The sequence below is a fragment of the Bariatricus sp. SGI.161 genome (assembly GCF_050313695.1).
Classification (GTDB): Bacteria; Bacillota; Clostridia; order Lachnospirales; family Lachnospiraceae; genus JAFBIX01.
Map to the genome: position 1 here is coordinate 57672 of NZ_JBNPLX010000013.1, position 43968 is coordinate 101639.

A 43968-nucleotide genomic window follows, 5' to 3' on the forward strand; every position below is an offset into this window, starting at 1 on the left:
ATGGAATGCTACTTACTTCATCAGCCGATATTGTTGACATATGCATCCTTTGTGCAGATGGAAAATACATTAAGAGGAACGATGTTCTATATTATGTTTAATTTTGGGTTTACAATTCTGTTGAGTGCACTGCTTCACCGGAAGTCGAACTAATACTGTGGTTTATTCCAGTTCTAACATGACATCGGTAACAAAATAGCCGCTTTATACTTGTGCGGAAGAAGATGAAAAACAGATGTAAGTATGTAGTATATAATGTAAAGCTGAGAAAGTACAGAACAAACATTCGATTGTCCTGTACTTTTGTTTTATATTCTGATATAATGGCAACAGAAAATGCAGATAATAGATTCATAGGAGGATTTCATGGATCATTTTGAATTAGTATCAGAATATGCCCCGACCGGCGACCAGCCGCAGGCAATCGAGCAGTTAGTAAAGGGCTTCAAGGAAGGCAACCAGTGTCAGACCCTTCTCGGTGTTACCGGTTCAGATAAGACCTTCACGATGGCTAATGTCATCCAACAAATAAATAAACCAACATTGATTATTGCACATAATAAGACTCTCGCAGCGCAGTTATATGGCGAGTTCAAGGAATTCTTTCCAAATAACGCAGTGGAATACTTTGTGTCCTAGTTTGGGGGCAGGGTGATAACCGTGATATATAGTCTTGTTTGGTGCTCAATATACTATGTTTTGTGGAAAAAATTATGGAATACGGACGAAATAATGCCTGGTGGATGAATGAAATATGTGACCTGAATTCGTGTAATGGACGAAATAGCACAATATAGAATTAGTGAAATATAAAAAATCATTTTTCAAGGTTTGAGTTGGAGAAGAAGATGACTTATTAAAGGAAGCAACTGTGTTTCTAAAATTGAAATAGTTCAAACAAAAGTATATGTGGATAATTTGTAAGAAGGAGGAATATGAACTATGAAGATGAATTTCAAAGGATTGGTAAATTTACATACATTACCTAAAACAGCGCCATTGCTTCCTTTATATGAGGCTGTTATTAATTCTATTCAAAGTATTGAAGACGCAGGAATTGAAAATGGAAAAATTGAAATTAAAATAGAGCGTGAAAATCAGATGAGTCTTTTTGAACATTGGGAGACAGATATCGAAAATATAGTTATTGCCGATAATGGAACGGGGTTCAATGAAGAGAATTATAATTCTTTTGATACCTATGCAAGTGAATATAAGTTACAAAAGGGATGTAAAGGTGTTGGAAGAATGATGTGGTTAAAAGCGTTTAATAACGTTGAAGTGGAAAGTATATTTATTGATGAAGGAAATAAGAAATGCCGAAAATTCTTGTTTGATTCTAAAAATGCTGTTCATAATATGGAAATTTTTAGAGTTGAAAATGATACTCCTAAAACAACGACGATACATTTGAATGGTCTACGAGGAGAGTATAAAAGTAATTGCCCTAAAAAAATAGAAACTATTGCTAAAAATATTTTGAATCATTGTTTTGCTTATTATGTATTAGGAAAAGCACCTAAAATATTAGTATATGATGATCATGATACTGTAGATATTGATAAACTATATAAAAATAATATTGGGGATAATATAAAAATTGTTGACACTGAAATTGGAGGTGTGCAATTTAAAATAATACATTCAAAAAATTATATGCTTTCAAAAGAAAAACATTTCGTAAATCTTTGTGCAAATCAGTGGACAGTACAGCCAATTGCTTTATCCAAGATTTTGGGAAATGTTAATGCAAAGTTAGAAGATGATAAAGGAGAATTTATTTATAATGGATATGTAATGTCAGAAGCTTTAGACAGTCATGTTAATAGAGAACGAACAAAATTTGATCTTCCAGAGCAAGCAAATTTAGTAGAACCAGTAGGTTTTAATGATATTGTTTCAGGTTTGGAAAGCATTATTTTAGAATATTTGAAAGATGATATTGATGAAAGTAATAAAAGAAAGATTGAAATTATTAAAGATTATATTTTTAATAAGAATCCCAAGTATAGAATGTTATTAAAAAATCGTCCAGAATTGTTAAATGAAATTCCATGGGTATCAGACGAAGAAAAGCTGGAAATGGAATTGTTTAAACAAGAACAAAAGTTTAAACTCGAATTGAAACGGGAAGGTAAAAAATTGGAACAGGATTTCCAAAAAGGTATAGTAGATTATGAAAGCTATTTAGAAAAACGTACGTCATACGCAGAAAAGGTTTCTGATATGGGGAAAAGTAATTTAGCCGAATATGTTATGCATCGAAAAGCTGTGTTAGATATTTTGGCACAGAACATAAAGTATAAAGATCAAGAACAACAAAAATACACATACGAAAAGAATATCCACCAATTAATTTTCCCAATGACAACGACTTCTGATGATATAGACTATTTGCAACATAATCTGTGGATAATAGATGAAAAATTGGCTTATCATCATTATCTTGCATCGGATACAAAGCTGAAAAAAATGAGAGAAATTGAATGTGACAGTTCTAAAGAGCCGGATATTATTATTTTTGATTCGCCCTTTGCGTTTACAGATGAAGAAGAACAGCCGTTTAGAAATATTTCAATTATAGAATTTAAACGTCCAGGACGAACAAATTATTCTGATACAGAGAATCCAATAAGACAAGTAAAGGAATATATGGATAATATCGTAGAAGGAAAAATTAAGACTAAGGATGGAGAGTTTTTAAGTGGAACTGAAAATATACGTTTTTTTTGCTATATTTTATGCGATATTGATGTGAGTATTAAAAAACTTGCAAAATTGGAAAACTTAAAAGTCACACCTGATAATATGGGGTTTTATCAATACATTGATTCGTACAAAGCGTATTTAGAAATTATACCTTATAATAAATTAATACAAGATTCACAAAAAAGGAATAAGATTTTATTCGATAAACTATTCAATCAGATATAGGTGAAATAGTTTGTTAGTAAAACATTGCGGTATAAAGTTGTATTTGGTGCGAATTTAGCCTTAATATTCAATAAAGATATTGTGAGGAATGCGGAAGGAAGATGTGGCAGTATGGAGAATATGCAAAGAGAAAATTTTTATCAACAAATTATTGAATTGTTTGAGAATGCAAAAAAAAATTTATCAACAGCAGTTAATGTAACTATGGTGTATTCTTATTATGAAGCTGGACGAATGATTGTTGAGGAGGAACAGCAAGGCAAGGAGAGAGCTGAATATGGTAAGTATATTCTAAGAGAATTATCAGAAAGACTGACGAGGACGTTAGGAAGAGGCTTTTCTTATGATAATTTGAAATTAATGAGAAAATTTTATTTAGTATATTCCAAAGATTCAATTGGGGAAACAGCGTTTCCCCAATCTGAAAAATTACCGGTTACAAAAGAAGGTAGGAAATTCTATCTTAGTTGGTCACATTATATTGTCTTGATGAGGATTAGCAATGTTGAGGAAAGACATTTTTATGAGATAGAAGCATATAGAAATGGATGGAGCAAAGGTGAATTAGCACGACAATATGGAAGTTCCTTATATGAGCGATTGGCTCTGAGTAGAAATAAAGAAGAGGTAATGCGTCTTGCAATAGAAGGTCAACCTATTGAGAATCCTAAAGATATTTTTAAAGATCCATATGTATTAGAGTTTACAGGACTTCCGGAATTGGTGACATATTCAGAAACCGAATTGGAAAATAAAATTATAGATAATTTGCAAAAATTTTTATTGGAATTAGGAAGAGGATTTACGTTTGTTGGAAGACAAGTAAGGTTTACGTTTGAAGAGGAGCACTTTAGGGTGGATTTGGTGTTCTATAATCGATTGCTTCGCTGTTTTGTATTATTCGATTTGAAGATAGGACAATTGAAGCATCAGGATATAGGGCAGATGCAGATGTATGTTAATTATTACGATCGGAAAGTAAAATTGGACGATGAAAATCCGACTGTTGGTATTATTATTTGTAAAGATAAAAAAGACGCAATTGTAGAAATGACACTTCCTAAGGACAATAATCAAATCTTTGCAAGCCAATATCAAACTGTTTTGCCAAGCAAAGAAGAATTGAGGATGTTGTTAAATGAAAAGGATATAGAATAAGTTGTGTTGTATGCGATAAAGCAAGTATCGAGTTTTTCTCTAGGGTTCAAACATAGGAGGACTTCATGGATCATTTTGAATTAGTATCAGAATACGCCCCGACCGGTGATCAGCCGCAGGCGATTGAGCAGTTAGTAAAAGGTTTTAAAGAAGGTAACCAGTGCCAGACGCTTCTTGGTGTCACCGGTTCCGGTAAGACCTTCACGATGGCAAATGTTATCCAACAATTAAATAAACCAACGCTTATCATAGCGCATAACAAGACCCTTGCTGCACAGCTCTACGGTGAATTCAAGGAGTTCTTCCCGAATAATGCAGTGGAGTATTTTGTGTCCTAGTTTGTATGAGGGGCAAAAGTCGCGCTATTTAGGGATGTTTGGTGTTGAATGTTCCATATTTTGTGCACAAAAAATGCTGATATGGATTAAATAATACTAGCTGGACGGATGGAAAGTGTGACCTGTATTTGCGTAACGGAAAATATATGGAGTAAGAGAGGTACATATGAAGAATAAAGATTTAATTAAACTATATGCAGCTTATAAATCAGGATGTTTAGGAAATAATATTTTAGATACATATTTCAATTTCTTCGCTAATATTATTTTGGAAAGTAAAATGAGTACTGTTAATGAAGCAGAAATTGCATCTCGGTTTTGGGAAAAATATCAAATCGAACTTCCATTAAGTTTTGTTAGGCAAGTATTAGGTATAGGGTTGATAAACGGTTCAATTGTTGATGAGAGGGGAGCGTATTTGGTAAAAAAAGATGTTATTGAACAATATAAGTTTGAAGATACTGATTTTGATGAATTGTGGTCAAAGTTGGTGCAGGAATTTAGGGAATATTGTTCTTTAAATGACATTACAGTGTTGCAGAATGAGATGGAAGCTAAGATTCTATCTGCAATTGATAAGACAGATGAAGTGATTTTGTCGAATGATAAAACAGATCCAACAGAAGGAATGAGTCAGATTGACTTTGCATGGTATTCGTTTGTAAAAAAACAGGCAGAAGAAAAGAATCGATTGTTTGATTTTATTACAGCTCTGTGTACAAGTAATATAACTAAACAAGCACTGCTTTATTCAGGAACTGAAAGTGAAGAATATACTGGTTTGAATGTTTATTTGGATTCTCCGATGATTTTTGCTTTGTTGGGAATGGATTCTCCGGAAAGAGAAGATTCGTATAAATTATTAGTAGAGGATATGAAAAAGGCAGGTTGTATTATACAAGTACTTGATCATAATTTTCAGGAAATCGAGGGGATTATTACAAGGGCTGCTGGGTGGGCTGTTAGTACACAATATGACATTCGTAAAGCAAATAATGTAGCTAAATTTTTTCACGATTCTAGAATGAACCAACAAGAAATCACAGAATTTTGTAGTTCAATAGAAACTAAATTGAATGACTTGGGTATTGTGGTTAAGAGTACAGAGTATGATGTGTATCAAAATCAGTTTCAAGAAGATGAAAATGTTTTGTATAGCATGATTCAGGAAAGATATACAGATCAACAATTGGCGCTTCTTCCTGAAAAAGCTGAAAGCATTAAAATTGATGTACGTTCTATTGTGATGATTTATAGAGAGAGAAGAGGACAAATTGCTGTTAAGCTAGGAGAATGTAAGCATATAATGCTTACCACTAACAATGCTGTTGCAAATGTATGTAAGAAATATGAAAGTAGTAAAAGCATTAATGCAGGACATATTCCAGCATGTATTTCGGCAGATTTATTTGGTGCTATATTGTGGCTTTCATCTCCTAATGAAATGATGGATTATCAAAGAAAGAAAGTATTGGCTGATTGTTATGATTTTTTGAAGCCAAGTAAACCTATGATTGAAAAGTATGTTACTTCATTAGAAAATGCGAGAAAGATTGGTGAAATAGATGAAAAAAAATATTTGTTTATGAGAACTCATCCTATAGTATTAGATGCGCTTATGAATATAACACGTGGGGACTATGCTCGTTTTAACGATAGAACGTATCTTGAGGTATATGATACGATAGTTGCACAATCTGAAAAAAAATATGTAGAAGAAGCATCTGCGCATGCAGATACAAGAGGCGAATTAGAAGTAGAAAGAAAAGAAAAGATTGAATTAAAGCGTCGTGTGGAAGAAATGGAGAATAATAATTCCCAAAAGGATATAAAAATTCAAGAATTGGAAAGAAAGATACAGGAAAATGAAAAACGTGAGAATAGTCGTATCGAAAAAGAAATAAATAGAATAAGCTCTTTCTGGGGAAGTGTTTTGGCAATTATAATGTTCGGGATTCCTTATATTATACTTTTAGCCCTTACTGAAATTTTAAAAGGAAAATATGCAGAAATATCTTGGATATCTATCATAGCGGTTGGAATATTGATTGTGGCGGCAGCGGGAGTAGGACTTTTGTTTAATAAGGGAAGGCAGACGTGTATTAACTATATTAGAAAGAAAGTAGAAAAACGAATTAAATAGAATATATCATGGTAGTAAAATGGAGGAAATATGTGTAGTAATAATGAAATAGTAAAAAAAGAAAAAAGTTCTGCCATTCCAGTAGAAGAAAAACAATTCTATAAAGATGTTCGAGAAATATTACTTCAAGCGAGAGAATTATCTTATAAAAATGCAAGTGAAATTATGACACAGGCATACTGGAATGTGGGAAAGAGAATTGTTGAACAGGAACTATTAGGACAAGAGAGGGCTAAGTATGGTTCCTATTTGATAAAAAATTTATCTAGAGAATTATCAGATGAATTTGGAACGGGTTTTTCTATTGCTAGCTTGAAGAATTGTAGACAATTTTATTTGACATTTCCCCAAGATTCTTATGGTTATGCTATGATCAAAAAAGTACCATGGTCACATTTGAGAAATATTATGCGCATTTCAGATGAGGATGAACGGAATTTTTATTTGAACGAAGTAGCTAATGAAAATTGGTCTGTAAGAACACTAGAACGTAATATCAAAAGTGGATATTACAAGAGAATGTTATCAACACAATTACCAAATAAAGAAAATACGACATTAGAATTTGTCAAAGATCCGTTTGTATTGGAGTTTATGGGGGTAAAACAAAATGATGGACATCTAGAAAGTGACGTTGAAAAAGCAATTATTAACAACCTTCAAAAGTTTTTGTTGGAGATGGGAAAGGGCTTTTCTTTTGTTGGCAGGCAGATGAGAATTTGCACGGAGACTACAGAATTTTATATTGATTTAGTTTTCTATAATTTTATTCTGAAATGCTTTGTACTTATTGACTTGAAAACAGCTAAGTTGACGCATCAAGACATTGGACAGATGGATATGTATGTTCGTATGTTTGATGATTTGAAACGTAGAGAGGATGACAATCCAACTATTGGTATTATTTTTTGTACAGATAAAGACGAAACAATGGTCAAATATTCTGTTTTACATGAGAATCAACAGATTTTTGCTTCTAAATACATGACTGTTTTACCTACTATAGAAGAGTTGCAAAAAGAATTGGAACGAAATCAATTGATATATAATCAGGATTAAAATTATTTCAAAAAAATGCGAAAGCCATTAGATGTATTTGAATTGGCTACACGTGTGTAGCCAATTCAGTGTGTGGATAATTTATTGAACAAAATTGTCGAATCGTCAAAAAATTCAACATTTGAATCGGAATAATGTTTGTTTTCAATACATATGTTAACTTTTGAGTTCTTAAATTCGAGTAAAGGGTTAATTTGGAGTATTAACTAGATGAATTCACAATAATTACACGAATTTTTGGCTGATGGATAAATTTTTTATACTATAGATTTTAAGAGGTGTTTTTATGCAAGATGCACAAAAATGTTTTGAATTACATTCTGAATACAAACCTACCGGTGACCAGCCGCAGGCTATTGAGCAGTTAGTAAAAGGGTTCAAGGAAGGTAACCAGTGCCAGACGCTTCTTGGTGTCACCGGTTCAGGAAAGACCTTTACGATGGCCAATGTTATCCAGCAATTAAATAAACCAACGCTGATCATAGCGCATAACAAGACTCTCGCGGCGCAATTATATGGTGAATTTAAAGAATTCTTCCCAAACAATGCGGTGGAGTATTTTGTGTCCTACTATGATTATTACCAGCCGGAGGCTTATGTTCCTTCCTCTGACACTTACATTGCCAAGGACTCATCCATCAACGATGAGATAGACAAGCTTCGCCATTCTGCCACGGCAGCATTATCGGAGCGGCGGGATGTGATCATCGTGGCTAGTGTGTCTTGTATCTATGGTCTGGGTTCGCCGATTGATTATCAGAACATGGTCATCTCCCTGCGACCGGGTATGATTAAAGATCGAGATGAGGTGCTTAGGAAGCTGATTGATATTCAGTATGATCGTAATGAGATGGATTTTAAGCGAGGAACTTTCCGGGTACATGGAGATGTGTTGGAGGTATTCCCGGCAGGATCTGAGGAATATGTGATCAGAATCGAATTCTTTGGAGATGAGATTGACCGGATTACTGAGGTTGATGTATTAACGGGAGAGATTAAGAATGAATTGAGCCATATCGCAATCTTCCCGGCGTCTCACTACGTAGTATCGAAAGAGAATATGGAACGGGCGATTCAGGGGATTGAAGAAGAACTGGAGGAGCAGATCCGATTCTTTAAGAGTGAAGGGAAGCTTCTGGAAGCTCAGAGAATCTCTGAGCGGACGAATTTTGATATCGAGATGATGCGGGAGACCGGTTTTTGTTCAGGAATAGAGAATTATTCAAGACATTTGACGGGACTGGCACCGGGACAGCCGCCACATACGTTGATAGATTATTTCCCGGATGATTTTATCATGATGATTGATGAGTCGCATAAGACAGTGCCGCAGATTGGAGGTATGTTCCATGGTGATCAGTCCAGAAAGTCTACGTTGGTAGAATATGGATTCCGTCTGCCGTCGGCAAAAGACAATCGCCCCTTGAATTTTGAAGAATTTGAAGGTAAGATTGATCAGGTACTATTTGTATCAGCGACTCCCGGACCTTATGAGGAACAGCATGAACTGCTTAGAGCTGAGCAGGTCATCCGTCCGACAGGGCTATTAGATCCTGAGGTGGAAGTGCGCCCGGTGGAAGGCCAGATTGACGATCTGGTAAGTGAGGTCAATAAGGAGATTGCCAAGAAGAATAAGATATTGATTACGACACTGACGAAGCGAATGGCAGAGGATCTGACGGATTATATGCGAGAATTGGGCATCCGTGTACGTTATCTGCATTCGGATGTGGATACATTGGAACGGACGGAGATCGTTCGGGATATGCGTCTGGATGTCTTTGACGTGCTGGTGGGAATCAATCTTTTGAGAGAAGGTCTGGATATTCCAGAGATTACCCTGGTGGCGATTCTGGATGCCGATAAGGAAGGGTTCTTACGTTCGGCAACGTCTTTGATTCAGACAATTGGGCGTGCGGCGCGAAATGCAGAAGGACATGTTATCATGTATGCGGATGTGATGACAGATTCCATGCGTCAGGCAATCGATGAGACAGAGCGCCGCCGCAAGGTACAGATGGCGTACAATGAGGAGCATGGGATTACTCCGAAGACCATTCAGAAGAGTGTACGTGATCTGATCGCAGTATCGAAGAAGGTCGCTGCAGAAGAGCTTCGGATGGAAAAAGATCCGGAGTCTATGAGTGAAAAGGAACTTGAGAAGTTAATCAAGGAATTGAGTAAGCAGATGAAGAAGGCTGCAACAGAATTGAATTTTGAAGCTGCCGCAGAATTAAGAGATAAGATTGTAGAACTGAAGCAACAGCTGCAGCAGATGTGAAAGGGATAGAACAATGTCGAAGAACAATGATAAGAAGCAATATATAAGAATACGAGGTGCCAATGAGCATAATCTGAAGAATATTGATCTGGATATTCCAAGAAATGAGTTGGTGGTATTGACGGGACTCAGCGGCTCCGGGAAATCATCTCTTGCGTTTGACACTATTTACGCGGAAGGGCAGAGAAGATATATGGAATCCTTGTCATCTTATGCAAGGCAATTCCTGGGACAGATGGAGAAGCCAGATGTAGAGAGCATTGAAGGACTGTCCCCGGCGATTTCCATTGATCAGAAGTCTACGAACAGGAATCCGCGTTCAACGGTAGGAACGGTCACAGAGATCTATGATTATTTTCGATTGCTGTATGCAAGAATCGGTATTCCACATTGTCCGAAGTGTGGTAAAGAGATTAAGAAGCAGACGGTAGATCAGATGGTAGATCAGATTCTGGAATTGCCGGATCGGACGAAGATACAGCTGTTGGCGCCGGTGGTAAGAGGAAGAAAAGGAACCCATGCCAAATTATTTGAACGCGCAAAAAAAAGCGGCTATGTCCGTGTGAGAGTGGATGGCAATCTCTATGAATTGTCGGAAGAGATTACGCTGGATAAAAATATCAAGCATAATATCGAAATTATCGTAGACCGACTGGTCGTAAAAGAAGGAATAGAGCAGCGGCTGACAGATTCTATTGAGAATGTTCTGGCACTTGCGGAGGGACTGATGATTGTGGATGTCATCGGTGGTGAGCCGATGAATTTCAGCCAGAGTTTTTCTTGTCCGGACTGTGGTATCAGCATTGATGAGATTGAACCGAGAAGTTTTTCGTTCAATAATCCCTTCGGTGCCTGTCCGGAGTGCTTTGGATTGGGATATAAGATGGAATTCGATGAAGATCTGATGATTCCAGATAAGAATCTTAGCATCAGCGAAGGTGCAATCGCTGTCATGGGATGGCAGTCTTGTACGGACAAGAAGAGTTTTACGTATGCGATTCTGGATGCGCTGAGTAAAGAATATAATTTTTCTTTGGATACACCATTTAAAGATTATCCAAAAAAGATACACGATGTGTTGATTTATGGAACTGGAGGAAAAGAGGTAAAGGTACATTATCGCGGACAGCGCGGTGAGGGAATCTACGATGTGGCGTTTGATGGTTTGATTCGGAATGTTGAACGGCGCTACCGGGAGACATCTTCAGAAACTGTCAAGGCAGAATATGAAGAATTTATGTGTATCACACCTTGCCATGAGTGTGGCGGACAGAGATTGAAGCCAGGAGCATTGGCTGTTACAGTAGGAGATAAGAATATCTCTGAAGTAACGGCCATGTCCATCGAAAAATTGCAAGTATTCTTAAAGCAATTGCAGTTGAGTAAGCAGCAACAGATGATTGGAGGACAGATCTTAAAGGAGATCAATGCCCGTATTCAATTTTTAATGGACGTAGGTCTGAATTACCTGACATTGGCCCGCGCAACTGGAAGCCTTTCTGGTGGAGAGGCACAGCGGATTCGGCTGGCAACGCAGATCGGCTCTGGCCTGGTTGGGGTTGCTTATATTCTGGATGAACCGAGCATTGGGCTGCATCAGCGAGATAATGACAAGTTGTTGGGCACATTGCGCCATTTGCGCGATCTGGGTAATTCTGTAATCGTTGTAGAGCATGATGAAGATACGATGCTGGCAGCAGATTATATTGTGGATATTGGACCGGGAGCTGGCGAACACGGCGGAGAAGTCGTTGCCCAAGGCACTGCAAAAGAGATTATGGAGAATAAAAATTCCATAACCGGCGCATACCTAAGTGGTAGAATTAAGATTCCTGTGCCTGAGAAACGGATGCAGCCAACCGGATGGCTGAAGGTCATTGGTGCGCAGGAGAACAACCTGAAGAACATTGATGTAGAATTCCCTTTGGGAGTGATGACATGTGTAACAGGTGTTTCCGGATCGGGGAAGAGTTCTCTTGTGAATGAGATCTTGTACAAGCGCCTTGCGAGAGAATTGAACCGTGCAAGAACAATCCCGGGAAAACATAAAGATATAGAAGGAATCAGTCAGCTGGACAAGGTCATCAATATTGACCAGTCTCCAATCGGACGTACTCCGCGATCTAATCCTGCGACTTATACGGGAGTGTTCGATCTGATCCGCGATCTGTTCGCGGCAACGCCGGATGCGAAAGCAAGAGGATATAAGAAAGGCAGATTCAGTTTTAATGTGAAGGGTGGAAGATGCGAAGCCTGTGCCGGAGACGGAATCCTGAAGATTGAGATGCATTTCCTGCCGGATGTGTATGTTCCTTGTGAGGTCTGTGGCGGAAAGCGCTATAATCGGGAGACACTGGAAGTGAAATATAAAGGAAAGAGCATCTATGACGTTCTGGATATGACGGTCGAAGAGGCGCTGCATTTCTTTGAAAATGTACCCAGCATTCGAAGAAAGATGGAGACGCTGTATGATGTTGGATTATCTTATATCCGGCTGGGACAGCCGTCAACCACACTGTCAGGCGGAGAAGCGCAGCGGATTAAGCTTGCTACGGAATTAAGCAAGAGAAGTACCGGAAAGACAATCTATATCTTAGATGAGCCAACAACAGGACTGCATTTTGCGGACGTTCACAAATTGACAGAGATTCTGCGCAGGCTCTCTTCGGATGGCAATACGGTAGTAGTCATTGAACATAATCTGGATGTGATTAAGACGGCAGATTATATCATTGATATCGGACCGGAAGGAGGAGACAAAGGTGGAACTGTAATTGCAAAAGGGACACCAGAAGAGGTCGCAAAGAACCCAATATCTTACACCGGAAAATACATCGATGCCATGCTGCGCAAGTAGATGAAATTCACAAAGATTTAAGAAAAAAAGGTTTCCATTTTCAGGAAAGTTGATTATAATGGAACGTGCACTAAAGGTGCATGTGAATAAATAAACAAATGATAATCATATAGATAGCTTAATGAAAGGGGAAATAAGGATGTCAGTAGATATTGGAATTGATTTGGGAACAGCAAGTGTTCTGGTCTATGTAAAAGGGAAAGGCGTCATATTAAAAGAGCCTTCCGTTGTAGCTTATGACAGGGATACGAACGCGATAAAGGCAATCGGCGAGGAAGCACGTCTGATGCTGGGAAGAACACCGGGAAATATTGTGGCTGTCCGGCCGCTACGTCAGGGTGTGATCTCAGACTATACAGTTACAGAAAAGATGATTAAGTATTTTGTACAGAAAGCATTGGGCAAGCGGACATTTAAGAAGCCTAGAATCAGTATCTGTGTTCCAAGTGGGGTTACCGAAGTGGAACGAAAGGCAGTAGAAGAGGCAACTTATGCGGCAGGCGCGAGAGAAGTGAACTTAATCGAAGAGCCGGTGGCAGCTGCGATTGGAGCCGGGATAGACATCTCCAAGCCTTGCGGTAACATGATCGTAGATATCGGTGGCGGAACCGCAGACATTGCGGTGATTTCCCTGGGAGGAACAGTGGTCAATTCTTCTATTAAGATTGCAGGTGATGATTTTGATGAAGCCATTGTCCGCTATATGCGTAAGAAGCATAATCTTTTGATCGGTGAGAGAACGGCAGAAGATATTAAGATTAAGATAGGGACTACTTATCCATTGATTGAAGATGAGGTCATGGAAGTCAGAGGAAGAAATCTTGTGACAGGTCTTCCGAAGACGGTAACCGTTACATCTTCCGAGACGGAGGAGGCGCTTCGAGAGCCGACGGGTCAGATTGTAGAAGAGGTTATCAATGTACTGGAACGCACACCACCGGAATTGTCGGCAGATATCCTGGATCGTGGAATCATGCTTACCGGCGGCGGAGCTTTGCTGAGAGGCCTGGAAGAGCTGATAGAAGAAAAGACAGGAATCAATACCATGACTGCAGATGATCCAATGAAAGTGGTTGCGATTGGAACCGGGCAGTTTGTAGAGTTAATGGGCGGACGAAGAGAATTCTAATGGAAAGTATAAAGGGATATGTAGAACATATTGTATACCGCAATGAAGATAACGGATATACAGTATTTCATCTGAGTAACGATGATGGTGAAGTGACGTGTGTCGGTAACTTTCATTATATCGAAGAAGGAGAGCTCCTGAAACTGGAAGGAGAGTATACTACGCACAAATTATATGGTCTCCAGATGAAGGTAGAGACTTCTGAGGTGTGCGAACCGGAGGACCTGATATCCATTGAACGGTATCTGGGCTCTGGGGCAGTAAAGGGTGTGGGCACAGCACTTGCCGGAAAGATTGTTAAGAAATTCAAAGAAGATACCTTTCGAATTATCGAAGAAGAGCCGGAACGGCTGGCTGAGATCAAGGGAATCAGCGAGCGAAAGGCAAGAGAGATTGCCATACAGGTAGAAGAGAAGAAGGATATGCGCCAGGCAATGATATATCTGCAGAAATATGGAATATCAACGACCCTGGCAGCCAAGATATACCAGCATTATGGCAGGAACGTATATCGTGTAATCGAGGAAAATCCTTATCAGCTTGCCGATCATGTGTCGGGAGTTGGGTTTAAGACCGCTGATGAGATTGCAGCAAAGGTTGGAATTCATACGGATTCTGACTATCGCATCCGCAGCGGCATTTTCTATACGCTTTTACAGAGTGTGAATGATGGACATGTCTATCTGAAGCAAGAAGTATTATTAAGAAAAGCAAGTGAACTTCTGGAAGTGGAGATTCAGGATATCGAGAAATATCTGATGGATCTCGCCATGGAAAAGAAGATCGTTATGAAGAAAGCGGAGAATGGAATGCGCATCTATTCTTCCCATTATTATTACATGGAGATGAATGTAGCTAAGATGCTGCATGATCTGAATGTAAACTGTAATGTCGCAGAGGACAATCTGGAGCGTCGGCTTCAGGCGATTGAGAAGAATACAGGATTGTATCTGGATGATATGCAGAGAACAGCGGTGATGGAAGCTGCACGCAGAGGCGTTATGGTCTTGACGGGAGGACCGGGAACCGGAAAGACGACGACCATCAATGCGATGATACATTTCTTTGAAAGTGAAGGAATGGATATCTATCTGGCTGCACCTACCGGCCGTGCTGCCAAGCGTATGACAGAGGCAACCGGATATGAGGCACAGACGATTCATCGATTGTTGGAGGTCAGTGGGAATCCGGAAGATGACAGTATCAATGGCTTTCAGAGAAATGAAGAGAATCCTCTGGAGGCAGATGTGATCATTATTGATGAGATGTCAATGGTAGACCTTCCACTGATGTATGCTTTGCTGGGAGCAATCGTTCCGGGAACCAGATTGATACTGGTGGGTGACCGCAACCAGCTTCCAAGCGTAGGGCCAGGAAGTGTACTGAAGGATGTCATTGATTCACATTGCTTTGCAGTCGTTATGTTGACGAAGATATTTCGTCAGGCAGGAGAAAGCGATATTGTGGTCAATGCTCATAAGATCAATCGCGGAGAAGAGGTTGTATTGGATAATAAGAGCCGGGACTTCTTCTTCCTGAAGCGGCAGGATGCCAATGTGATTATCAGTGTTGTGATTACATTGATCCAAAAGAAACTTCCGAAGTATGTCAATGCCAAGCCTTATGATATTCAGGTCTTGACGCCTATGAGAAAAGGTCTGTTAGGTGTGGAACGTCTAAACCGGATACTCCAGGAATATCTGAATCCTCCGGAGCAAAAAAAGACGGAAAAAGAATATGGAGATCGTCTGTTTCGTGAAGGTGACAAGGTCATGCAGATTAAGAATAACTATCAGCTGGAGTGGGAAGTGGCGACAAAATATGGAATGACCATCGACAAAGGCCAGGGCATCTTTAATGGTGATATGGGAATCATCAAGGAGATTAATACATATGAAGAAGTGGTGATTGTGGAGTATGATGAACAGCGCCAGGTGAAGTATCCATATACTTTACTGGATGAGCTGGAACTCGCATATGCAATTACCATACATAAGTCTCAGGGGAGTGAATATCCCGCAGTCGTGATTCCATTACTGCAGGGACCAAGACAGTTGTATCACAGGAACCTTCTGTACACGGCTGTCACAAGAGCAAAGCAATGTGTAACGTTAGTAGGAAGTGATGTGGTATTTCAGGAAATGATTCATAATACCAACGAACAGGATCGTAACACAAGCCTTGCAGAACGAATCCAGGAATTACAATGATAAAGATATTACAGGCTTTTCTGAAAAGAATCAGTCTATGGCTGTGGCCAGAGGTCTGTCCATTTTGTGGAAAGGTATATCGTCAGGGAATCTGCACTGCATGCAGGCGGAAACTGGAACACTTAAAAGTCCGGGAACCGCGGTGTATGCAGTGCGGAAAGCCGATCCGATATGCAGAACAAGAGTATTGTCATGATTGTACATGTACACATCATTTTTATGACAGAGGGCTGAGCCTATGGCTTCACAAAGCTCCGGTCAACACCTCCATCTATCAATTCAAATATCATAATCAGAGAAGATATGGAATCCATTATGCAGAGGAATTAATACGCACCTATGGTCATATGATAAAAAGGTGGAACCCAGATCTTATCATCCCGATTCCCCTTCATAAAAAACGAAGAAAAAAGCGAGGCTATAATCAGGCACAGATTATCAGTGCAGAGATTGGAAAGAATATGAATATACCGGTAGATACGAAAAGTCTGGTACGATGTATATCTACCAATCCTCAGAAAACGTTAGATCATGATGAGCGGAAGAAGAATCTGAGTCATGCATTTTCTGTGAGAAAAGGTTTTGTCCCGGTGTCAGCAGTGCTATTGATTGATGATATCTATACAACGGGAAATACTATAGATTATGCCGCGAAAACTCTGAAAAAAGCGGGAGTTGAAAAAGTATACTTTTTGACCATAAGTATTGGACAAGGATACTGATATTTGTTATACTAAAAATGATGTTTAAATGGATAATGAAACATTTTGAGGTGGATTATGTTAGATGAAAAAAAGGTAAAACTTATGACCCATCTTGCGTTCTATGAACAGACACAAGGAAAGGAAGATTTTAAAATCAGTGCGTATTACCGCAAGGATTATGTAAGTCTGCATACGATATGCACTTTTTTATGGGTTACCGTTGGATATATATTGGCAGTTGCACTGGTGATACTGGCGGGTCTGGATACTCTGATGGAGAAGATGTCAAATGGAGCATTGGTGATGATGATTGGAATCATATTGCTGGGATACGTTGCGCTGGTTATCATATATTTGATTATCAGCAGCTTTATTTATAATGAGAAGCATAAGAAGGCCAGACAGAGAGTGAAGAAATATAATCATAATCTGACAAGATTGCTTAAGATGTATGAAAAGGAGAACAAATAGATGGATATGATATACGTATTTCGCGGACGGATACAAGAGCTATATGCTAAGAATTCAAAGGTGTTTGACAAGATATTCCAGTTTATTCTTGCAATTGTGACATTTACGGTAATCAACCACAATGTAGGGTTTATGAAGGCTGTGGCATCGCCGGTGGCAAGTCTTGCACTTGCGGTAATCTGTACTTTCCTTCCGTTGATGGTGACAGTAATCATGGCAACAGTACTGATTCTTGCCCATATGTTTGCTTTGTCTATTGGAATGTTGGCGGTAACAGCAGTTATATTTTTGATTATGTACATTTTCTATCTGCGGCTGACACCGAAGAAGGCATTAATCGTTCTGTTGACACCGTTGGCATTCTTCCTGAAAGTCCCATATATTATCCCGGTGGCATGTGGTCTGGTGGCAACCCCAATCAGTCTTATCGCAATCTCTTGCGGAACGATTGTGTATTACATGCTGGAATATGTAAAAAAGAGTTCTGTGAATATTGAAAATGTCGGTGCAAAAGGAATGCTGACGCAGGTAACAAAGTATGTACAGCAGGTATTTCAGAATAAAGAGATGTGGATCGTTATCGTTGCATTTATCATATGCTTTTTTGTAGTATTTACACTGCGCAGAACTTCTATGGATCATGCGTGGAAGGTGGCTATTGTCGCAGGTGCCGTTGCTAATGTCATTGTGATTGTGGCAGGAGACATCGCATTAGGAGTACATACTTCTTATGGAACTTTGATCGGTGGGAATATCGGAGCAATCGTAATTGGACTGATTCTGGAATTGTTCCTGTTCTCAGTGGATTATGCAAGAAGTGAGAACCTTCAGTTTGAAGATGATGAGTATTATTATTATGTAAAGGCAATTCCGAAGGTATCGGTGGCGACACCAGAGAAGACTGTTAAGCGAATTAACGAACGTCAGGAGACTGAGATCATCGATACAGAGACGGTTCGCAAAAAAGCAGATTCCCAGGCGCAGAACCGTAAAGTAAATGTGAAAAAAAGTGGAAAAAAGCCAGCACCCAAAAAAGGACCGGCTGCAAAGAAACATGATATGAAAGAAGTAGATAAGATGCTTCTGACACAGAGCCTTAGAAAGGATCTTAATTTAAAGGATTAGAGGCATCATATAATAGTAATATAAAGGAGGTGATAGGATGGAACAGCAGATTAGCAATTTTCTTGGAAGATATGTAAGAGACTTGTATTTCCCGGAAGTGCGTATTACGGATATTGTAGAGATTTTAATCCTTACATTTTTGATCTATCAGCTGATAGTGTGGATTAAGAATACGAAAGCTTGGATGCTCATGAAAGGTATTCTGGTACTTGCTGTATTCATTCTGATCGCCGCAATATTTGAGATGCATACAATTCTGTTCCTGGCCAAGAATGCGGTCACGGTGATGGCGACGGCTGCAGTTGTGGTGTTCCAGCCTGAGCTAAGGCGTGCGCTGGAAAAACTGGGAGAACGGAAGTTCCTGCCATCTATGATTCCATTTGAGACCAAGCGAGAGAAGGTGCGCTTCAGTGAGGAAACAAGAGAGAGTATGATCAGCGCAGCTTATGCAATGGGTAAGGTCAAGACAGGAGCTCTTATCGTAGTAGAGCAGGCCATTCGGCTCACAGAATATGAGAGTACTGGGATTCAGATGGATTGTCTGGTGTCCAGTCAGGTGTTGATTAATATCTTTGAACATAATACACCTCTCCATGATGGTGCGATTATCGTGCGGGGAGACAGGATTGTGTCTGCAACGTGTTATCTGCCGTTGTCTGACAACATGGGAATCAGCAAGGATCTTGGAACTAGACACCGTGCGGCTGTCGGTATGAGTGAAGTAAGCGATGCACTGATTATTGTAGTATCAGAAGAGACGGGAGCAGTCTCTGTGGCACAGGGAGGCAGGATCTATCGAAATATCAGTGAAAAAGAATTAAGGGAGAGATTGGTAAGAATTCAGGATAAGCAGACAGAAGTAAATAGGTTGACAGCATTGTGGAAAGGAAGGCATAAGCATGAAAAAAAGACTAACAGTTAATTTCGGTCTTAAGATATTAGCCTTCTTTATCGCATTGTTCATGTGGCTGATCGTGGTTAATATCGATGATCCGGTAACGGATAAGACCTATACCGGTATTCCGGTACAAGTAATCAATGAAGAAGTAGTAACGTCAGCAAACCGAACCTATCAGATTGTAGATGATACACAGGAAGTGAGTGTTACAGTGACTGCTCAGCGTTCCGTGTTGAATGATATCAAAGCAGAAGATATTGTGGCAATTGCTGATATGAAAGAGATCTCTCTTGGAACGCAGATCCCGATTGAAGTTAAAATTGAGGGATATAAGTACGATAGTGCTGTTTCTAACCCGAGAAACCTTCAGATACAGATTGATGACGAAGCAAAGAATAATTTCCCGATCACCCCTACTACATTGGGAACGGTAAGAGAAGGATATGTCATCGGAGAATTGAAGGCTAATCCTGAAAAGGTGACGATTCGTGGTCCAAAGACGGTGATTGACAGCATCAACAGAGTTGTGGCAGAAGTGGATGTGTCGGGATTGTCATCGGATACAGAAGTGGAAGCACGACTGGTGTTGTACGATGCGAATAATAATGTCATTGACCAATCGCTGCTCGCCAATAATCTTGGAAAAGAGGGGCTAACTGTCGAAGTGAAATTACATCAGATCAAGAGCGTGAAGGTGGAACTGGATACTGCGATGGTATCTGCGGCGGAAGGATATAAGATCAGTGGGATCAGCGTAGAGCCACAGGAGGTACGTATCTCGGGCAGTAAGAGTGCATTGACAAAAGTGACTGAGATAACGATACCGGCATCTGCTCTCACAGCAATCAATCTGACACAGAGGACAGAGAGAAGTATAGACATATCTCAATATCTTCCGGAGGATGTGGCACTGGTAGATGAGAATGCAGATAATGTGGTGGTAACAATCTCGGTTGAAAAGCCGGGAGCAAAGAATTACGAGGTGTCGACCAGCTCCATTACCGTTAATAATCTTGACAGTAGGCTCGAATTGAGTTACGGGACTGTTGTAGATCTGGAGATACAGATCAAGGGTCCGAGTGAAGTCTTGAGTGTATTCTCGATTGCAAAGAAAGTCAGTATAGATTTGAAAGATTATACAAAACCAGGAACTTATACCGTACCGGTGACAGTGGAACTCCCAGCGGGATGTTCCCTGGTGAATGAGGTGAGCGTAGAAGTGATACTGGATGAAAAACAAGAGCAGGAGGAATAAACGGAGGAATTATGGTTAAGCAAAAAGTAACGATTACCAATCCTACAGGCTTGCATCTAAGACCCGCAGGAATCTTCTGTAACACTGCCAGCAGTTTTAAGTGTAAAGTGACATTTGTGTATGGCAATACGACAGCCAATGCAAAGAGTGTCTTGAGTGTTCTTGGAGCCTGCATTAAAAAGGGCGACGAGATTGAACTGATCTGCGACGGGGAAGACGAAGAAGAAGCAATGCGGACGATGACAAAAGCCATTGCAGATGGACTTGGGGAATAAGGTGAAAAAGAGAGATGGGCAGTTTACATAAGATGTGTAAACTGCCCATCTTGATTTGTTTTAAAAATTACAAAAATATTAAGAATTATTCAGGAATTTCATGTAGATTTAAAGGTAGTTATAGTATAAACTTAATAAGTAGTGTGTAAATAATTAATAGGAGAATCTTATGATTAGAAATATATTAGACTATCTGGAACAATCAGCAATCCATTATCCAGATAAGATTGCATTTGCAGATGAAACGTCAGCATGTACTTATAAAGAGTTGAGGAGAACTGCCAAATCTGTTGGAACGAAGTTGACCAATTATGTTCCGCCAAGGTCACCGGTCCCTGTATTCATGGAGAAAAGAGTGGAGACCATCTATGCATTCCTGGGTGCAGTGTATGCCGGCTGTTTTTATGTGCTGCTGGATCCGAAGCTTCCATCAGAAAGATTGAAACAGATTCTTCAGACTCTTCAGTCAGAAGTTCTGGTGTTGCACCCGGATTATGAGAAACAGTTCAAGACATTGGAATATGAAGGAAATGTTGTAAATATTCTGGAAGCGGTACAGGAGGAAGAAGATGCAGTTCTATTAGAAGCGATTCGTGAGCAGAGACTTGACATAGATCCTTTATATGCAATTTTTACATCTGGTTCCACTGGAATCCCTAAAGGGGTGTTAGTCAGTCACCGATCAGTCATTGATTTTATGGAAGAATTTGTTGATATATTCGAGATTACAGACAAAGATGTCATCGGTAACCAGGCGCCCTTCGACTTTGATGTATCCGTGAAGGATATCTATTCTACTTTGAAAACAGGGGCAACTATGCAGATTATTCCAAAGAAGCTGTTCTCATTTCCGACAAAGCTTTTGGATTATCTGGACGAGCGAGAGATCACTACATTGATCTGGGCAGTGTCCGCATTGTGTATAGTTACAACGTTAAAAGGACTGGAATATAAAGTACCCCAAAAAGTAAATAGAATTATCTTTAGTGGAGAGGTGATGCCGATAAAGCACTTGAATGAATGGAAAAAATATCTGCCGGATGCCTTGTATGCGAATGTATATGGGCCCACAGAGATTACCTGTAATTGTACTTACTATATTGTGGACAGGGAGTTTCAGCCAGGAGAGAGTCTGCCAATTGGACAACCATTTCCCAATGAAAAGGTATTTTTGCTGGATGAGGAGAATCAACTTGTGCGGGAAGCTGGAAAGAAAGGAGAGATCTGCGTCTCTGGAACAGCCCTGTCTCTGGGATATTATCGGAATCCGGAACAGACCGAGAAAGTATTCGTTCAGAATCCACTAAATGAAAAGTATCTGGAACGTATATACCGTACAGGAGATATGGCCTATTATGGGCACGATGGATATCTGTACTTTGCTTCCAGAAAAGACTTCCAGATCAAGCATATGGGGCATCGAATCGAGCTGGGAGAGATCGAGCTGGCGATGGAGCTGGCAGAGGGAATCCGCAGAGCCTGTTGTACTTATGATGAGTCGGAGAATAAGATTGTTGCTTTCTATGAAGGCGAAGCTGAGAAACGGCAGATTGTCCGCGCATTGGGAAAGAAGCTTCCGGCATATATGATTCCAAACGTGTGGGTGAAGCTGGATCGACTTCCAATCACAAAGAATGGGAAGATTGACCGAAAGAAAATGTTGAAAGAATACAGGGAGGGTATCTATGGATAGAGTGCAGCTACAGACGATAGCCAGAGAATGTGCTACTCCGGCATATCTTTTTGATATTGATGAGCTGATAAGTAGAATTAAGATGGTAAAGCAAGAACTTGCCCCGTCAATTCAGCTGTGTTATGCAATGAAAGCCAATCCATTTCTGATAAAGCCGATTCAGACATGCGTTGATAAGTATGAAGTGTGCTCAATGGGAGAATTCCGTATCTGTGAACGTGCAGGGATTGCCATGGAGCAGATTGTCTTATCTGGTGTAAATAAAGAAAAAGAAGATATTCTCTCCATTATGGAAACATATGGATCAAAGGGGACTTATACAATCGAATCCCTGGAACAGTTGGAGCTTCTGGAGTATTGTGCTGCTCAGACAGGCAATGTGATTCGTGCATTGGTCCGATTGACCAGTGGAAATCAGTTCGGTGTTGATGAAGAAGATATCTGTACCATAATTGAAAAACGGAAAGCATATCCGCATATCTCTTTCGTAGGATTACAGTATTATTCCGGAACGCAGAAAAAGAAGATGGAAAAGATTGAGAAAGAGCTGAGATATCTGGATACATTTCTTCAGAGATTAAAAGAAGAATCAGGTTATGAGGCAGAAGAACTGGAATATGGACCGGGCCTCTACGTTCCGTATTTTCAGACGGATGAGGAGACGGATGATGGAGAGTTACTACAAGGACTTCGAAACCTATTGTCAGAATTAAAATATACAGGGAAGATTACTTTGGAAATGGGAAGGTATCTGTCTGCTTATTGTGGATATTATCTGACCAGCATTGCAGATCAAAAGAAAAACCATGGACAACAGTATGCAATCGTGGATGGCGGAATCAATCATCTCACATATTATGGGCAGGCGATGGCTATGAAAACTCCATATTATCAACATGTTCATAAAAATGTGCAAAAAAATGAAGGAGATGTGACAGAAGAGAATTGGAACATCTGCGGATCACTCTGTACAGTCAATGATGTCATTGTGAAGCAACTTCCACTAAAAGATGCAGCAGTGGGGGATATCATCATCTTCGAACGGACAGGAGCTTATGCGGTTACAGAAGGGATCTATCTGTTCTTAAGCAGAGATCTTCCGCAGATACTGTTCTACTCGAAGGAAAATGGCATTCAGATGATACGGGAACGGAAGCAGACAGATATCATGAATGGGATGGCAGAAAAATGAAAGAGAAAAGAAACAATCCTATCATTAGAATGATCATATTCGTAATCTTGTGCGTGATTCTGTCCTGTTGCCTGAGTTGGGTTACGATGCCACCGAATGTTATATGGCTGAATCTCCATGAGTTGAAGGAAAAGGGCCCTTATGATTATCTGTTCGTAGGGACATCCCATGGACAGTATGGAATCAGCCCACAAGTTGTGGATCAGGTAACGGGAAAGAATAGTTTTAACTTGTGCATGGCAAATGAATATCCTGTCGATACTTATTATCTGATCAAGGAAGCATGCAGGCAGCAGAAACCGAAAAAGATTATCTATGAGCTGGACCCATCCTACTGGATTACTGACCAGAATATGGGGACGGTAGCTGGTATGTTCTATAAGGAAATGCCCTGGTCCATGAACAAGCTTCAGTATCTTGGGGATAAGATTATAAAGCTGGATTATAGGCAGACAATATTCCCGTGGAGCTATTATAAGAATCTTCTTCCTCAGGCGCCGCAGACAATCCGAAAGAAATTGAGTGCGGAATATCGGCAATATGATCCGGCGATTCTGGATATTCCCGGTGGTCATTACGGTGGTGACGGTTTCATCTATCAGGATAAGGTAGAAGGAGCAGAGAAGGGAACCTTCAATAATGTTCCATGGAATGAGGAACAACTCCGGCCGGAGGCAAAAGAATATTTTGAAAAAATCTTATACTATTGCAAGAAGGAAAATATTGAACTGGAAGTAATCACACTTCCGGTACCGGCAGAGACATATGCCAACACACCGGAAAGTTATCAGCAGTCTGACCGGTATTTTACAGAACTGATGCAGCAATATCGTATTCCATATCATAATTTTATCTTTGATTCGGCTCTTGCGTTTGACAGAAGTATAGATAACTATTGGGATTATGATGGTCACATGTATGGAGATGCAGCAGAACAATTCAGCCTTGAACTAGGCGATTATCTAAAAGAGAATGATTAAAAGGAGGAACAAGACAATGGAACAATTATTAGAAATATTAAAGGATATTCAGTCAGATGTGGATTACGAGAACTGTACAACTCTGATTGACGACGAATTACTGGATTCATTTGCAATCTTAAGTATTGTAAGTGAATTGGAGGATGCTTTTGATGTTGAGATCACACCAGTCGATATCATCCCGGAGAATTTTAACTCTGCACAGGCATTATGGGAAATGGTACAACGGCTCCAGGAAGCTTAAAAGTGGAGGAAAGATATGTCTCTGATATCAATGAAATTCCTGCTATTCGTAGGAATCGCGTCTGTGGGATATTACCTGATCCCTAAGCAGTATCAATGGATCTGGCTGTTGATATTCAGCTATATCTATTATGCGTCATCAGGAGTAAGACTCCTGTTCTTCCTTCTGTATACTACCATTATCACTTACGGTACGGGAAGACTTCTGGAGTGGATCGATCGTGATCAAGGGGATTCAAAGGAAGAAAAGAAGAGAAGGAAAGCAAGAAAAAAAGCGATTCTGACAGGATGCCTGGTATTGAACTTTGGAATGTTAGCAGTTCTGAAGTATACAAACTTTGTGGTTGAGAATATCAATGCCGTATTCCATACAGGCATCTCGTTTCAGCTGCTTCTATTGCCTCTTGGTATCTCGTTTTATACTTTCCAGTCGATGGGATATATCATCGATGTGTACTGGGGAAAATGTAAGGCTGAGCATAACTTTTTCCGATTCGCGCTGTTCGTCTCCTTCTTTCCGCAGATCCTGCAGGGGCCAATTGGAAGGTATCATCGGCTGGCAGAACAATTATATGAAGAACATCGGTTTGATCTCATCAACATTGAGAACGCCTTACAGTTAATCTTATGGGGATTCTTCAAGAAGCTGGTACTTGCCGACCGGGCATCCGTAGTGGTCAACCAAGTGTTCTTGAATTATACACAGTATTCAGGTGTCACGAATATAGTAGCAGTTCTGATGTATTCGATTCAATTATATATGGATTTTTCTGGTGGAATGGATGTAGTGGCAGGGGTGGCAAGTCTGTTCGGAATCGAACTGGATCAGAACTTCCGGCGACCGTATTTTGCAACTTCGATTACAGATTTCTGGCATCGTTGGCATATTACACTGGGAACCTGGATGAAAGATTATATCTTCTATCCAATCTCTTTATCAAAATGGATGGGAAAGTTCGGAAAGTGGACCAAGAAAGTATTCGGGAAGAAGACTGGAAGAGTCCTGCCTATCTGTGTGGCTAATATTATTGTGTTTCTTGTAGTAGGTATCTGGCATGGAGCAGCGTGGAAATACATTGCTTATGGATTCTATAATGGTCTGATTATTGCAATCAGTAGTCTCCTTGCTCCAATCTATAAGAAAGGATTCGCATTCTTCCATATAGATCCCAAGTCCAAGTGTTGGCATGTGATTCAGATTCTGCGAACCTTTCTGTTGGTCAATATCAGCTGGTATTTTGATATGGCGGTCAGCCTGTCGGCAGCATGGACTATGATGAAAAATACGGTGACAGGATTCGCATTGCAGACGCTTTCGGACGGAACGTTAATGTCATTGGGATTGGATCGGCTGGATTATGCGATTCTGGCAATGGGATGTCTTGTCGTATTCTTGATCAGCGTGCTTCAAGAACGAGGAGTTAAGATCCGGGAAAGCCTTGGGCAGAAGCCGTTGATATTAAGATGGGTTGTATATGGTATGTTGGTATTCTGCATCCCAATGTTCGGTTGTGTAATGGATACAGCTGGCGGATTCATCTACGCACAGTTTTAGAAAAGTGTCATAAAAAGGACGGAAATATAGAAAAATCCATCCTTCTTATGACATAGAATTTTACTTTAAATCAAATTCAAGAAGAAGCTTCTCCTGATATTCAGGGTCATTGGCAGCTTTTACAATATCATCCATTCTCCCAAGCTCTGCCAGTTTCCTTATGAGAAGGTTCGATAATTCCAATCCCTCAATGCGTCCACGAGTCAGACCATCATCATACCCTTCTTCTCGGGTCTGTCGCATATGTCGCTCTTCATCATATTCATAAATACTCATAGCTATTGCCTCCGTTCTATGGACAGAAAGGAATTCACTTAGAATTCCTTCCTGAATACATTCATTGATTACCTGCTCTACGGCATCTGGAAGCGACATAGTCTCTGTGTATCGACGAATCCTTGAAGTATACTCTGCATAGTCTTTTAAGGCTTTGCAGGCATTTTTTAAATCTTCATTTTTCCCTGGATTGATGTTCAACATAGTTGCTTTTAGTTCCAGAGATGGTTCTTGATTTGAGACGGTATACACATCCGATAGTTTGAGTTCCTGAACTTCCGGCTGCTCTTGTACACCATTATAGAAGATTAGGAACTTTGGAGTTGGGAGTATGACTTTTTTTGTCCCGTATAGATTAGAATCTCTTGTCATGACAGAATACAGGTCTGAAATATAGAACAGATAACGCAGTGGAAGATTGGGACTATAGGTGGACTGATGCTCATACAAAGATAGTCTGGAATCAATGAGAAAGGAAAGGTCATTGTGCATGGACATATAGATGGCATTTTCTAATGTATTGATTTCCAGTTGTTCTGCATCCGTATAGTGAGTCTTATTTACTGCATTATACAAGGTCAGTAATTCAGTTTTATCACTGAATATCATCTCAAATATCCTGGATTTGTAGGTGCGATTAACAGGGGTGTTTTTGGTTGCTAATGTCATAAGAAGCCCTCCTTTTTGAAAATGTAGCGGGGCTTCTCTTTGTAAAAGTCCTGTGCACCGTGCATCCTGTGAGAAACCCCGTTGCTAATATTGTGGAAAATAAAGCATTGAGATTCCTGATTAGATAATTATAGAGATAATATCAGATGCGTTGCCGCTTAGATTGTAGAAAATAATGCTTTAAAGATATTTTATCATGTGATACGGAAAGATACCAGTAGATATTAAAGATATTTTACAGAATATTAGGTGGAATTCAAGTAGTCAATAAAAACCTCATTCATAAGTATCGTTGTACAATTCTAAAAAAGTATTGTATAATACAATCAACTAACGAGGAACTATTAATTTTGTACAAGGAGTAAAGAGTATGAAAAATGTTACATTAGTTATCATGGCAGCAGGAATCGGAAGCAGGTTCGGTGGTGGCATTAAACAGTTAGAGCCGGTAGGACCAAATGGAGAGATTATTATGGATTATTCTATCTATGATGCTCTGGAAGCCGGATTTAATAAAGTAGTATTTGTAATACGTAAGGATCTGGAAAAAGACTTTAAAGAAATCATAGGCAATCGTATTGAGAAAGTTGTAGCGGTTGATTATGCCTATCAGGAATTAAATAATATTCCAACGCAGTTCAAAGATAAGCTGGAAGGAAGAACCAAACCATGGGGAACCGGACAAGCTATCCTTAGCTGCAAAGATGTAGTGCATGAACCGTTTCTTGTCATCAATGCAGATGATTATTACGGAAAAGAAGCATATGTAGAGGCTTATGATGAGCTTATAAAAGAACACGATGCATCAGACATTAGTATGGTTGGATTCGTTCTAAAGAATACGTTAAGTAAGAATGGGACGGTGACCAGAGGAATATGCAAAGTAGATGACGAAAATATGTTGAGAGCAATTGAAGAGACATATGAGATTGCAGGGCGAGATGCCTATGCAGTTGCAGTAAAAGACGGAGAAGAGATACGATTAGATCTGGATTCTCCAGTATCCATGAATATGTGGGGATTACAGCCGGAATTCTTTGAAATATTAGAAAAAGGATTTGTAGAATTCTTAGATGGTATTAAAAAAGAAGATATTAAGGCAGAATACTTGTTGCCAAGGATTATCGGACAGTTGTTGGAAGAAGGTAAGACACAAGTAAAAGTTTTAAAGTCACATGATCAGTGGTTTGGGGTTACATATAAGGAAGATAAAGGAGCTGTTGTAGAAGCAATACAAGAATTGATTGCAACAGGGGTATATCCAGAAAGATTATTTTAGCGTAGATATAGAGATAAAGTAAGAGTAAAAAGGCTGTTCCTTCGGGGATGGCCTCTTAATTTGTAAAAAATTTATGAATCGAAATGTAAAAGTTGAATTCTTTAAATCCATCTAATATAATACAAAATGTCGAAATATGTAAAATAAGTGGAAAGAGTGTGTAAATAATGAGAAAAGCTTTGCGGATCATAAAGAAAGTTTTGACAATGCTAGGGACAGTATTAACAGTAGTATTAACGGTATTGGCGACAATTCTGTGTTTTAGCATTCAGTGGATGTTTGATACTTGGAGCAATCTGACAATGGATGAATTGGTGTATCATCTGACAGCTCCATTGGATGGAACAAATGAAGGAATGATTATGGAATATCTGAATACGTGTGTTGCACCTACGTTATTGGTTCTTGTGTTGATTCTTATGTTGTTTATTGCTTGGCGCAAGAAGAAAAAGTATTATGTAGTTATGGGAGTGGGTATGATAGCATCTCTTGCTGTTTCAACAATTGTGGTTAGGAGCGCATGGACGAAATTAGATGCAGGAAGTTATGTGAAAGCACAAGGAGAATATTCAGATTTCATTGATGATTATTATGTGGATCCGGCAGAGGTTGAGATTACATTCCCAGAAAAAAAGAGAAACCTTATATTTATTTTTCTAGAGTCCATGGAAACGACTTATGCAGATACAGAGAATGGAGGTGCATTTGAAGAAAATGTGATTCCTGAATTAACGAAGCTTGCGCAGGAGAATGAGGATTTTTCTGGAGAAGAAGATAAGTTAAATGGTGGATATTCGATGCCAGGGACTACATGGACAATTGGGGCAATGTTTGCGCATACATCAGGATTGCCATTAAGTATTTCAATTGACGGCAATAATATGGATACTCAGGACTCGTTTTTTCCAAGTGCAATAACATTAGGAGATGTTTTGGAGCGTGAAGGATATTCTCAGACGTTGATGATTGGCTCGGATGCAACATTTGGAGGAAGAAGACTATATTTTACGGAACATGGGAATTATGATATTGTGGATTATAATTATGCGATACAATCTGGAATGATTCCAGAAGATTATCAGGTCTGGTGGGGGTATGAAGATCAAAAATTATTTGGATTTGCCAAGGAAAAATTGTTGGAATTATCAAGCCAGGAAGAGCCATTTAATCTGACGATGCTGACTGTAGATACTCATTTTGAAGATGGATATGTATGTGATATCTGTCCTGAAACGTATGGAGATGAGCAGTATTCAAATGTAATGTCTTGTTCCAGCAGGCAGGTATATGATTTTATTCAATGGATACAAGAGCAGGATTTTTATGAGAACACTTCGATTGTGATTGTGGGTGATCATCCGACTATGGACGTAGATTATTGTGAAGATGTTGAAGATGATTATATTCGAAAAGTTTATACATCATATATCAATTCGGCAGAAGGTGTGGCGACGAACGAAGAGAGAGATTATACTACGTTCGATACTTTTCCGACAACATTGGCAGCTTTGGGAGCTAATATAGAAGGTAACAGACTAGGGTTGGGAACCAATTTGTTTTCGACTTCACAGACACTTACAGAACGTTTGGGAATCAATGCTGTTAAGGAGGGGGTGAGCGGAAAATCAAAAAGAATGGAAGAACTTGCAAGTATTGATGAAACAAAAGAAGAATTATTATTAAGAGAAGGAAAACTTCCGATGGCTAATGCATGGGTGGAAGCATACGAGAGAGAGACGGGAGCATTACCGGTAGTGGTAACTGATATTGCAAATATACCAGAAGATATTAGTCAGGTAATGATTGCTGTATGGACGAATGAAGATCAGAGTGATCTACAATGGATTGGAATGGAACAGCGAGAAGATGGAAGTTATTATGCTCGTGTGAATGTTTCGAGATTTGGATATAAATTGGGAGAATATCAGATTCATGTATATGTAGTAGGAGAAGATGGAGTACAATATAAAGTTACCGAAACTATTGGAAATGTTAATTAGGTAGTAGTGTATTAATGTTTGACCAAATACATTTGTCGACAGCGGTATATTATTATGCTACAATTCATTGTAGTAGATTTGGGGGGAGGAAGATGAATGAGTGCTAAACGGAAAATAAGATGTTCGTTAATTTTATGTTTTATGTTATTTGTGGTTGGCGTGTTTGGTAATGTTTCTTATGCAGACGAACCAGAAGAAAATTATACTGAAATAGAAAGTGTAAAAGTAAGCAGTGAAGAAGAATCCAATTCTAAGAATACAGATGTGGAGGAAACAGAGGTATCAGATTCTTCAAACGAGATATCCAAAGAGGAAATTGCTTTGCAAAAAGAAAATATCAGGATTGATAGTGTTATTACTACAATGGATGCGGAAGGAAACATCACAGAGGTTGAAAGTGAAAGTGGATATTTAGAAGATAATGTTTCTGCGTATACACGTATTGCTACTCCCCAAATTGTAAATTTTAATACGAGAGGGAATGCTGTTACTGAATATACAGAGTATGGTACAGTTAATTCTGGATATATAAATGGTATGTTTGGAGCAGATGCTGCTTATCTTGGTACTGAAAATGGAAAAGTCAAATTTATGATATCAGGGGTAATAGGATTAGTTGATTCCAGTTTGGTGCAAGTAGTAAATATTAGTTCAGCTCAATCGATAAGTTATTATATAGTTTCAAATGGAAGATTATATCATTATATTACTACAAATATAACAAAAAATGATTATGCAACAGTTTTAGATAATGGACCAGCTCCAAATTATCTGAATGTAGGTGAACAGTATTATAGTTATGATGGTCATTATTTTTACACACAGGATAATTTTGGTAGTATGTTAGATGATTATAATCAGGGAAGTAGAAACTATGCGGTTAATAGTACAGATCCATATTATAATTATTTTCAGTATTTGCCTATGCGTAGTAAAACAAAATATTCTGCTGAACAGATAGATCAAATAATTAATGGAAAAGTAACGAATTCAAAGATGACAAATACGGGAAGTATTTTTGAAAATTGTCAGAATCAATATGGTGTTAATGTAATATTAGCTTGTGCTGTTGCTGCAAATGAAAGTGCGTGGGGGAAAAGCAGTATCGCAATGAATAATAATAATCTGTTTGGATTAAATGCTATAGATTCATCTCCTGGAGATAGTGCTAATACATATTCAAGTGTTGAAAGTTGTATTAAAACTTTTTCAGAAACATATATGTCAAAGCAATATTTAAATCCTGAAAACTGGGTTTATTCGGGGGGGTTTTTAGGAAATAAGGGTAGTGGAATTAATGTAAGATATGCATCAGATCCTTATTGGGGAGAAAAGAATGCTAATATAGCATGGATGATTGATAGGACTTATGATAATCAAGATGTTTATGTATATTCGATTGGAATAAAAGATCTTATTGGAATAGAGCATACGAATTTAAATGTACGAAATGAGCCAAATACGACTTCGAAGGTTATTCATACTACTAAAAATTATTCAAATCAATCTTTCATTATATTGGATGATACTTTGAGGGGATTTTATAAAATCCAAAGTGATGCAGTGTTAAATAGTGATAGGACAAACATATTAAATAGCGGGAATTATAATTATAATGATATGTATGCTTATGTTAGTTCTGATTATGTTAAGAAAGTTATTGGGAAGAGTAGTGGAAATGTTTCTATAAATGTTCCGGAAGAACTGAAGAATGTCATAGAATATCGCGCACATGTTCAGGAAATTGGATGGCAAGATTCTGTAAATAATGGGCAAGTAATAGGGACGATAGGAGAGAATTTGTCTATTGAAGCGATTGAATTAAAAGTAAAGGATATAAATAGTTTGGGGATAGAATATCGCGCACATGTGCAAGATATTGGATGGCAGGATATAGTATCTGATGGAGCAACTAGTGGAACTGTTGGGCAGGCAAAAAAAATGGAGGCAATCCAAATACGACTAACAGGAGAGTCTTCTGCTGAGTATGATATTTATTACCGTACATATGTTTCGGAATTTGGATGGCTGGATTGGGCTAAAAATGGCGAATTAGCGGGCACGCAGAATTATAATTACGCATTGCAAGCTATGCAAATTGTTATGTTGAAGAAAGGGTCAACTGCTCCGGGAAATACTCTAATTCCATATAAAATAAATACACAAAAAATAGAATATTGCGCACATGTACAAGATATAGGATGGCAGCAAAAAGTTGAAAATGGAGAAGTGGCAGGTACTACGGGGCAGAACAAAAAAATTGAAGCTTTTACAGTAAATTCAGTGTTAAATAATGATCTTGGAATAAAATATCGTGCATTTGTTCAAGATATTGGATGGATGGATTATGAAGAGAATGGAGAAGTGTCAGGAACAGTTGGACAAAATAAACGTATGGAAGCACTTCAGATTGAATTGACAGGAAATGATAATAATAAATATGACATTTATTATCGAGTACACGTTCAAGATAAGGGGTGGCTTGGTTGGGCGAGAAATGGACAAACTGCAGGTACAATTAATTATGATTTGAAAATTGAAGCAATGCAAATTATATTGCTCCCTAAAGGAACTCCGGAGTTGAAAAATGATGTTAAAGAATTTTTGCAGAATCCAACAGTTGTTAGATATTGCACTCATGTAGAAGATATTGGGTGGCAGAAATATGTAAAAGATGGTCAGATGGCAGGAACAACGGGAAAAAACAAACAAATAGAAGCATTTAAAGTCCAATTGTTTGGGCAGGAATATTCTGGAGATATTCAATATTCAGCTTTGGTGGAAAATGTAGGATGGCAGGAGTTTGTGTCAAATAATTCGGTGGCAGGAACGGTTGGAAAAAATAAGCAAATAGAAGCTGTTAAAATTCAATTAACTGGCGAAATGAGTACGAAATATGATGTATATTATAGAGTGCATGCTTCGGAATTTGGATGGTTAGGATGGACAAAAAATGGGTTACCAGCGGGAAATAAAGGCTACGGGAAGCAAATAGAAGCGATTCAAATACAATTAGTTAATAAAAATGAAAGTGCGCCAGGAACAACCGATAATTCTTTTTTAGAGAAAGAAGCGGGCATAATTTATTCTGCACATGTACAAGATATAGGATGGCAAGATTATGTTAGTGATGGTGCGATTGCTGGGACGACCGGAAAAAATAAGCAAATAGAAGCAATTAAGATTCAATTAGATAATTTGAATATGTCAGGAGATGTAAAATATAAAGCACATGTACAAGACGTAGGATGGCAGGATTATGTTTTTGGTGGTAAGATTGCTGGAACAGTAGGGAAAAATAAGCAAGTAGAAGCAATTTGTATAGAATTAACAGGAAAAGTATCAGAAAACTATAATGTTTATTATCGTGTCCATGCTTCAGAATTTGGATGGTTAGGATGGGCAAAAAATGGTGAAAAAGCAGGAAGTGAGGGATATGCACGTCAAGTAGAAGCAATTCAAATTAAGTTGGTAAAGAAAGAAGAATCATTTTCGTGTGGTAATATACCTTCGTTTTTCAAAAAATAAAAAATGCAGCATTGCTGCATTTTTTATTTAAGAAAACTGGGGATAGAAAGTGGAATACATTGTTGTGAAGTTAAATTGATGATATAATAAAAAATATTAAGTAAAATGTTAGATGGAGTATAATATGTTGCAAAAGATGTGGAATATTGAAAGAGAGAAGATTGAAACACAAAGTGTTTTTTGGAATATAATGTCAAGCGGTATAAATTCTATTGTATCGATGCTTTTGCTATGGGTGGTAACGTTTGTGAATGGTGTGGCAGATGCTGGATTGTTTTCTTTGGGTTTTTCAACGTCGCAGATGATGTTGACTGTTGCTAACTATGGTATGAGAAATTATCAGGCTACAGATATTAATCATAAATATTCTATGCGAGTATATTTGGCGTCTCGAATCATAACAAGTATCGTAATGATAGTTTCAGCTTTTGCTTTTGTTAGAATAGAAGGATATTTTTTTGAAAAGGCATTAATCACGGTATTGCTATGTTTGTTAAAGGTTACGGATGCTGTTGATGATGTGTATGGAGGATATTATCAACAGCAAGGAAGACTTGATATTAGTGGGAAAATAATGAGTGTGAGAATTGTTGCTTACATTATTGCATTTTGTGTTAGTTTGCTTTTTTCTCATAATTTAATGGTTAGTATTTGTATAGCAATATTCATATCTACTTTTATTTTGATAGTTTTGGTGAAATCTACACAAGAAGTTGTGATATTAGAAAAACCAGAGTTCAACTGGAAGAAGATTTTTTTGTTATTATACGAATGTGCTCCGTTATGTGTTTGTGCTTTTTTGTTAATATATATTGGTAACGCACCTAAATATGCAATTGATACATATATGTCATCGAGTGAACAAGCGTTGTACACTTACTTGTTTATGCCTTGTTTCGTTACAAATTTATTTGTTGGATTTGCATTGCAACCGCTGTTGGTTCGGTTATCTAAAAAATGGCTACATAAAGAATATGAAAAGTTTCTTAAATTATGCGGACTAATTTTTCTAGGAGCCATTGGAATATCAGGAATTATTTTGGGATTAGGTAGTGCATTTGGATGTCAAATACTGTCCATTGTTTTTGGAGTTCAATTAATTCAGTATAAAAAAGTATTGGTTATTTTGTTGGTTGGAGGGGCTTTTTATGCTTTCGCAATAATTGAACAAGTGATTTTAACAGTGATGAGAAAACAATTGTTTTTTTTGATAGGTTTTGTGATTGCAAGTGTTGTAGCTTTTTTTATATCAAATCCATTAGTAAAGTCTTTCGGACTTTTAGGCGCAGGATATGCATATTTAATTTCAACAGGTGTTTTGTTCCTTACACTTGCAGTTTTGATTTTTGTATTTATATTTTGTGAAAAAAAGGAAGGAGGTTCAGTTGATTGACGGAAAAAGTTTCTGAATGTTATACTATATAAGATAATAGAAAGTAAAAGGAAGGTTATTATGAGTGAGTTAACTAAAAAACATACTTTTGTAATATGTGCATATAAGGAAAGTCCTTTTTTGGAAGAATGTATTATTTCTTTGAAAAAGCAAAGACTAAAATCCAATATTATAATGGTGACATCAACCCCTAATAGTTACATTTCTTCTTTAGCAGATAAATATCAAATATTATTAAAAGTTAATACGGGTGAAAGCGGAATTGTTCAAGATTGGAATTTTGGATATAATCAATGCAATACTCCCTATGTTACAATTGCACATCAGGATGACATATATTTTGAAGAATATTCTTTACATGCAGTTACATGTTTAGAAAGATGCAAAAAACCATTGATTTATTTTTCTGATTATTGTGAAATTAGAAATGGAAAGAAAGTTGTTAATAATCAATTGTTAAGAATAAAAAGAATATTATTATTACCATTAAGAATTAACCTGCTGCAAAGAAGTAGATTCATTCGGAGAAGGAGCCTTGCTTTGGGAAATGGAATATGTTGCCCAGCGGTTACATTTGCTGTAAATAATTTGCCAAATCCTGTTTTTACAGTTAATTTTCGATCGGATGAAGATTGGGAAGCTTGGGAACGTATTTCTAAATTAAAAGGTTGCTTTTTGTATGATTCTAGTATACAGATGGGACATCGTATTCATGAGGAATCGGAAACGTCAATTATTCTTGGAGATAATGCAAGAAGTAAAGAAGATTATGAAATGTTTTGTAAATTTTGGCCAAAATGGATGGCTAAAATTATAGTGAAATTCTATTCTAAAAGTGAAAAATCAAATAAAGTTAACTAGGAGATAAAATGAAAAAATTAATCATAATACCAGCTTATAATGAAAGTGAGAATATTGAAAAAACGGTAACAGCAATAAAGAAAAATGCACCTGATTTTGATTATGTGATAATAAATGATTGTTCGACAGATCAGACAAGAAAGATATGTGAAAGGAATCATTATAATATTATTAATCTTCCGATTAATCTAGGGATTGGTGGTGCAGTACAAACAGGATATAGATATGGATATGAAGAAGGATATGATGTTGCAGTTCAAGTAGATGGAGATGGACAACATGATCCTCAATTTTTAAACACGATGGTAGAATATTTAAATGAAAATAATTTGGATATGGTTATTGGTTCAAGATTTATTAATAAAGAAGGCTTTCAGTCATCTGGTACAAGGCGAATTGGAATTAAGTATTTTGCAATATTAATTCGTGTATTGACGGGTACAAAGATTACAGATCCCACATCTGGATTAAGAATGGTAAATAGAGAAATAATGAAAATATTTGCATATGATTACCCTAAGGATTACCCAGAACCAGAGAGTGTAGTTTCGATTCTTAGGAAAGAGAAAAAAGTTAAAGAACTTCCAGTTATAATGAAAGCAAGAGAAGGTGGTGTGTCATCAATCTCACCTAAGAAATCTATTTATTATATGATAAAAGTAACTTTGGCTATTTTAATTGAGTGTATTAGAAAGTAGGAAAAGAAAATGAGATTACGAATTCAAATAATTGTAGCAGTAGTTTTACTAATAGCATTATGCATTATAATTAATATGATTAGAAAAAAAGCTTTGGAATTAAGATATGCATTGGCTTGGCTTTGTGTTGGAGTGGGAGTCCTTATACTGGATTTGTTTCCAGGAATTATGAATTGGCTGGCAGTTTTTATGGGAATTGAACTTCCTATTAATATGTTGTTTTTTTTGGGATTTTGTTTTTCGTTAATTATCATTTTTGGATTGACGATGTCTATATCTAGAATGTCAATACGTATTAAAAACTTAGCACAAGAATTGGCATTATATGAGAAAAGGCAAGAAATGCAGAAAATAAAAGGTGAAAAAGAATGAGAAGATTTATTTCAGTAATGTTACTTTTTTCCTTGATTTTGATTAATGTAAACATGATATCTTTTCAAGTGAATGCAGATAACGAAAGTTTTAGTCAAAATGATGAAGTAACGCAAAATGATATAGAAGGTGTCGTACAAGAAGAAAATATTGAGAATGAGAAAACAGAATTAATCGAGGATATTATTCTGAATAATGAAGAACAGATGGAGGATTCAGCAAATCCAATCAATCCGGAGAAAGGAGACCATGCAAATAGTTGGCGCTACACGGACGGACAGTTGTTAAAACCAGAGTCATCTGCAAAAAGTAGAGCTGCAGTTTATGCATATCATTCGAATGCTACAAGAACAGGAATTGATGTGTCCGAGCATCAGGGAAAAATTGATTGGGAAAAAGTAAAAGAATCAGGGGTGGATTTTGTTATTCTTCGGTGTGGATATGGAATGAATTTGACGGATCAAGATGATAAGTTTTGGGAAAGAAATGTTTCGGAATGTGAACGTTTAGGAATTCCATATGGAGTATACATATATTCCTATGCAACAAATACAGAGAGGGCATTGAGTGAAGCACAGCATGTATTACGCTTGATAAATGGTCATAATCTTTCGTATCCGATTTATTTTGATATGGAGGATAAAAGTACACTCGGAAGCGATTTGGGCGAAATTGCCCAGACATTTTGTTCTACAATTGAAAAAGCCGGATATGCGGTAGGTGTGTATGCGAATCTTGATTGGTGGAATAATTATTTGACGGATGTAAGATTTTCACAATGGCATAGATGGGTAGCACAATATAATTCTACATGTCAATATTCGGGAGAGTATGCAATATGGCAGTATACTGCATCAGGAAGAGTATCGGGAATATCTTCAGATGTTGATATGAATTATTTGATTGGATATCCAGAGAATCATGGAGTGTCAATGTCTGTTTCGATACCAGAGGAAGTAAAGGATGTTGTTTTATATTCAGCGCATATCCAAGATTCTGGATGGTTGGATAGAGTTTCAAATGGAAAAGTTGCGGGGACTGTAGGATTAAATAAGCAGCTAGAAGCATTTGAAATTAGTATTCAAAATTTAGAAGGAGTAAACATAAAATATAGTGCATGTATTGATGGAAATTGGCAAGACTATGTGACGAATAGTGAGGTCGCGGGAACAACAGGGAAGAACAAGGCAACTGAAGCTATAAGAATAAAATTAGAGGGAGAGAATGCTGAAAATTACAATATATATTATCGGGTTTATATAAATGATCTGGGATGGCTAGGATGGGCATTTAATGATGAGATGGCAGGGACCAGTGGATATGGGTATCCTATAGAAGCATATCAGATTGCGTTACTTCCAGCAGGATCAGAAGCGCCTGGAAATACTGAGAATGCATATTTAAAGAAACCTAGCAGTATAAAGTATAAAGCACATGTACAGGATATTGGCTGGCAAAGTTATGTAGAAAATGGAGAGACAGCAGGAACAACAGGAAGAAATCTGAAGGTAGAGGCATTAAAGATAGAACTGGAAGACCAAGAATATGAAGGAAATGTAGAATATTGTGCATTAGTACAAGGAATTGGCTGGCAAGATTATGTATCAAATGGAGAGATGTCTGGAACCGAAGGGAAAAATAAAAAAATAGAAGCGATATCGATAAAATTAACAGGAGAAATGCAAGAAAGATATGACATCTATTATCGAGTACATACAAGTGATATTGGCTGGCAAGGTTGGGCTAAAAATGGAGATAAGGCTGGAACAGAAGGATATGGAAAAAAGGTAGAAGCAGTGCAAATTAAACTTGTAAAAAAAGGAGAAGTGGCACCTGGAAGTGTAATTAATTCTTTTTTGCAAAAATGATGTGAGGGATAACAATGAAAAGGAATTTTTTTGGGAAAAAAGTTATAGCATTTCTTTTAGTCTTAATTTTTTTTAATTTATCGATATTTTCAGTACATGCAGAGGATGTAGAGAATATTGAATATGATGCATTGGAAGAAAATGGTGGGAATGTTGAAAACGAAATATTGGAAGAAAATGTTTTTGAGGAAAATAGTGAAATAGAAAAAGAAGAAAAAAAAGTAAAAGAAAGTGGAGAAGAAGCACAAGAAACACAAGAAACACAAGAAACACAAGAAACACAAGAAACACAAGAAAAACCAACAGTTAGATATAGTGTTCATGTACAAAATATTGGCTGGCAAAATGAAGTGGTAGACGGAATGACTGCAGGGACAGTAGGAAAAGCGCTGGCTGTAGAAGGAATTAAAATTGAATTAGATGATTTGAATAGTCTGGATGGAAAAATTGAATACGAAGCACATGTGCAAGATATTGGTTGGCAAGAGTCTGTAAATGATGGACAATTGGCAGGAACAGTAGGAAAAGCAAAGGCTGTTGAAGCAATTAAAATTAGATTGAAAGGTACAATTTCTGAACAATATGATATATATTATCGGGTGCATTCGGCAAAATATGGATGGTTTGATTGGGCGAAAAATGGAGAACTTGCAGGAACTGTTGGATTTGCATGTGCAATGGAAGCTGTTGAAATAGTATTGTATGAAAAGAATGATGTTAATGCACCTGTTGTTACTGGTAAAACGTATCTTACAGAGCGGAATATGGGAAATGTAATGTATACAGCACATGTTCAGAATATTGGATGGCAATCAAAAGTAAAAGATGGATCAACAGCAGGAACAACAGGAAAATCGCTCGGAATAGAAGCGATAAAAATTGAAGTGGGAGAGCAACTAGGAGGATCAGTTATATACAAAGCACATGTGTCTGGAATTGGTTGGCAAGATTCAAAATCGGATGGACAATTGGCAGGAACAACAGGGCAAAGTAAGTCTATAGAAGCAATATGTATTGAATTGGATGAAAAATTAAATAGTCAATATGATGTCTATTATAGGGTACATGCTGCAAGATACGGATGGTTAGGCTGGGCAAAGAATGGAGAAATAGCAGGAACAGTAGGATATGCATCAGCCGTAGAAGCTATTCAGATTCAATTAGTTGAAAAAGAAAGTGAGAACAAGCCAAATCAAACAGGAAGAAGTTATTTGTCGAGAGAATGTATAGCTAAAATTGAGTGTCAAGCACATGTGTCTGGAATTGGTTGGCAGGATACTAGATATATAGGTGATATTATTGGAACGACTGGTGAAAATAGAAGTATAGAAGCAATGGCGATGTCCATAAAAAATGATGATAAAGGTTCTTTATATACAGGGGGAATTACATATCGACTTCATGTTTCAGATATCGGTTGGCAAGATTGGAGGAGTGACGGAGATATTTCGGGAACTGTTGGTCAGGGAAAAAGGGCCGAAGCAGTGCAAATTAAATTAACGGGAGAAATGGAAAAATATTGTGATATTTATTATCGAGCTCACGTTTCAAATTTTGGTTGGTTAGGTTGGGCAAAGAATGGGGAAGAAGCCGGAAGTTCAGGGTATGCCTATAAATTAGAGGCTATTCAGATTATTGTTTTACCCAAAGATATAGGTGCGCCGGGAAATACAAGTGGGCATTATAAAAAGGCGCCTGTAGTAGGACAAGAAATGTTATTAAGAGCGAATCTTTATTCAAGTACAACGCCATATCTCATATTAGTAAATCGAAGTACACATAAGGTTGGTATATTCCAAGGAGCACGAGGATTTTGGAATAACATCGTTATGTGGGATTGCGCAGATGGAGCTCCAAGTACTCCAACTGTAGAAGGTGTCTTTAATGTAGGAAGTAGAGGATATTATTTTGATTCGGGAGCTTCAAGATGCTTTTGGTGGACTCAGTTTAGAGGAAATTATTTATTCCATTCGGTATTGTATAATAAAAATGGAACATTACAAGATGGAAGAGTAGGGATGCCGTTGTCTCATGGATGTGTAAGATTAAAGATTGAAAATGCTAAATGGATATATGATAATATACCATCTGGAACAACTGTAGTAGTTTATCATTAAATAAGAGAGGTGCTTAAATTATATGAAATTAGTTGTGGCAGGAACGGGATATGTTGGTTTAGTTGCAGGGGTATGTTTTGCTGAAAAAGGTTATAATGTTACATGTGTGGATACAGATGAGAATAAAGTTAAATTAATGGAGTCTGGTATAGCACCTATCTATGAGAAAGATTTGGAAAAATTAATGAAGAAAAATTATAGAGAAGGTAGGCTGCATTATACAATAGATTATATTGAGGCATATCGAGATGCAGATGTTATATTTATTGGAGTTGGAACACCAGAAATGCCAGATGGAAATGCAGATCTTTCATTTATAGCGACTGTAGCAAGACAGATTGCAGAAAATATTGAGAAAGATTGCTTGGTTGTTGTTAAATCAACAGTTCCTATTGGGACTAACGATAAAGTAGAAAGATGTATTGCAGATTTCCGCGTAAATGATGTGAAAGTGGAAGTAGCCTCTAATCCGGAATTTTTGGCACAAGGAACAGCAGTGCATGATACCTTAAACGCACCTCGCATTATTATAGGTACAGAAAGTGAACGTGCAGAAAAAATTTTAAAAGAGGTCTATAGACCTTTTAACATTCCAATTGTATCGGTAAGTAGGCGTTCGGCGGAAATGATAAAATATGCATGTAATGATTTTTTGGCATTAAAAATATCATATATGAATGACATAGCTAATTTGTGTGAGTTGGTTGGTGCCAATATAGAGGATGTTGCAGAAGGAATGAAATATGATAAAAGGATTGGTGAATGCTTTTTAAGGGCAGGGATTGGTTATGGAGGAAGTTGTTTTCCGAAAGATACGAAAGCGTTAAGCTTTTTGGCGGAGAAAAGAGGATATAAATTAAGAACTGTGGAAGCTGCAATTGAAGTAAATAAGGAACAAAAATTAAAACTTATTAAAAAAGCAAGTAATAGGATGATAACATTTGCTAACTTGAAAGTGGCAGTTTTAGGTTTGACGTTTAAACCAGAAACAGACGATTTGAGAGAAGCTCCTTCGTTAGATAATATTCCAATTTTGCTGGAGCATGGAGCGGATGTTTGGGCATACGATCCTGTTGGGGAAAAAAACTTTGCAACATTATACCCGCAGGGAAGATATAACAAAGGAAATATGAATTATGCAAATTGCATTGAAGAAGCTTTGAATCAAGCAGATATTTGCTTCGTTTTTACTGAGTGGAGTGAAATTAAAGATATTGCACCTGAAGTATTTAAAAGATGTATGCGTATTCCATTAGTATATGATGGGAGAAATATATACAACCCAGAGGAAATGAAAAATAATGGGATAGAATATTATAGCATAGGTAGGTAAATAATGGATAAAAAAATCATTTTAATAACTGGAGCAGCAGGGTTTATAGGTTTTTTCTTGTCAAAAAGAATCCTGGAAGAAAATAAAGATAATGTTGTTATAGGATACGATAATTTAAATGATTATTATGATGTGCGCTTGAAAAATGAGCGACTCCAGTTGCTGGATAAATTTGATAATTTTGTATTTATAAGAGGAGATTTGAGAGATAGAAAAAAAATAAAAGAAATCTTTGAAAAATATTCACCTGATATAGTGATTAATTTAGCGGCACAAGCAGGAGTTAGATATAGTATTACCAATCCAGAAGAGTATATTGATAGTAATATTATAGGTTTTTTTAATTTATTAGAATGTTGCCGTCATTCTTATGATAGTGGGGAAAATGGTGTTAAGCATTTGGTGTATGCATCTTCTTCATCTGTGTATGGATTAAATAAAAAAGTGCCATATTCAGTAGAAGATAAAGTGGATAATCCTGTTTCATTGTATGCAGCAACTAAAAAAAGTAATGAGTTAATGGCATATGCATATAGTAAATTATATGATATTCCAGTAACTGGATTAAGATTTTTTACAGTTTATGGACCTATGGGACGTCCGGATATGGCATATTTTTCCTTCGCTGATAAAATGGTAAAAAATGAAAAAATACAAATCTTTAATTACGGAAATATGTATCGAGATTTTACATATATTGATGATATTGTTGATGGTATTCTTCGAATTATGAAAAAAGTTCCCAAACAGGATGAAAATGGAGTGAAATATAAAGTTTATAACATAGGAAATAATAAGCCAGAAAGTTTAATGGACTTTGTAAAAATATTAGAAAATCTTTTAATGAGTAAGAATGTAATAGAAAAATCGGTAGAAAAAGAATATTTGCCTATGCAACCTGGCGATGTATATCAAACATACGCAGATATTAGTGAATTAAAAAAAGATTTTGGATATGCGCCAAATACTAGATTAGAGGACGGATTGGAAAAATTTGTTGATTGGTACAAAGAATATCTGAGAAGATAATAGAAATAAAAACAGTCGATAAAAATTGGCTGTTTTTATTGGTTG

32 protein-coding genes and 2 pseudogenes (1 of these 34 cut by a window edge) are annotated in these 43968 nt (G+C 37.7%); 33 read left to right on the forward strand and 1 reads right to left on the reverse strand.

Features of this window, described 5'->3' with window-relative positions; all coding sequences use genetic code 11:
* The 22 genes and pseudogenes from ACQRBH_RS09380 to ACQRBH_RS09485 form a co-directional block, all read left to right on the forward strand.
* Positions 1-153 carry the end of an acyltransferase family protein gene (locus tag ACQRBH_RS09380; RefSeq protein ID WP_427761461.1) on the forward strand. Its footprint begins 903 nt before the window's first position, so only the last 153 of its 1056 coding nucleotides appear in the window; its start codon lies beyond the left edge, outside the window; its stop codon occupies positions 151-153.
* Positions 154-366: 213 nt separating this feature from the next.
* A pseudogene (locus tag ACQRBH_RS09385) lies at positions 367-636 on the forward strand (DEAD/DEAH box helicase family protein); the annotation flags it as partial.
* Between the two features lie 306 nt (positions 637-942).
* A complete protein-coding gene (locus tag ACQRBH_RS09390; protein WP_427761462.1) occupies positions 943-2934 on the forward strand; it encodes a hypothetical protein in 1992 nt (663 codons plus the stop codon).
* A 111-nt stretch (positions 2935-3045) separates the two neighbouring features.
* Positions 3046-4092 carry a PDDEXK nuclease domain-containing protein gene (locus ACQRBH_RS09395; protein WP_427761463.1) on the forward strand — a complete coding sequence of 349 codons (1047 nt, stop codon included), beginning with the start codon at positions 3046-3048 and terminating at the stop codon, positions 4090-4092.
* Between the two features lie 65 nt (positions 4093-4157).
* A pseudogene (locus tag ACQRBH_RS09400) lies at positions 4158-4427 on the forward strand (DEAD/DEAH box helicase family protein); the annotation flags it as partial.
* Positions 4428-4596: 169 nt separating this feature from the next.
* Positions 4597-6573, forward strand: a complete 1977-nt coding sequence (locus ACQRBH_RS09405; protein ID WP_427761464.1) for a hypothetical protein — start codon at positions 4597-4599, stop codon at positions 6571-6573.
* A 30-nt stretch (positions 6574-6603) separates the two neighbouring features.
* Positions 6604-7632 (forward strand): PDDEXK nuclease domain-containing protein, encoded by a 1029-nt coding sequence (locus ACQRBH_RS09410; protein ID WP_427761465.1) that lies wholly within the window; start codon positions 6604-6606, stop codon positions 7630-7632.
* A 286-nt stretch (positions 7633-7918) separates the two neighbouring features.
* The gene (gene uvrB / locus ACQRBH_RS09415) at positions 7919-9913 is read left to right on the forward strand and encodes an excinuclease ABC subunit UvrB (RefSeq protein WP_427761466.1); all 1995 of its coding nucleotides are present in this window, start codon (positions 7919-7921) and stop codon (positions 9911-9913) included.
* 13 nt (positions 9914-9926) lie between these two features.
* Positions 9927-12770, forward strand: a complete 2844-nt coding sequence (gene uvrA, locus ACQRBH_RS09420; protein WP_427761467.1) for an excinuclease ABC subunit UvrA — start codon at positions 9927-9929, stop codon at positions 12768-12770.
* 139 nt (positions 12771-12909) lie between these two features.
* Entirely contained in the window at positions 12910-13899 is a 990-nt protein-coding gene (locus ACQRBH_RS09425; protein WP_328282622.1) for a rod shape-determining protein, read from the forward strand.
* A complete protein-coding gene (gene recD2, locus ACQRBH_RS09430) occupies positions 13899-16109 on the forward strand; it encodes an SF1B family DNA helicase RecD2 (protein ID WP_427761468.1) in 2211 nt (736 codons plus the stop codon). Before ACQRBH_RS09425 ends, recD2 begins: the two co-directional genes overlap by 1 nt.
* On the forward strand, positions 16106-16831 hold the full coding sequence (locus tag ACQRBH_RS09435) for a ComF family protein (RefSeq protein WP_347376484.1): 726 nt from the start codon (positions 16106-16108) through the stop codon (positions 16829-16831). The genes recD2 and ACQRBH_RS09435 overlap by 4 nt, the downstream gene beginning before the upstream one ends.
* 57 nt (positions 16832-16888) lie before the next feature.
* Positions 16889-17284 (forward strand): hypothetical protein, encoded by a 396-nt coding sequence (locus tag ACQRBH_RS09440; protein WP_427761469.1) that lies wholly within the window; start codon positions 16889-16891, stop codon positions 17282-17284.
* A complete protein-coding gene (locus ACQRBH_RS09445; protein ID WP_427761470.1) occupies positions 17285-18409 on the forward strand; it encodes a hypothetical protein in 1125 nt (374 codons plus the stop codon). It abuts the gene before it with no gap.
* Between the two features lie 37 nt (positions 18410-18446).
* A complete protein-coding gene (cdaA, locus tag ACQRBH_RS09450; protein WP_235233869.1) occupies positions 18447-19331 on the forward strand; it encodes a diadenylate cyclase CdaA in 885 nt (294 codons plus the stop codon).
* Positions 19309-20562, forward strand: coding sequence for a CdaR family protein (locus ACQRBH_RS09455; protein WP_427761471.1), 1254 nt, complete (start codon positions 19309-19311; stop codon positions 20560-20562). Before cdaA ends, ACQRBH_RS09455 begins: the two co-directional genes overlap by 23 nt.
* An 11-nt stretch (positions 20563-20573) precedes the next feature.
* Positions 20574-20837, forward strand: coding sequence for an HPr family phosphocarrier protein (locus ACQRBH_RS09460; protein ID WP_427744144.1), 264 nt, complete (start codon positions 20574-20576; stop codon positions 20835-20837).
* 169 nt (positions 20838-21006) lie between these two features.
* Positions 21007-22530: an amino acid adenylation domain-containing protein gene (locus tag ACQRBH_RS09465; RefSeq protein ID WP_427761472.1), complete on the forward strand. Its 1524-nt coding sequence runs from the start codon at positions 21007-21009 to the stop codon at positions 22528-22530.
* Positions 22523-23722, forward strand: a complete 1200-nt coding sequence (locus tag ACQRBH_RS09470) for an alanine racemase (protein WP_427761473.1) — start codon at positions 22523-22525, stop codon at positions 23720-23722. The genes ACQRBH_RS09465 and ACQRBH_RS09470 overlap by 8 nt, the downstream gene beginning before the upstream one ends.
* Positions 23719-24702 carry a hypothetical protein gene (locus ACQRBH_RS09475; protein ID WP_427761474.1) on the forward strand — a complete coding sequence of 328 codons (984 nt, stop codon included), beginning with the start codon at positions 23719-23721 and terminating at the stop codon, positions 24700-24702. Before ACQRBH_RS09470 ends, ACQRBH_RS09475 begins: the two co-directional genes overlap by 4 nt.
* Positions 24703-24718: 16 nt before the next feature.
* Positions 24719-24946 carry an acyl carrier protein gene (locus ACQRBH_RS09480; RefSeq protein ID WP_427761475.1) on the forward strand — a complete coding sequence of 76 codons (228 nt, stop codon included), beginning with the start codon at positions 24719-24721 and terminating at the stop codon, positions 24944-24946.
* 15 nt (positions 24947-24961) lie between these two features.
* Complete coding sequence (locus ACQRBH_RS09485; protein ID WP_427761476.1) at positions 24962-26500, forward strand: MBOAT family O-acyltransferase; 1539 nt, start codon at positions 24962-24964, stop codon at positions 26498-26500.
* Positions 26501-26560: 60 nt separating this feature from the next.
* Here the strand turns inward: ACQRBH_RS09485 and ACQRBH_RS09490 are convergent, their stop codons facing one another.
* Positions 26561-27445 (reverse strand): hypothetical protein, encoded by an 885-nt coding sequence (locus ACQRBH_RS09490; protein ID WP_427744137.1) that lies wholly within the window; start codon positions 27443-27445, stop codon positions 26561-26563.
* Positions 27446-27815: 370 nt separating this feature from the next.
* Between ACQRBH_RS09490 and ACQRBH_RS09495 the strand changes: the two genes are divergently transcribed.
* The 11 genes from ACQRBH_RS09495 to ACQRBH_RS09545 all read left to right on the forward strand — a co-directional run bounded on the left by ACQRBH_RS09495 (position 27816) and on the right by ACQRBH_RS09545 (position 43923).
* On the forward strand, positions 27816-28724 hold the full coding sequence (locus tag ACQRBH_RS09495; protein WP_427761477.1) for a nucleotidyltransferase family protein: 909 nt from the start codon (positions 27816-27818) through the stop codon (positions 28722-28724).
* A 167-nt stretch (positions 28725-28891) separates the two neighbouring features.
* The gene (locus ACQRBH_RS09500; protein WP_427761478.1) at positions 28892-30724 is read left to right on the forward strand and encodes a GBS Bsp-like repeat-containing protein; all 1833 of its coding nucleotides are present in this window, start codon (positions 28892-28894) and stop codon (positions 30722-30724) included.
* A gap of 96 nt (positions 30725-30820) precedes the next feature.
* The gene (locus tag ACQRBH_RS09505) at positions 30821-34252 is read left to right on the forward strand and encodes a glucosaminidase domain-containing protein (RefSeq protein WP_427761479.1); all 3432 of its coding nucleotides are present in this window, start codon (positions 30821-30823) and stop codon (positions 34250-34252) included.
* A 124-nt stretch (positions 34253-34376) separates the two neighbouring features.
* Complete coding sequence (locus ACQRBH_RS09510; RefSeq protein WP_427761480.1) at positions 34377-35645, forward strand: lipopolysaccharide biosynthesis protein; 1269 nt, start codon at positions 34377-34379, stop codon at positions 35643-35645.
* A 60-nt stretch (positions 35646-35705) separates the two neighbouring features.
* A complete protein-coding gene (locus tag ACQRBH_RS09515) occupies positions 35706-36506 on the forward strand; it encodes a glycosyltransferase family A protein (RefSeq protein ID WP_427761481.1) in 801 nt (266 codons plus the stop codon).
* An 8-nt stretch (positions 36507-36514) separates the two neighbouring features.
* Positions 36515-37204, forward strand: coding sequence for a glycosyltransferase family 2 protein (locus tag ACQRBH_RS09520; RefSeq protein WP_427761482.1), 690 nt, complete (start codon positions 36515-36517; stop codon positions 37202-37204).
* 9 nt (positions 37205-37213) lie between these two features.
* Entirely contained in the window at positions 37214-37576 is a 363-nt protein-coding gene (locus ACQRBH_RS09525) for a DUF2304 domain-containing protein (protein WP_427761483.1), read from the forward strand.
* Positions 37573-39444 carry a GH25 family lysozyme gene (locus tag ACQRBH_RS09530; RefSeq protein ID WP_427761484.1) on the forward strand — a complete coding sequence of 624 codons (1872 nt, stop codon included), beginning with the start codon at positions 37573-37575 and terminating at the stop codon, positions 39442-39444. The genes ACQRBH_RS09525 and ACQRBH_RS09530 overlap by 4 nt, the downstream gene beginning before the upstream one ends.
* Positions 39445-39458: 14 nt before the next feature.
* Positions 39459-41561 (forward strand): L,D-transpeptidase family protein, encoded by a 2103-nt coding sequence (locus ACQRBH_RS09535; RefSeq protein ID WP_347376494.1) that lies wholly within the window; start codon positions 39459-39461, stop codon positions 41559-41561.
* A gap of 22 nt (positions 41562-41583) precedes the next feature.
* Positions 41584-42894 carry a UDP-glucose/GDP-mannose dehydrogenase family protein gene (locus ACQRBH_RS09540; RefSeq protein WP_347376495.1) on the forward strand — a complete coding sequence of 437 codons (1311 nt, stop codon included), beginning with the start codon at positions 41584-41586 and terminating at the stop codon, positions 42892-42894.
* A 3-nt stretch (positions 42895-42897) separates the two neighbouring features.
* On the forward strand, positions 42898-43923 hold the full coding sequence (locus tag ACQRBH_RS09545) for a GDP-mannose 4,6-dehydratase (RefSeq protein ID WP_347376496.1): 1026 nt from the start codon (positions 42898-42900) through the stop codon (positions 43921-43923).
* Positions 43924-43968 lie beyond the last annotated feature (45 nt).

Excerpts from the sequence above, each read along its gene's own strand:
- ACQRBH_RS09390 (WP_427761462.1), top strand. The coding sequence starts at position 943 with ATGAAGATGAATTTCAAAGGATTGGTAAATTTACATACATTACCTAAA.
- ACQRBH_RS09395 (WP_427761463.1), top strand. The coding sequence starts at position 3,046 with ATGGAGAATATGCAAAGAGAAAATTTTTATCAACAAATTATTGAATTG.
- ACQRBH_RS09405 (WP_427761464.1), top strand. The coding sequence starts at position 4,597 with ATGAAGAATAAAGATTTAATTAAACTATATGCAGCTTATAAATCAGGA.
- ACQRBH_RS09410 (WP_427761465.1), top strand. The coding sequence starts at position 6,604 with ATGTGTAGTAATAATGAAATAGTAAAAAAAGAAAAAAGTTCTGCCATT.
- uvrB (WP_427761466.1), top strand. The coding sequence starts at position 7,919 with ATGCAAGATGCACAAAAATGTTTTGAATTACATTCTGAATACAAACCT.
- uvrA (WP_427761467.1), top strand. The coding sequence starts at position 9,927 with ATGTCGAAGAACAATGATAAGAAGCAATATATAAGAATACGAGGTGCC.
- ACQRBH_RS09425 (WP_328282622.1), top strand. The coding sequence starts at position 12,910 with ATGTCAGTAGATATTGGAATTGATTTGGGAACAGCAAGTGTTCTGGTC.
- recD2 (WP_427761468.1), top strand. The coding sequence starts at position 13,899 with ATGGAAAGTATAAAGGGATATGTAGAACATATTGTATACCGCAATGAA.
- ACQRBH_RS09435 (WP_347376484.1), top strand. The coding sequence starts at position 16,106 with ATGATAAAGATATTACAGGCTTTTCTGAAAAGAATCAGTCTATGGCTG.
- ACQRBH_RS09440 (WP_427761469.1), top strand. The coding sequence starts at position 16,889 with ATGTTAGATGAAAAAAAGGTAAAACTTATGACCCATCTTGCGTTCTAT.
- ACQRBH_RS09445 (WP_427761470.1), top strand. The coding sequence starts at position 17,285 with ATGGATATGATATACGTATTTCGCGGACGGATACAAGAGCTATATGCT.
- cdaA (WP_235233869.1), top strand. The coding sequence starts at position 18,447 with ATGGAACAGCAGATTAGCAATTTTCTTGGAAGATATGTAAGAGACTTG.
- ACQRBH_RS09455 (WP_427761471.1), top strand. The coding sequence starts at position 19,309 with ATGAAAAAAAGACTAACAGTTAATTTCGGTCTTAAGATATTAGCCTTC.
- ACQRBH_RS09460 (WP_427744144.1), top strand. The coding sequence starts at position 20,574 with ATGGTTAAGCAAAAAGTAACGATTACCAATCCTACAGGCTTGCATCTA.
- ACQRBH_RS09465 (WP_427761472.1), top strand. The coding sequence starts at position 21,007 with ATGATTAGAAATATATTAGACTATCTGGAACAATCAGCAATCCATTAT.
- ACQRBH_RS09470 (WP_427761473.1), top strand. The coding sequence starts at position 22,523 with ATGGATAGAGTGCAGCTACAGACGATAGCCAGAGAATGTGCTACTCCG.
- ACQRBH_RS09475 (WP_427761474.1), top strand. The coding sequence starts at position 23,719 with ATGAAAGAGAAAAGAAACAATCCTATCATTAGAATGATCATATTCGTA.
- ACQRBH_RS09480 (WP_427761475.1), top strand. The coding sequence starts at position 24,719 with ATGGAACAATTATTAGAAATATTAAAGGATATTCAGTCAGATGTGGAT.
- ACQRBH_RS09485 (WP_427761476.1), top strand. The coding sequence starts at position 24,962 with ATGTCTCTGATATCAATGAAATTCCTGCTATTCGTAGGAATCGCGTCT.
- ACQRBH_RS09490 (WP_427744137.1), bottom strand. The coding sequence starts at position 27,445 with ATGACATTAGCAACCAAAAACACCCCTGTTAATCGCACCTACAAATCC.
- ACQRBH_RS09495 (WP_427761477.1), top strand. The coding sequence starts at position 27,816 with ATGAAAAATGTTACATTAGTTATCATGGCAGCAGGAATCGGAAGCAGG.
- ACQRBH_RS09500 (WP_427761478.1), top strand. The coding sequence starts at position 28,892 with ATGAGAAAAGCTTTGCGGATCATAAAGAAAGTTTTGACAATGCTAGGG.
- ACQRBH_RS09505 (WP_427761479.1), top strand. The coding sequence starts at position 30,821 with ATGAGTGCTAAACGGAAAATAAGATGTTCGTTAATTTTATGTTTTATG.
- ACQRBH_RS09510 (WP_427761480.1), top strand. The coding sequence starts at position 34,377 with ATGTTGCAAAAGATGTGGAATATTGAAAGAGAGAAGATTGAAACACAA.
- ACQRBH_RS09515 (WP_427761481.1), top strand. The coding sequence starts at position 35,706 with ATGAGTGAGTTAACTAAAAAACATACTTTTGTAATATGTGCATATAAG.
- ACQRBH_RS09520 (WP_427761482.1), top strand. The coding sequence starts at position 36,515 with ATGAAAAAATTAATCATAATACCAGCTTATAATGAAAGTGAGAATATT.
- ACQRBH_RS09525 (WP_427761483.1), top strand. The coding sequence starts at position 37,214 with ATGAGATTACGAATTCAAATAATTGTAGCAGTAGTTTTACTAATAGCA.
- ACQRBH_RS09530 (WP_427761484.1), top strand. The coding sequence starts at position 37,573 with ATGAGAAGATTTATTTCAGTAATGTTACTTTTTTCCTTGATTTTGATT.
- ACQRBH_RS09535 (WP_347376494.1), top strand. The coding sequence starts at position 39,459 with ATGAAAAGGAATTTTTTTGGGAAAAAAGTTATAGCATTTCTTTTAGTC.
- ACQRBH_RS09540 (WP_347376495.1), top strand. The coding sequence starts at position 41,584 with ATGAAATTAGTTGTGGCAGGAACGGGATATGTTGGTTTAGTTGCAGGG.
- ACQRBH_RS09545 (WP_347376496.1), top strand. The coding sequence starts at position 42,898 with ATGGATAAAAAAATCATTTTAATAACTGGAGCAGCAGGGTTTATAGGT.